General features: G+C 35.7%; 47 protein-coding genes and 1 tRNA gene. 15 read left to right on the top strand and 33 right to left on the bottom strand.

The genetic code is table 11. From position 1 onward, the window contains the following. A partial coding sequence (locus tag ACCQ42_RS08140) for an AgaS family sugar isomerase (RefSeq protein ID WP_410035885.1) occupies positions 1 to 928 on the bottom strand: 928 nt, incomplete at its 3' end. Between the two features lie 164 nt (positions 929 to 1,092). On the opposite strand from ACCQ42_RS08140, the gene ACCQ42_RS08135 reads away from it, so the two are divergent. After that, positions 1,093 to 1,479 (top strand): PTS sugar transporter subunit IIA, encoded by a 387-nt coding sequence (locus ACCQ42_RS08135; RefSeq protein WP_410035884.1) that lies wholly within the window; start codon positions 1,093 to 1,095, stop codon positions 1,477 to 1,479. A gap of 46 nt (positions 1,480 to 1,525) precedes the next feature. Here the strand turns inward: ACCQ42_RS08135 and ACCQ42_RS08130 are convergent, their stop codons facing one another. The 7 genes from ACCQ42_RS08130 to ACCQ42_RS08100 all read right to left on the bottom strand — a co-directional run bounded on the left by ACCQ42_RS08130 (position 1,526) and on the right by ACCQ42_RS08100 (position 7,708). Then, positions 1,526 to 2,047 (bottom strand): peptidylprolyl isomerase, encoded by a 522-nt coding sequence (locus tag ACCQ42_RS08130; protein WP_410035883.1) that lies wholly within the window; start codon positions 2,045 to 2,047, stop codon positions 1,526 to 1,528. A gap of 10 nt (positions 2,048 to 2,057) precedes the next feature. Continuing rightward, positions 2,058 to 3,407 (bottom strand): PFL family protein, encoded by a 1,350-nt coding sequence (locus ACCQ42_RS08125; RefSeq protein WP_410035882.1) that lies wholly within the window; start codon positions 3,405 to 3,407, stop codon positions 2,058 to 2,060. Position 3,408: 1 nt separating this feature from the next. After that, complete coding sequence (locus ACCQ42_RS08120) at positions 3,409 to 3,678, bottom strand: ACT domain-containing protein (protein ID WP_106461800.1); 270 nt, start codon at positions 3,676 to 3,678, stop codon at positions 3,409 to 3,411. Positions 3,679 to 3,754: 76 nt separating this feature from the next. Next, positions 3,755 to 5,056, bottom strand: coding sequence for a TRAP transporter large permease (locus tag ACCQ42_RS08115; protein WP_265212540.1), 1,302 nt, complete (start codon positions 5,054 to 5,056; stop codon positions 3,755 to 3,757). Continuing rightward, complete coding sequence (locus ACCQ42_RS08110) at positions 5,056 to 5,610, bottom strand: TRAP transporter small permease (protein ID WP_106461798.1); 555 nt, start codon at positions 5,608 to 5,610, stop codon at positions 5,056 to 5,058. Before ACCQ42_RS08110 ends, ACCQ42_RS08115 begins: the two co-directional genes overlap by 1 nt. Then, positions 5,607 to 6,626 (bottom strand): TRAP transporter substrate-binding protein, encoded by a 1,020-nt coding sequence (locus ACCQ42_RS08105; RefSeq protein ID WP_410035881.1) that lies wholly within the window; start codon positions 6,624 to 6,626, stop codon positions 5,607 to 5,609. The genes ACCQ42_RS08110 and ACCQ42_RS08105 overlap by 4 nt, the downstream gene beginning before the upstream one ends. Positions 6,627 to 6,880: 254 nt before the next feature. Further along, positions 6,881 to 7,708, bottom strand: a complete 828-nt coding sequence (locus ACCQ42_RS08100) for an aggregation-promoting factor C-terminal-like domain-containing protein (RefSeq protein ID WP_410035880.1) — start codon at positions 7,706 to 7,708, stop codon at positions 6,881 to 6,883. 428 nt (positions 7,709 to 8,136) lie between these two features. Between ACCQ42_RS08100 and ACCQ42_RS08095 the strand changes: the two genes are divergently transcribed. From ACCQ42_RS08095 to ACCQ42_RS08080, 4 genes are read left to right on the top strand one after another with little or no spacing between them, the layout of a single operon-like run. After that, positions 8,137 to 9,174 (top strand): D-alanine--D-alanine ligase family protein, encoded by a 1,038-nt coding sequence (locus tag ACCQ42_RS08095; protein WP_265212532.1) that lies wholly within the window; start codon positions 8,137 to 8,139, stop codon positions 9,172 to 9,174. Continuing rightward, positions 9,171 to 10,550 (top strand): UDP-N-acetylmuramoyl-tripeptide--D-alanyl-D-alanine ligase, encoded by a 1,380-nt coding sequence (locus ACCQ42_RS08090; protein WP_410035879.1) that lies wholly within the window; start codon positions 9,171 to 9,173, stop codon positions 10,548 to 10,550. Before ACCQ42_RS08095 ends, ACCQ42_RS08090 begins: the two co-directional genes overlap by 4 nt. An 11-nt stretch (positions 10,551 to 10,561) precedes the next feature. Further along, positions 10,562 to 11,494: a 1-phosphofructokinase family hexose kinase gene (locus ACCQ42_RS08085; protein ID WP_106461827.1), complete on the top strand. Its 933-nt coding sequence runs from the start codon at positions 10,562 to 10,564 to the stop codon at positions 11,492 to 11,494. Beyond that, positions 11,495 to 11,875, top strand: coding sequence for a hypothetical protein (locus ACCQ42_RS08080; RefSeq protein ID WP_410035878.1), 381 nt, complete (start codon positions 11,495 to 11,497; stop codon positions 11,873 to 11,875). It begins immediately after the preceding gene. 28 nt (positions 11,876 to 11,903) lie between these two features. On the opposite strand, the gene ACCQ42_RS08075 is transcribed toward ACCQ42_RS08080, so the two are convergent. From ACCQ42_RS08075 to cls, 11 genes are all read right to left on the bottom strand, one after another. Further along, positions 11,904 to 12,554: an ABC-2 transporter permease gene (locus ACCQ42_RS08075; protein WP_410035877.1), complete on the bottom strand. Its 651-nt coding sequence runs from the start codon at positions 12,552 to 12,554 to the stop codon at positions 11,904 to 11,906. Further along, a complete protein-coding gene (locus tag ACCQ42_RS08070) occupies positions 12,554 to 13,390 on the bottom strand; it encodes an ABC transporter ATP-binding protein (protein ID WP_410035876.1) in 837 nt (278 codons plus the stop codon). The genes ACCQ42_RS08075 and ACCQ42_RS08070 overlap by 1 nt, the downstream gene beginning before the upstream one ends. Beyond that, positions 13,383 to 13,766, bottom strand: coding sequence for a GntR family transcriptional regulator (locus tag ACCQ42_RS08065; RefSeq protein ID WP_410035875.1), 384 nt, complete (start codon positions 13,764 to 13,766; stop codon positions 13,383 to 13,385). Before ACCQ42_RS08065 ends, ACCQ42_RS08070 begins: the two co-directional genes overlap by 8 nt. A gap of 136 nt (positions 13,767 to 13,902) precedes the next feature. Further along, positions 13,903 to 17,466: a type I pullulanase gene (gene pulA, locus ACCQ42_RS08060; protein WP_410035874.1), complete on the bottom strand. Its 3,564-nt coding sequence runs from the start codon at positions 17,464 to 17,466 to the stop codon at positions 13,903 to 13,905. Between the two features lie 180 nt (positions 17,467 to 17,646). Next, entirely contained in the window at positions 17,647 to 18,414 is a 768-nt protein-coding gene (udp, locus tag ACCQ42_RS08055; RefSeq protein WP_410035873.1) for a uridine phosphorylase, read from the bottom strand. Continuing rightward, a complete protein-coding gene (locus ACCQ42_RS08050; RefSeq protein WP_410035872.1) occupies positions 18,411 to 19,088 on the bottom strand; it encodes an HAD family hydrolase in 678 nt (225 codons plus the stop codon). The genes udp and ACCQ42_RS08050 overlap by 4 nt, the downstream gene beginning before the upstream one ends. Further along, complete coding sequence (locus ACCQ42_RS08045; RefSeq protein ID WP_410035871.1) at positions 19,066 to 19,518, bottom strand: deoxycytidylate deaminase; 453 nt, start codon at positions 19,516 to 19,518, stop codon at positions 19,066 to 19,068. The genes ACCQ42_RS08050 and ACCQ42_RS08045 overlap by 23 nt, the downstream gene beginning before the upstream one ends. A 9-nt stretch (positions 19,519 to 19,527) precedes the next feature. Further along, a complete protein-coding gene (locus ACCQ42_RS08040) occupies positions 19,528 to 20,760 on the bottom strand; it encodes a hypothetical protein (protein WP_410035870.1) in 1,233 nt (410 codons plus the stop codon). Further along, entirely contained in the window at positions 20,757 to 21,620 is an 864-nt protein-coding gene (locus ACCQ42_RS08035) for an ATP-binding cassette domain-containing protein (RefSeq protein WP_410035869.1), read from the bottom strand. Before ACCQ42_RS08035 ends, ACCQ42_RS08040 begins: the two co-directional genes overlap by 4 nt. Next, positions 21,610 to 21,984, bottom strand: a complete 375-nt coding sequence (locus ACCQ42_RS08030; RefSeq protein WP_410035868.1) for a GntR family transcriptional regulator — start codon at positions 21,982 to 21,984, stop codon at positions 21,610 to 21,612. Before ACCQ42_RS08030 ends, ACCQ42_RS08035 begins: the two co-directional genes overlap by 11 nt. 102 nt (positions 21,985 to 22,086) lie before the next feature. Beyond that, the gene (gene cls, locus ACCQ42_RS08025; RefSeq protein ID WP_410035867.1) at positions 22,087 to 23,748 is read right to left on the bottom strand and encodes a cardiolipin synthase; all 1,662 of its coding nucleotides are present in this window, start codon (positions 23,746 to 23,748) and stop codon (positions 22,087 to 22,089) included. 31 nt (positions 23,749 to 23,779) lie between these two features. On the opposite strand from cls, the gene ACCQ42_RS08020 reads away from it, so the two are divergent. From ACCQ42_RS08020 to ACCQ42_RS07980, 9 genes are all read left to right on the top strand, one after another. After that, positions 23,780 to 24,538, top strand: coding sequence for a bifunctional hydroxymethylpyrimidine kinase/phosphomethylpyrimidine kinase (locus tag ACCQ42_RS08020; protein ID WP_410035866.1), 759 nt, complete (start codon positions 23,780 to 23,782; stop codon positions 24,536 to 24,538). A 10-nt stretch (positions 24,539 to 24,548) separates the two neighbouring features. Then, positions 24,549 to 25,889, top strand: coding sequence for an MATE family efflux transporter (locus ACCQ42_RS08015; protein WP_410035887.1), 1,341 nt, complete (start codon positions 24,549 to 24,551; stop codon positions 25,887 to 25,889). A 10-nt stretch (positions 25,890 to 25,899) separates the two neighbouring features. Then, on the top strand, positions 25,900 to 26,166 hold the full coding sequence (locus ACCQ42_RS08010; RefSeq protein ID WP_106461777.1) for a hypothetical protein: 267 nt from the start codon (positions 25,900 to 25,902) through the stop codon (positions 26,164 to 26,166). A gap of 78 nt (positions 26,167 to 26,244) precedes the next feature. Continuing rightward, a tRNA-Ala gene (locus ACCQ42_RS08005) sits at positions 26,245 to 26,320 on the top strand. Between the two features lie 419 nt (positions 26,321 to 26,739). Beyond that, positions 26,740 to 27,543 carry a class I SAM-dependent methyltransferase gene (locus ACCQ42_RS08000; RefSeq protein ID WP_410035865.1) on the top strand — a complete coding sequence of 268 codons (804 nt, stop codon included), beginning with the start codon at positions 26,740 to 26,742 and terminating at the stop codon, positions 27,541 to 27,543. After that, a complete protein-coding gene (locus tag ACCQ42_RS07995; RefSeq protein ID WP_234025885.1) occupies positions 27,540 to 27,698 on the top strand; it encodes a hypothetical protein in 159 nt (52 codons plus the stop codon). Before ACCQ42_RS08000 ends, ACCQ42_RS07995 begins: the two co-directional genes overlap by 4 nt. 35 nt (positions 27,699 to 27,733) lie before the next feature. Then, positions 27,734 to 28,006, top strand: coding sequence for a type II toxin-antitoxin system Phd/YefM family antitoxin (locus ACCQ42_RS07990; RefSeq protein WP_106461775.1), 273 nt, complete (start codon positions 27,734 to 27,736; stop codon positions 28,004 to 28,006). Next, entirely contained in the window at positions 27,987 to 28,301 is a 315-nt protein-coding gene (locus tag ACCQ42_RS07985) for a type II toxin-antitoxin system RelE/ParE family toxin (protein WP_106461773.1), read from the top strand. Before ACCQ42_RS07990 ends, ACCQ42_RS07985 begins: the two co-directional genes overlap by 20 nt. A gap of 46 nt (positions 28,302 to 28,347) precedes the next feature. Further along, entirely contained in the window at positions 28,348 to 28,857 is a 510-nt protein-coding gene (locus ACCQ42_RS07980) for a GNAT family N-acetyltransferase (protein ID WP_106461771.1), read from the top strand. Positions 28,858 to 28,937: 80 nt separating this feature from the next. Here ACCQ42_RS07980 and ACCQ42_RS07975 read toward each other — a convergent pair whose 3' ends face one another. From ACCQ42_RS07975 to ACCQ42_RS07950, 6 genes are all read right to left on the bottom strand, one after another. Then, positions 28,938 to 30,083, bottom strand: a complete 1,146-nt coding sequence (locus tag ACCQ42_RS07975) for a mannitol-1-phosphate 5-dehydrogenase (protein ID WP_106461769.1) — start codon at positions 30,081 to 30,083, stop codon at positions 28,938 to 28,940. A gap of 1 nt (position 30,084) precedes the next feature. Beyond that, entirely contained in the window at positions 30,085 to 30,507 is a 423-nt protein-coding gene (locus ACCQ42_RS07970; RefSeq protein WP_106461767.1) for a PTS sugar transporter subunit IIA, read from the bottom strand. A gap of 1 nt (position 30,508) precedes the next feature. Continuing rightward, positions 30,509 to 32,641, bottom strand: a complete 2,133-nt coding sequence (locus ACCQ42_RS07965; RefSeq protein ID WP_106461765.1) for a BglG family transcription antiterminator — start codon at positions 32,639 to 32,641, stop codon at positions 30,509 to 30,511. 22 nt (positions 32,642 to 32,663) lie between these two features. Then, complete coding sequence (locus ACCQ42_RS07960) at positions 32,664 to 34,076, bottom strand: PTS mannitol transporter subunit IICB (protein ID WP_106461763.1); 1,413 nt, start codon at positions 34,074 to 34,076, stop codon at positions 32,664 to 32,666. Between the two features lie 150 nt (positions 34,077 to 34,226). Beyond that, positions 34,227 to 34,553, bottom strand: a complete 327-nt coding sequence (locus tag ACCQ42_RS07955; RefSeq protein ID WP_158698411.1) for a hypothetical protein — start codon at positions 34,551 to 34,553, stop codon at positions 34,227 to 34,229. Positions 34,554 to 34,558: 5 nt separating this feature from the next. Next, positions 34,559 to 34,843 carry a DUF2089 family protein gene (locus tag ACCQ42_RS07950; RefSeq protein WP_234025884.1) on the bottom strand — a complete coding sequence of 95 codons (285 nt, stop codon included), beginning with the start codon at positions 34,841 to 34,843 and terminating at the stop codon, positions 34,559 to 34,561. A gap of 147 nt (positions 34,844 to 34,990) precedes the next feature. On the opposite strand from ACCQ42_RS07950, the gene gloA reads away from it, so the two are divergent. After that, positions 34,991 to 35,371: a lactoylglutathione lyase gene (gene gloA / locus ACCQ42_RS07945; protein ID WP_106461757.1), complete on the top strand. Its 381-nt coding sequence runs from the start codon at positions 34,991 to 34,993 to the stop codon at positions 35,369 to 35,371. 44 nt (positions 35,372 to 35,415) lie between these two features. On the opposite strand, the gene ACCQ42_RS07940 is transcribed toward gloA, so the two are convergent. From ACCQ42_RS07940 to ACCQ42_RS07905, 8 genes are all read right to left on the bottom strand, one after another. After that, positions 35,416 to 36,789: an alanine/glycine:cation symporter family protein gene (locus ACCQ42_RS07940; protein ID WP_106461755.1), complete on the bottom strand. Its 1,374-nt coding sequence runs from the start codon at positions 36,787 to 36,789 to the stop codon at positions 35,416 to 35,418. Between the two features lie 10 nt (positions 36,790 to 36,799). Further along, positions 36,800 to 37,327 (bottom strand): 2-hydroxyacid dehydrogenase, encoded by a 528-nt coding sequence (locus tag ACCQ42_RS07935; RefSeq protein ID WP_410035886.1) that lies wholly within the window; start codon positions 37,325 to 37,327, stop codon positions 36,800 to 36,802. Next, positions 37,327 to 37,761, bottom strand: a complete 435-nt coding sequence (locus ACCQ42_RS07930; RefSeq protein ID WP_410035864.1) for a Rossmann-fold NAD(P)-binding domain-containing protein — start codon at positions 37,759 to 37,761, stop codon at positions 37,327 to 37,329. The genes ACCQ42_RS07935 and ACCQ42_RS07930 overlap by 1 nt, the downstream gene beginning before the upstream one ends. Beyond that, positions 37,739 to 38,578: a PHP domain-containing protein gene (locus tag ACCQ42_RS07925; protein WP_410035863.1), complete on the bottom strand. Its 840-nt coding sequence runs from the start codon at positions 38,576 to 38,578 to the stop codon at positions 37,739 to 37,741. The genes ACCQ42_RS07930 and ACCQ42_RS07925 overlap by 23 nt, the downstream gene beginning before the upstream one ends. 64 nt (positions 38,579 to 38,642) lie before the next feature. Beyond that, complete coding sequence (locus tag ACCQ42_RS07920; RefSeq protein ID WP_106461749.1) at positions 38,643 to 38,882, bottom strand: Veg family protein; 240 nt, start codon at positions 38,880 to 38,882, stop codon at positions 38,643 to 38,645. Between the two features lie 147 nt (positions 38,883 to 39,029). Continuing rightward, positions 39,030 to 40,412 carry an aminopeptidase gene (locus tag ACCQ42_RS07915; protein ID WP_106461747.1) on the bottom strand — a complete coding sequence of 461 codons (1,383 nt, stop codon included), beginning with the start codon at positions 40,410 to 40,412 and terminating at the stop codon, positions 39,030 to 39,032. Positions 40,413 to 40,555: 143 nt separating this feature from the next. Beyond that, the gene (locus ACCQ42_RS07910; protein WP_106461745.1) at positions 40,556 to 41,098 is read right to left on the bottom strand and encodes a hypothetical protein; all 543 of its coding nucleotides are present in this window, start codon (positions 41,096 to 41,098) and stop codon (positions 40,556 to 40,558) included. A 69-nt stretch (positions 41,099 to 41,167) separates the two neighbouring features. Then, on the bottom strand, positions 41,168 to 41,542 hold the full coding sequence (locus ACCQ42_RS07905) for a hypothetical protein (protein WP_410035862.1): 375 nt from the start codon (positions 41,540 to 41,542) through the stop codon (positions 41,168 to 41,170). Positions 41,543 to 41,736 lie beyond the last annotated feature (194 nt).

Below are 41,736 nucleotides of genomic sequence, written 5' to 3'. Positions count from 1 at the left end.
CATTTGTTATGCCTATTATTTTAGGAGCGATTCCATCTGCTTTTATTTCGTCTAGGATGTCTATGTCGTAGGCTTTGGTGTATTCATTTTCTGATAGAAATGATATGACTAGGGTTTTTTCGTTTATGAAGGATTTTGGACCATGTCTAAAGCCCATTGAGCTATCCCAGATTGTTGCTACTTTGCCTGCTGTGAGTTCTAGTATTTTTAGTCTTGCTTCTTTTGTTAGTTTTCCTAGTGGACCTGATCCTAGATAGACTACTCTGTCGAAGTCAAAGTTTACTAGGTCTTCTATTTCTTGACTTCTTTGATAAATTTCTTTGGTTATTGTTGATAGTTTTTCTACTATTTCTGCCTTATTCTGTGTTTTTGTATCAAAGATTAATAGACTTGCTAGGAGCATTGATGAGAAGGAGTTTGTCATAGCAAATCCTTTGTCGTTGGTGTATTCTGGGTTTAAGAATACATATGATTTTGGATCTTCTTTTAGCCCTGCTGCTAGTTTTCCATTTTCTGCACAGGTTATTGGTAGGTTGTAGAAGTCATCTACTAGCTGTCTACCTAGCTTAACTGCCGCTAAGGATTCTGGGGAGTTTCCGCTTCTTGCAAATGATACTAAGAGGGTCTTCCTGTCCTTTTTAAAGTGAAGGTATGGAGCTGATACTAGATCTGTTGTGGCTATTGATTCAAATTCAAAGTCTCCATGACTTTTTAGGTAGTCTGTTGCGATATTTCCAACATATTCGCTGGTGCCTGCTCCTGTAAAGATTACCTTAGCTCCCTTAAGCTCTGCTAGAAAATTTTCTATGTCAGCTTTTCTTTCTTCATATAGCCTATATATTTCTAGCCAAGTATCTGCTTGGGCAAATATTTCTGTATAGGTGTTTTTAAAATCTCTTTCTTCTAACATTGTTTTATCAAGTAACATCACTAATCTCCTTTGCACCCTAAAATTTTCTGGGTATGGTAATTACCATTTTATATTACTGTATATGAAATTGGTATTTATGTCAAGAGCCAATGATGATTGACAAGTAATTTATTTTATCTTACAATTATTATAGTAATTTAAGTAAATACTAAGGAGTTTTTATGACAAATGGAGTCATTGCTGTAAGCCACGCTTCTCTTGCAAGCGGAGTCTATTCAGCTATAAAGATGGTCGCTGGCGAATTTAATAATATTAAAATTGAAGAATTTAAGAAAAATCAATCTTATGAAGATTTTGATCAAAGAATTGAAGCAGCTTACCATAGCCTGGCTGATTCTTGTAAAAATATTATAGTTTTTGCCGATATGGCAGGTGGAACTCCCTTTAATAGGGCAGTTTTGACATTAGGCAAATTTCCTAACGTCAAGGTTCTTGCCGGTCTTAACTTTGCAGGATTATATAAGTCACTCGAGCTTGAAACTGAAAATATTGATGATCTTGTAGAAGAAATTATCGAATATTCAAAACAATCTTTAATGGTATTTTAAAAAAATCTAGCCTGTTGGATAAGAATCCTAGGCTAGATTTTTTCTTTTATTCTATTATTTCAGGCTCATCGTAGTCAACTCCAAGGGTATCTACGCTAGCCTTTGCAATTTTCACTTCATCTTTTGGTCTGTCATTTCTGTCAGTTTTTGCTTCTGCTATCTTATCTACAACATCCATTCCTTCGATGACCTTACCAAAGGCTGCATAGGCCCCATCTAGGTGTGGGCTGTCCTTATGCATAATGAAAAATTGGCTACCAGCTGAATTTGGCATAAAGCTTCTTGCCATGGAGATTACTCCCCTATCGTGTTTTAGGTCATTTCTAAAACCATTTTGAGAAAATTCTCCTTTTATAGAATATCCTGGGCCTCCTATGCCTGTTCCTTCAGGATCTCCTCCTTGGATCATGAAATTTTTGATGACCCTGTGAAAGATTAGACCGTCATAAAAATCGTGATTTATAAGTGAAATAAAGTTTTTAACTGTATTTGGAGCGATTTCTGGGTAAAGCTCTAGCTTTATCTCATCTCCGCTTTCCATTTCAAATGTTACTATTGGATTTGTCATATTTTTCTCCTTAATTTTTAAATGAGTGGACAGGAGCTGGTATGTGGCCGCCTCTTTTAATCATTATATCTGAATTAGACTCGCCTACATCCATTATTGGTGCATAGCCTAAGAGGCCACCAAATTCTACCCTGTCACCTACATCTTTACCCGGAACTGGGATTATTCTAACAGCTGTTGTCTTATTATTTATTACCCCAAGTGCTGCCTCATCGGCAATCATCGCCCCGATGGATGTGGCAGAAGTTTTGCCTGGGATTGCTATCATATCAAGGCCTACAGAGCAGACACAAGTCATGGCTTCAAGCTTATCAAAGGAAATATAACCCTTGCCAGCAGCTTCTATCATTCCCTCATCTTCACTTACAGGTATGAAGGCTCCTGATAGACCACCTACTCTAGAGCTTGCCATGATTCCACCTTTTTTGACTGCATCGTTTAGCATAGCAAGGGCTGCTATTGTTCCATGGCCTCCTACATGATCTATTCCGATTTCTTCAAGGATTCTTCCTACAGAATCCCCAATTGCAGGCGTTGGGGCAAGAGAAAGGTCTACAATTCCAAAGTTCTTGCCTAGTTTTTCGCAAACATCCTTACAAATCAATTCTCCCATCCTTGTAATCTTGAAGGCGGTTTTCTTGATTATTTCATAAATTTCATTGATTGGTAAATCTTTTTTATCTTCTATGGCTGCCTTTACTACGCCGGGACCAGAAATTCCAACACTTATAACAGTTTCAGCTTCACCTACTCCATGGAAGGCTCCTGCCATAAAGGGATTATCATCCACTGCATTAGCAAAAACAACTAGTTTTGCACAACCGAAGGCATCGTCAGTATCTGCTGCCAAGTCCTTTATAGTTTGGCCACAAAGTGCTACTGCATCCATATTTATTCCAGCCTTGGTAGAACCAACATTAATTGACCCGCAAACCAAATCTGTTTGGGCCAAGGCCTTTGGAATAGATTTAATTAATATCTCATCAGCTTTTGTCATCCCCTTTTCTACAAGAGCAGAAAAACCACCGATAAAGTCTACCCCAATGTCCTTGGCAGCCTTATCCAAAACTTTTGCAAAAGGTGTGTAGTCATCAAGATCTGTAGCTGCTCCTATCATAGAAATAGGTGTTACTGATATCCTGTTATTTATGATTGGAACTCCATAGATTTTTGACACTTCCTTTGATATCTTTATGAAGTCCTTGGTCTCTCTGATTAGCTTGTCATAAATCTTGGCACAGGCCTTTTCATAATCTGGATCTATACAGTCAAAAAGGCTTACACCCATGGTTAGGGTCCTAATGTCAAGATTTTCCTCATCAAGCATCTTTATGGTTTCTAAAATATTGGTCTTATCCATATCAAACCCTTGTCATAGCTTCAAAGAGTTTTTCATTTTGAATTCTTATATCAAGGCCTGTTGCCTCTGATAAGTCCTCAAAACTCTTTGAAATTTCTTCAAAATCTGCCTTTGCCCCATTCATATCTATATTTAACATAGCTACAAATTTATCTTCCATTATAGTTTGGCTCATATCCAGGATATTTATATTATATTTGAAGAGAATTTTTGTCACTTCATAAATAATTCCTGGTCTATCCTTACCAATTATTGTCAATATTGCTTTCATACGCTCCTCCATTAGTCTTATTGTACCTATATTTTTGAAAATTAAAAAGCTTTCGAATAAATCGAAAGCTCTTTTTCTATATTAGTCCTGCTAATTGTGGTAAAAACATAGTTACAGCTGGAACATAAGTTACAAGTAATAAACCTAATAAAATTAGTGCATAGTACCTTATCATATATGGCATAACCTTGGCAAGGCTTGTATCCCCAATCTTTATTGCAACAAATAAGGTATTGCCAACTGGTGGAGTAATATTGCCTATACATAGGTTATAAACTATTATAAGTCCAAAGTGAACAGGATGGATACCAAACTCTTGGACAATAGGTAAAAATAAAGGTGTAAAAATTAATATAGCAGGGGTTACATCCATAAAGGTTCCTGATATTAATAAAATCACATTCATTATCAATAAGATAATTATAGGATTATCTGTAATTGATAAGAGGCTTTCACCAATCATTTGTGGGATACCGGTAAAGGCCATTACCCATGATAGGATGTTAGAAACACCTATCAAAAAGACAACTATAGCACTCATCTTAGCTGATTCTACTAGGATATTTATTATCTTTTTAAAGTTAAGATTCTTATAAACTAGGCCAAGTATTAGGGAATAGACTACTGAAATAGCTGAACCTTCTGTAGCTGTAAATACTCCGGCTACTATACCGCCTATTACTACTATAATTAAGCCTAGAGATGGTATGGCTGCTATTGTAGCCCTTCCTAGGTTAGACCAGGAGAATTTTCCTTCAGTGCCCTTATAACCTTTCTTCTTAGCTACAAAGATTGCAATTATTATACAAGCCAAGGTCCATATAAGACCTGGTATATAGCCTGCCAAAAATAGGGCAGCTACTGATGTACCACCTGATACTAAAGAATAGGTGATTAAGGCATTTGATGGCGGAATCAAAAGTCCTGCTGGTGCACTTGCTCCATTTGAAGCTGCAGATAAGGCCTTATCATAACCTAATTTGTCCTCGCCTTCCTTAACCATTGATCCAACAGCTGCTGCAGCTGCTGATGCAGATCCAGAGATTGCTCCAAAAAGAGCATTGGCCCCTATATTTGTAACAAGAAGGGCACCTGGTAATTTACCAAGGATTGCCATTACAAAATCTACTAATCTCTTGGCTATACCTCCCTCATTCATAAAGTTACCTGCTAGGATAAAAAATGGGATGGCTGTAAGGGTAAATGATCCCATGCCCACAAAGGTCCTTTGGGCTGCTGTTAGTACCGCAACATTTAGCGGAATTGTGGCAAGAATTGTAACGATTGATGCTATACCAATTGAAAAGGCAATTGGCACTCCTAATATAAGTAAAGAGGCTAAAACTATTAATATAACTGCTAAAGCTTGTCCACCCATTACTTACCTCCTTCGCTTTCATATTTGCTAACTTCGCTTGCTTCATTGGCAATTCTTTCAGAAATCTCTGAAGCACTTGCTGCCTTAAAGAATTTAACCTTACCAGATAGGATATCCTTAATATTTAAAATACAAAAGATCATATTTATTAGACCTGCTATTGGAAGAGGTATATAAAACAAACCTATTGGCAAACCTAGTGATGAAGTCATTTGGTTTAGGGCAAGCTTTGTAATCCTGATTCCTCCGTAGCTAAGAACTACTAGGGAAAAAATAAAAATAATTACTTCAGAAAATATAGCTGCATATTTTTGTGTTTTGACCGATTTTGTATCGATTAGAACAGGTATATTCATATGGCCTCTTTCACTTACCACAAGGCCTGCTCCAAAAAGAGTTGACCAGGCAAATAAATATCCTACTAGCTCTTCAGACCATGTTGATGGCTTGCCTAGGATATATCTGGTAAATACTTGCCAAACTACAAATAAAAGCATAGCAAGAAGGGTGCCTGCTGATAAGATTTTCATTAAATTATCTAGTGCTTTTCTCATTTAGCTTCCTCCTTAGCTGGGTATTTCTTGTTATATTCTTGAATTTTTTCATAGAATGGTTTTAATTTTTCATTCCTATTTAGAACCTCTTCTGTAAGTGGCGCAACAGCCTCAACAAATGGCTTTTGGTCTGGATAGATAAAGTTTACTCCAAGCTTCTTGGCTCCTTCTTTTGCATTATCCACAGCACTTACCCATTTTTCTCTTTGGACCTTATTTAAAACTTTAAAGCCCTCGTCAAATACCTTCCTGTCTTCCCCAAGAGACTCTAACCATTCATAATTAGCAAGGACAATATCAGGAATCATTTGGTGCATATCATATGAATAATACTTGCACACCTCGCCGTGGCCATTGTCTGTAAGACTCATTTCATTATTTTCAGCCCCATCAATAATTCCTGATTGAAGAGCTGTGTAAACCTCACCAAAGCCCATAGGAGAAGCAGATCCTCCAAGTAGGTTCATCATCCTAACATTAGTAGGTGATTGTTGAACCCTTATCTTTAGACCCTTAAGGTCATCAGGTTTTTCTATAGGTTTATCTTTGGTATAAAATGACCTTGAACCAGCATCAAGCCAGGTAACGGCCTCAAATCCCCCCCCATCTCTTGTAGAGGTGAAGATTGGATCTGTTATAGACTTATCATCCATAACTGCATGGTAGGCCTCGCTTGAAGCAAACAAATATGGTAGGTTAAATATTTCATAAACATCATCAAAAGTTTCAAGTATTGAGTTACTTGCAACAACCATATTTATAGCTCCAGTCTGAGTAAGCTGGACCATGTCAGTTTGGCTACCTAGTAGTTCTGATGGGAAAACTTGGATATCATACTTATCTCCAAGCTCATTTTCCACATATTTTTCAAAGGCTAAGAGTCCAAGGTGAGTCGGATGGTTTTGCGATTGGTTGTGGCCAATTCTTATTATCTTCTTTTCTGGTTTAGAAGAACAAGCAACCATAGTCACTAGGACTAATAGACAGAGTATAAGATTTTTAAATCTTTTAAACATAATTCCTCCTTATAAAATTTTTCTGAAAGCAAAACATAAATAACTTAGCAAAAAATATTAAAACAGCCAACAAGATAGGGCTGTTTCAAATTTTCAAGCTTTTATATTTTAATAAAAATCTGTAATCGATTTCACTTTCACTTAATAAAAGTATATTAAAAATTTTTGTTTTTGTCAACAAATAAAAAATGTAGCAAAGACCTATCCATCGTGGATAAATAATGCTACATTTCATTCTTTACTTAATTTTTAGCTTAATACCAGCCATTTCTTTGCCAGAAAGCTTGGGCATTTTCCCATGAACCATATCTTTGGGCTACATAGTTATCTGCTGCAGCTTCTTGCTCTGCTGGGCTTGCTCCATAACGAACTAGGGATGGGTTTAGTTGGTATCTACCATAGTATCCACCTCTTGGATTGTAAGCTGTGTATGAACCACCTGATTCTCTTTGAGCTATCCATTCCTTAGCCCAGTTTGATGAACTTTGATAAGATTCGTTTGAGTTTTGAGCTGGTGCTTGAGCTTGAGTATTTTGTGTAGGTGCTTGCTTTGTGCTTGCTTGAGCGTTATTATTAGCATTTGATGCTTGATTTGCGCTTGCATATGCTTGGTACCTATCTCTAAAGCTCTTTAGAAGGTTGTGATAAATATAGCCTTCCTTGCCATCTACCTTTACTTTTACAAAGCCATTTTCAGCTATGTCAATAGATTCAACCTTTGTACCTGCTTGGATAACTTCGATTACTTCAGAATCTAGGCTAGCTTGGCTTCTAAAATTTGTAGCACTTACAACTTCTGTTTCCTCTAGTAGGTGGAATAGGTCGCTTGATACGAAAGCTTTTTTGCCATCAAATTCAATTTCAAACCAACCATTTTCTTCATTTTTAATTTCATAAACTTTTTGATCATCAATAAGACCGATGATATTATCACCTAGTTTTGCTTCGCTTCTAACATTTACACCATTTGCTGCATTCTTATTAAGTACAGCACTTGCTGCTTCTGCATTTCTTCCTGTTAGTCCAAATACAGACGGTATAACTAGGGCTGCCGCTAGGGCGTATTTAGTAAAAATTTTCATTTTATTCTCCTCTTTAGTCTTTCTATATAAAAGTAAATTATTTTCTTTTTTAACCTTGCTAGCATTTTGTAACAATAGTTACAATTTGATAACAAATCTTTTTTACAAGACCTAGTATAACTTTTAATTGTGTGAAAATTATGTAGATTTGTCTAAATATTACAAAATCATTACAAAAATTTCCCATCTTTGATTTTCCATCGTTTTCCTTTGAATTTGCTGAATTATAAATCATCAATTTCATAAATTACCATTATTTTTTGCCTAAATCCTCCTATATTTTCTACACAATTGCTTAATAATTAGTTTTTATTTTGTAACAATTTATAGGCAAGATTCACTTAGTCATTTACTAATTCCTATTTGATTTGCCCATATTCTTAATAAGAGTAAAATTTACATAGATATATAAATGAAAGAGAGAAAGTATGAAAACTGTCTACATCCTATGCGGCGGCCCTTCTAGTGAGCATGATATTGCCCTTAGAAGTGCTCTTAATATTGCCAAAAATTTAAATAAAGAAAAATACAATATAAATCTTATATATATAGATAAGGAAGGAAAATTCTCACCAACTTTTTTTGATTACGACGAGTCTGATGAATTTTCTTTAGTTAAGACAATTGATAAGTCAAGACAAGAATCTATCGCAGAATTCCTTATAGAAGTAAGCAAAAATGACCTAGCATCAACAATTATCCTTCCTGTAGTCCATGGAACCTATGGCGAAGATGGTACAATCCAAGGATTTTTGGATGCCACTGGTCTAAATTACATCGGTAACGGTCTTTTATCTTCTGCTATTTGCATGGATAAGGTTACAAGCAATGATATATTTGAAAAAAACGGCCTTAAACAAGCCAAATATAAATATGCCTATAAAGAGGATTTCACAGATAAATTTATAGATGAATGTATAGAAGAAATCGGACTTCCTCTAATAGTAAAGCCATCTGCCAATGGTTCTTCTGTTGGAGTTTCTAGAGTAGATAGCAAGGAAGATTTCAAGAAGGCAGGCCTTGAGGCATTAAAATATGACCGCAAGGTCCTTGTTGAAGAATTAATAGTTGGCCAAGAAATTGAATTTGCTGTCCTAGGTGATGGTTCAAAAATTGATGTGTCACTCCCAGCTGCCTACATCACTGACCACGTATTTTTAGACTACGATGCTAAATACTTTTCAAAATCAACCAGAGAAGAACTCCCTTACCAAATGGAAGAAGCTGAATATGACAGAGGTCGTGCCTTTGCCAAAGCCTGCTATAAGGCAGTAGGCTGCGAGGGCTTTGCCAGGGTTGATATCTTCTATACTAAAAATAAGGAATTTTTCATCAACGAAATCAACACCTTCCCAGGCTTCACCCCTTCTTCATTTTTCGGAAGAATGGCTGAAAACCTCTACCAAATATCTTTCAGCGAACTTTTAGATAAGCTTATCGAAGATGGTTTTAGGAGGGCTTTATGATTAAAAGAAGTCTTGGCCACATTGCAAAAATGATTGGTGGCGCTATTTCTGATGAGGATTTTTTAGATATTGAAATCTGTGGAGTTTCAACAGATTCTAGAACCATAGATCCAGGTGAGCTTTACATCCCCCTAGTTGGCGAAGTCTTTGATGGGAGAATCTTCATCAAAGAGTGCGAAGAAAAGGGAGCAGCCGCCTTTATTGTGGATAAGGATTATAAGGTAAATAAAAATGTCACTATCCCTTATATAAGGGTAGAAGATACAAAAAAAGCCCTCCAAGATTTGGCCAAGGCCTACAGGGATGAGCTTAAGTGTAAGGTTGTTGCCATAACAGGCTCAAATGGTAAGACCACAACAAAAGACCTTCTTACAACTATACTTAGCGAGAAATTTAAGACCCAAAAGACCAAGGGCAATCTCAACAACGAAATAGGTGTCCCAAAGACAGTCCTTTCCCTAGATGATGATTGTGAAATCGCTGTGATAGAGCTAGGTACAGATAATTTTGGAGATATTTCTCTAACAAGTACTATAGTAAGACCAGACATTTCAATGATAACAAACATAGGTGATAGCCACCTTCATAACCTAAAGACTAAGTCTGGTATTCTAAAGGCCAAGCTTGAAATTCTCGAGGGAATGAATGATCAAGGGACCTTCATCTATAATATAGATGACCCAACCATGAAAGAAGAAATCCCTACTTATGATATTAAAGAAAAAGTCCTATCCTTTGGAACAGATCCTAAGGCAGATTTTAATATCAAATTTGAAGAGTCACCTTCATCAAAATTAAGATTTTCAAATGGGAAAGACCATTACGAAATCCCGCTTATAGGCAAGCACAATGTCTACAATGCAGCAGCAGTAGTCATGATAGCTCAATTCTTTGGCCTAGATAAGGAAACAATTAATAAGGGCCTAATGAAAGCAAAATCAAGCCAAAATAGGTCTGAACTCTTGGAACTGGATGGATTTGATGTCCTAGATGATTCCTATAAATCAAACCCACAAGCCCTCCTTGCAGGCCTTGAAACTGTATATGAATTATTTGGCTACAAGCAGAAAATTATCTGCCTATCAGATATGCTAGAGCTAGGCGAAGATGAAGCAAAACTCCACTATCAAGTAGGAGAAAAAATTGATCCGAAAAAAATTGACTTTTGCCTATTCTACGGCCCTCTCTCCTACCACATGTATGAGGGTGCCATTCAAAATTTCAAGCCTAATAAATGCTTCTATTTTGAACACAAGGATGGCTTAGTAGAGAAGTTAAAATCCCTAATAAGCCCATGTACTCTTGTTTTTGTAAAGGGCAGCCACGGCATGCACATGGAAGAAGTAATAGACCAGGTAAGAAACTTAAATATATGAAAGAGGAAAAAATGATTTATACAGTAACCCTAAACCCATCTATAGACCTCTATGTAGAGGTAGATAAGCTACACCCAGGCTACAACAACAACATAAAAACAGAAAGAACCCTACCAGGTGGTAAGGCAATAAACGTATCAAGAATCCTATCACAAATTAGAATACCAACCACAGCCACAGGCTTCACTGGCGGCTACCAAGGCCTATTTATCAAAGACTGGCTAAGCAAGGAAGACATCCTAGCAGACTTTGTAGATATAAAAGAAAATAACAGAATCAATATCAAAATTTTTGAAGACTTAGAAGAAACAGTAATAAACTTCCAAGGTCCAACCATCTCATCAGAAGAAGTCGAAGAGCTTCTTTATTACCTATCCAGAGTAAGAGAAGGCGATACCATAATCTTTGGTGGATCAGTTCCACCAATGGAAAATGGCGAAGATAGCGACATCTACGATAGGATGGTAGAAATAGCTAAGGCCAACGGTGCCTACTTTGTAGCAGACGTACCAAGCCAATACCTTCTAAACATGGTAAAAAGGGGACCTCTCCTTGTAAAACCAAACGGAGAAGACATAGAGGCGATCTTTAATGTCAAAATCGAAGATAAGATGGACTACATCCCTTATGGTAAGGAACTAATCAAAATGGGAGCAAAATATGTAATAATCTCATATGGTTCAGAAGGATCAATGTTCTTTACAAACGACGGAGTATACGCAGCAGCACCAGTAGAAGATGATAGCGAAATCATAAACACAGTAGCCTGTAGAGATGCCATGATAGGCGGCTTTATAGGAACCATAGTAAGGGATAATGACCCAATAGAATCCTACATGGTAGCAGTAGCAGCAGCATCTGCTACAGCCAGAGTCCTAGACCTCCCAACAAGAGATCAAATAATAGACATCCTCCCACTAGTGGATATTGAAATAATAGAATAAGTGCTAACAATCGTACTTTGCAATAGTCTAGGCCAAATAAAAAAATCTAAGAGTCTAAAAAATTATGAAATCTTGGCAGAAGAAAAAAATATGCAGGATTTTTTCTACGACTATAGGGACAATTTTTCATCATTAGAGACCTACTGGCTTTTTGATCCCTACAAGGATATAGAATTAAAAAAAGAATACCTAGAGGATATAGATATCTTTGCCCAAAGCCTATATAATTTTGCAAAAAACCTAGACCTAAAAGAAGAAAATATAATCATCGAAAAATATAACCTATCGCAAAGAAAAATAAAAACCTATGGCAAAAAGCTAAAAGCCCTAGCAAGGCTTGCTATAGAAAAAAATATGACCCTAGCAGGTCTTGGAGATTAATCCAAGGCTTGCTAGGGTCTTTTGTGATTTAAAAATCTCTTTTTTTATAAAATTTAATAGAAAGTTTGATTGAAACTATAAGAAAAACTATAACTAGGATAAAAAGTCCAATTATAATCATCCTTTGGTTTTCTAATACAAAGTTAAGGATTGGGTTAAAATCTTTTATAAAATATCCTAAAATCATTCCTATTATAGCAATTATAAGTATGGGTAAAAACCAAAAAGTCTTTGCTTTAGTATAGCCAGATTTAAAAAACATCGGATATTGGAAAGAAATAATTATCCCAAATAAAACAAAGTTCATTCCTAAATACATCAGCATATCAAGGTCTAATGGTATATTTTTTATTAGGGAAACTATAGTATAGATTGAAAAGCCAAGTAGACTAGCCACTATAAAAATCAGACCAGCTAAGATATACCTACCTATAACTACCTTTTTGCTCTCTATAGAAAAAATCTTATATAAGGCATCAATACCTGAATTTTCTCCTAGCATAAATGGATTAGCTGAAAACATTACAGCAAAAGTCAATGTCATTGATAACATTACTACAGGAGTTTTATTAATAAAGGAATAAAAAAGAACTACACCTAATAGTATGATTAAATTTTTCAAAGTATAATAGGGCTTCATTGAGATTATATCCAGTTTAATTTGCTTCTTTATATTCATTAAATCCTCCCATAATAAATCATTATTTGATCAATTGTTGGCACTTCTACCACTAGGTCAGCATCTTCCTTATAGTCTTCTCTTAAGACTAGGGCCTCAAAATTATATTGGCTCTTCTTTTGCCCAAAAATTTTAAGACTCTTTATCTTTTCATAATCATCAAGACCACCTTTAATGAGCAAAAATTGTTCATAAAGCTCATCCTTTGTGCCTTCAAAGACGATTTTCCCTTGGTCTATAAAGACAATATAATCAGCAATCCTATCTAGGTCTTGAGTTATGTGGGTTGAGAATAAAACTGTATGTTCAGGATCTTCCATAAAGTCTAAAATCATATCCACTAGTTCATCTCTCATAGCAGGGTCAAGCCCGCTTGTTGGCTCATCTAGGATTAGGATTTTAGCATTATGTGAAAGGGCGATGGCAAGCATGAGTTTTATCTTCATTCCCCTTGATAATTCACAAACTTTTTTCTCCATTTCTAGACCAAACTTATCAAGATAGGCATAATAGGTCTTGGAATCCCACCTATCATAACCAATATCCATGGCTTGGTCAACTAGGTCTAAGGTCCAGTACTTACCCAAAAATGAATCGTCCATGACAAGACCCACGTCTTGAAGATAAGATAAATCATTAATTTTTTTACCATCTAGGAAAATTTCCCCATCGTAATTTATAAGAGACAAAAGGGCTTTGATGGTAGTTGTCTTTCCCATACCGTTTTTGCCGATAAAGCCTGTTACAAAGCCTTTTTTGATAGCAAAATCATTTGGACCGAGTTTAAATTTTTCATAAGTTTTGGCAAGATTTTTTGCCAGTATTTTTTCAATCATTAAAATCTCCTTCATATAAATATGCTAAAAGTTCAAATAAATCATTCTTGTCCATCTCAATATCTTTTGAAATCCTAATAGCAGAAAGTAAAGACTCCTCGAGTTTTTTCTGCTTTTCCTCAAGCCTTAAATTTGGGTCTTCCTTGCCAACAAAGGTCCCAAGTCCTTGGCGACTTTCTATAAAGCCTTCATCTTCAAGCTCATCGTAGGCCTTTTTGACAGTCAAAATAGAAATAGAAAGCTCACGGGCAAGGGCCCTTACAGAAGGAAGTTTTTCTCCTGCTTTCACATTCTCCTTTAAAATCTCATCCCTAATGGCATTTTTAATCTGTTCATAAATAGGAACTGGCGATCCATTTTTAATAATTATTTTCAATTTCTTCCCCTCTCCTCTATAACAGTATATAACAGTTTATAACACTTGTCAATTCTATTTGATATATTAAAAAATTCTAAAAGAAAAAACCGCTATTTCTAGCGGTCTTTCTTTTACGTCTTAAAAATCAATATTCCTATTCGTAGCAATTTTCAAGCTCTGTTAAATATTTAAGGGCCTGATCTCTTAAATTTTCTGCAAGTGCTAGTTGTTTTTCTAGCTTGCTTTTTACTGGTCTTACTGTTTTTGGAGCATTTTCCAATAAATATTTTGCAGATTTTGATATTACTAGATTCCTGTGGTAGGCTTTCTTTAGCTCGTAATATTGTTTTCTAACTTTTGCATTCATCTTGCAAGGCTTATCTTTTTTATTTAGTTTATTGTTTAGATAAGCAAAATTGAAGAAATAATCATCATTTTTACCTGGTTTCTTATTATCTTCTGGTTTTTTGGTTTCCTCTGGATCTTTTGTCTCCTCTAATTTCTCTAGCATTAAGGTTGACATTGGATCTACTGCTATTTTGCCATCTTTTACTTCTATAGTTTCAAGTCCCTTATGGTTTGCCTTATCAGCTTTGATTAGGATCTTGTATTTGCCATTTGGAAGGTTGAATTCTTTTGCAGAATCTTCCCTATTATGTCCGATATATAGATCCTTGCCTCCTTGGCTTAGGCTGTAAGCTATTAGTCCGTCACTTGCTATTATCTTCTTAACTCTAGCATCGACTTGGTCAAAGCTTGTTGAGTGGAAAAGTGGCTCATTTTTCCTTATTGCTATTACTTCTTTGATGTATTCGATGTTATCTTTGTATTCTTCCGCTCTTTTCCAATCTAGTTCGTTGACTTCTGCAGGAGCATTGTAGGAGTTTTCATTTCCTCCCTTTGTTCTTGCAAATTCTTGACCAGCGTGGATAAATGGTCTGCCTTGTGAGAGTAGAGGAATTACTGTTGCTAGTCTTTGTCTCTTTAGGGTTGTCGCATCATCTTCGTTTGGATGAAGTTCTTTTATCTTATCAAAGACTGTCTTATTGTCGTGAGCTTCTGTGTATTGGATGAGTTGTTGAGGATTGTCGTAATTTTTGCCATTAATTTGTCTAACTGTCTTTATTGATGAGAATAGCTTTTCTTCTACTCCTTTTTCACCATTTACAAATCCAGTAGCATTTCCATTAAAGGCTGAGCCCTTGACTCCATCTCTTAGGTCGTCATTGAAGGTTCCTACATGTGGCATCTTGTCTGAGTTTACTTGGGTTGCCCTTAAGCCTTCTGGGAGATTTCCCATATTCCATCCTTCTCCTAGGATTACTATGTCAGGGTTAATTTCCTTTAGCTCTTTTATAAGGGTATTCATTGTGTGATAGTCAAGTATTCCCATTAGGTCAAATCTAAAGCCATCTAGTTTATAGGTCTTGGCCCAATATTTTACAGAGTCGACTATGAATTTACTCATCATCTTTCTTTCAGATGCTGTTTCGTTTCCTACACCTGTACCATTGTGTGGATTTCCATTTTCATCAAATCTAAAATAGTAACCTGGCACTATCTTATTAAAGCTGTGTTCTCCTAGAGAAAATACGTGGTTGTATACTACATCCATAATGACGCCCATGTTCTTTTGGTGGACGGCATCTACTGCCTTTTGGAGTTCTTCTATCCTTGCATATGGATTGTTTGGATCTGTTGAATAAGCTCCTTCAGGTGTGTCGTAGTTTACTGGATCGTAGCCCCAGTTGTATTTATCCATTGGATTTTTCTCATTTACAGAATTCTTGCTATAGTCATAGATTGGTAGAAGTTGGATATGGCTTACTCCTAAATCTGCTATATAGTCTAGTCCTGTCTTAAATCCATTTGGTGTTTTTGTTCCTGTTTCGGTTAGACCTAAGAATTGACCCCTATGTTTTATTCCTGAATCTTCTTGGTTTGATAGGTCTCTTACGTGAAGTTCGTAGATTATTGGGTTTTTGACATATTTATTTGCTGGTCTTTCAACCATTGACACTTGTGGGTTTACTACTACACCTTTTTCACCATTAATGGTTGTTGATTTTGCATATGGGTCTACTACCCTATTTACAGAACCATCTTTGAAGTGGATATCATACATATAGACTGTCTTATCTTGGTCACCAGCAAGTGTGTATGAATATACTCCCCTATCTTCTTTTTCCATCTTGATTTTCGCTTCTCCGTCAGCTCCAAAGATTACTAGGTCTACGCCACTTGCTGTTGGAGCCCAAAGCTTAAATGTTGTTTGATTTTTAGAATATATAGCACCAAGGTCACCATCATAAGCGTAAGCTTCGTCAAATTTCTTATCAGCTACTATATTGGCTAGAACTGCCTTCGCATTTAACTTAGTATTTTTTGCAGTGTCTAGGTAGAAAATAAATTCGTAGTCCTTGTCTAGTTCTAGGTCTTTTTTGAATTTAATATTTATCTTTTTGCTTATATTATTTGAATCTTTTGAGCTTATTGCTTCTATATCATCCTTGCTTAGGTCAGAATTTGTTACAAAATCATAACCATGATCAAGCATTTCCTTGATGTTTACGGCTTTATTTAGACTTACATTTATTTCTCTATAACTATCTACACTTGCTTTTTCTACCCTAACATCCTCATCTACTAGGGTCTTGTCATAAAATACTCTTTGAGCATCTTGCATTACAAAAACTTCTGCCTTGCCAGCATCATCGAATCTCTTGATTTCTCTGACATCTCCATCCTGGTATACGACTTTGCCTTCATTATCAAGTTTAACTAGGGTAAATAGGAGTTTATTTATCTCTGATCCTTGGCTAGTAATATTTCCTGTGTAATATTTACCATCTTTAGCTAGCTTTTGGATTTTTGGATTTGCTTCATCTTTGTTATTCCAATATTTGATTGCCCAAACATCATCAGTTGACATATCATATCTTCTGTAAGATAGCTTTGCTTCTAGCTTATCATAAGACTTTGCATCGCCGTAAGGATTGTCATAATATATTGTTGGGTCCTTAGATTTTAGCCAAATTTCTGTTCCTTGACTTATATCTATATACCTATCGTCACCGATATCCTTATTCCAGTCCTTATCCTTTACTAAAAATCCTAGGGAGTTCTTGTCGGTTTTTATGTCAATTTCTGCATATTTGCCATTCTCATCTTCGCCTGTAAATGGATAATCCTTGCCTTCGCCATCTTTTGGCCATAGCCATAGGCTCCAGCCACCATCCTTCTTATCGAAATGGACTGTTACGCTAATTGTTCTTTCTGCTTGTTTTTTATCGTCTTTTTCTTCTTTTGGCTTTTCTTCTTTCTTATCTTCTACTTGGTGTTTGACGAAAGCTTCACCATAAGAATCTGTGATAGGAAGAACCCTCTTTCCATCTTTATCGTCTGATGGTTCCCTTTTTGACCAATCGGATTTTCTTACGATATAATTTACTTCTTTTAGGGCCTTGTCGATGGTGATTTCAGCATAAGAGCCCTTATCATCCTTCTTATCAAAGGCATGGGCTGCTCCATCTACTCCATCAGCCCAGAGCCATACGTCCCAACCACTAGGATCTTCTCTATCATAATAGATTTTGACCGTAGTGGAAGTCTGACTTTCGCTTGCTTGGGTATAAGTGTTTGAATAAGGTCCCAAGCCTAGTAATAATACCAAACTAATTATAAAAGTTTTCATAAACTTCCTAAGTTTATTTGTCATAATACCTCCTTTTTGAAAACGTTTATACAGTTATTATAAGTCATAATTTTTGATTGTCAAAAAACAATTTAATATAATTTGATAAAGTCTATTGAAACTTGTATATCAAGACTTTCTTTAATTTTAAAGTTAGAAAATATTTTTGACCATAGAAAAAACCGCTATTTCTAGCGGTTATCCTTACTTATCTTCTTTTATTAATTTTCTTAGAGCCTCTATACCAAGCCTTATGGCTAGGTCTGTGTCGTGGACTACTGGATTGTCCAGACCCTTTTTTTCTCTTTCCTGGTTGGCTACTACCAAGAAGCATGACCCTACTCTAACTTTTAAGAAGCTTCCTACTGTAAAGAGGGCTGCTGATTCCATTTCGCTGGCTAGGGTTCCTAGTCTTTTCCAGGCTTCCCATTTGTTGGTGAGCTCATAGGAGACTGGCATGAGATCTGCTTCGTGCTGACCGTAGAAAGAATCCTTGCACTGGACTACTCCCACATGGCTTGTTAGGCCCATTTTATTGGCGCTTTCCTTAAGAGCTGATGTTATTTCAAAATCTGCCACTGCTGGAAATTCTATTGGGGCATATTCCTTGCTAGTGCCTTCTGCCCTTATTGCTGCCTGTCCTATGACTAGGTCTCCACTTTTGACATCTAGGTCTATTCCACCGCATGTGCCTACTCTAATAAAAGTATGAGCTCCGATTTTGCTTAGCTCTTCTAGGGCTATGGCTGCTGACGGACCGCCTATACCTGTGGATGTGACCGAGACCTTGACCCCATCTAGGTAGCCTGTGTAGGTGATATATTCACGATTGTCGCCTACTTTGACTGGATTATCGAAGTATTGGGCGATTTTTTCGCTTCTTTTAGGATCTCCTGGCAGGATTACATAGCTTCCTACATCGCCTTCCTTTAGTCCTATGTGATATTGTCTGCCATCTTCTGTATATTTCATATGACCTCCTTGATTAAATCTGCAATCGATTCCACCCTATGCTTACAAACTTTATTTACATAAGGGTTTGTTACATAAGATATGGTGTATGACCTTTTGGTCGCTTTTAAAAATACTATGTCATTGTGATCATCGCCTATGGCGTAGACTTCATCTTGGTATCTATAATAGTCCTTTATTATATCTATACCCTTCTGCTTATCAATTCCTCTATTTACTACATCCACTACCCCGATTGAATAATGAAAATCAAAGATTTTTTCCAAATGATTTTCTACTTGGTCTTTTGTATAAATAGCTAGGGCCATGATATCCTTATCTACATCTTCTAAATCATAAAGCTTCCTATCTTCGGTAAAGATTGTTACCTCATAATTTTTTGCATATAGGTCGATAAATTTTTGGGCAGCTGGCTTTTTTATTACAGATTTAAAAATCTCTTTGTAGGTGTCATTGAGCCTTACTAGGATATGGCCGCCGTTGTTGGCTATTATATAATCAGGAGCTATTTTTCCTTCAATAAGAGGGAAAAGATTGTGGTAGGACCTGCCTGTTACAAGGCCAAAAAGATTTCCAGCATTTTGGAAATCTCTTATGGCTTTTATATCGTTTTTACTTATGGACTCGTCTATTAAGATCGTCCCATCAAAGTCAGATGCTATTAGCTTCATCATCTTCTATCTTTATATATTCTATATTATTTTTCTCTAAAAGCTCTACCGCATAGTCATCCACACGATAGGCATTTCTGTAATAAATTTTCTTTATGCCTACCTGGATGAGGGACTTGGTGCAATTTAGGCAAGGAAAATGGGTCACATAGCAAATACAATTATTTACAGCTATGCCTTCCTTAGCACAATACAAAAGGGCGTTCATCTCAGCGTGGATTGTGGCTATGCAGTGGCCATCTCTCATGGTGTGGCCTATTTCATCGCAGTGGCTATTTCCCTTAATTGACCCATTATAGCCTGTGGAAACTATCCTATTTTCACCATTTACTATAACACAACCCACATAGGCCCTATCACAAGTTCCTCGCATGGCTACAGTTTCTGCCAACCTCATAAAATATTCATTCCATGTTAATCTATCTTTTGCCATTATTCACTCCTAAAATTTAAGTCTTATCTTAAATAGGATATCAAATAACTTGTAAGATATCAAGAGGGAAAGGCCGTAGGCTATGATATTTATGAAGATATTTGTGCCATCAGAGCTTAATATGCCTGCAGTTATCATAAAAAGTAATGAGGTTAGGCTTAGGATGCCAGACCACTTGCAAATATTTGAAATCACCTTACTTTTAACCATGAATCCTGATCTTTCTGCAGATGACTTTCCTATTAGAAAATAGGAGGCTACCCCTATTATTAAGGCTACAACTAAACCTGCCCACACGGATGATGTCTTTTCAAAGTTAACATTAATTAAGGATAGAAAGACTTGACCGGCTGGACTTAGAGCCCTTTTAAAGGCATAAAAGCTATCATTTGCTCTATTTACAAGGTCTTGACCAAATATTGCCAAGAAACAGAATACTAGAAGCTTAAACCACTCTATAAAGCCTATGGCAATTACTGAAAGACCCATATGTCCTAAGAAGTTGCCTGCTAATAGGCCTAGGGAAACGCCAACTAAACTCGTAGATATAAGAGATAGGATTGATTTTAAAATGAAAGTTCCCAATCCTTCAAAGCTAGCAAGATCAGAAAAAACTGAGCTTTTTACAATCCCATAAATTATAGCAGAATTTATGGCAAATAAGCCAAGGCCAAAGACTAAGCAGATGCCAATCTTCATGATAAATTCCTTTTTCTTTGACCAAGGCATCATCCTTGTAAAATCGTAGTAATTGAGGGATTCTTCAATTGATGTAAGTGCCATGGCAAGGATGAAAATGAAGGCTATCGTGATGCTCATAGCGCTAGTAAAATTATCTACCGCCTGATATTTATTATCCTCGTAAAATTCCATGATATTTAAAAAATCATTGTAGACATAATACTTATCAAGTATGCCATTTTTATCCATCTTTTCATATTCTTCTTCACTTAACTTCCTATCCATGTCTCTAGAAAGCTTGTATTTTTCAGCAAATTCTTCAGCAAGTTTTTTGCTATCTTCTAGATATTTTTCATCGATTTTCTGATCATCAAGGTGGACACTTTCCTTATTCATGTACCTTTCAATTTGTGTAAGAGAAGAGTGAAGTCTTCTTTTATTCCAATCTATATTTTGTTTTACTCCAAGGACATTTGAAAGAGTTAGGAAAAATCCTAAAAGGATAAGCCAAATAGCATATCTTTTCCAGGATATTTTTAATAGTTTCTTAAAATCTCTCATATTTTCCCTCCTGCTTCCATGTAGAAGTAATCTTCTATATTTAGACCTAGAATATCATATTGGACAATCTGATCATCTGATAGGTACTCGCTTAAGAGCTTATCATCGGCCTTGATCAAAATTACCTTGACTCTGCCAAGGGATGAGATTATCACGGCATTGTCTGCCAAGGTCTGTGGGAGTTTGTCCTTGACTACTACTTGGACTTTTCTGATATTTTTAGTGTCTTGGCTTGTGTTTTTGAGCTTACCATCCTTTGATAGGTAGAGGATTTCTTCACATATTCCAGCCAGATAATCTAGCTCGTGGCTTGAGGCAAGAACTGTCCTGCCAGCTTCCTTGGCATCTAAGAGGTAGGAGAGGATTAGCTTTTTATTTAGGACATCCATCCCATCAAGTACCTCATCGACAAGGATTATATCAGCCCCACTTGCCAAAATTGTAATTAGGCCTAGGAGATTTTTCTGACCCTTGGAGAAATTTCTAATATTTTTATTAGGATCAATTTCATTTTTATTAAGCTGGCAAAAGAAATAATCGCTATCGAAATTTTCATAAATTATCTTATAAAAATCTGGCACATCCTTTGCCTTATAAAAAGAAAAGTAATCGAACCTATCTGGAAGAAATCCTATGTGAGAAATTAATTTTGGGTCATCTGTAAGTTCCTTCCCATCTAGGCTAAAACATCCAGAATCTGCCCTATAAATCCCGCAGAGGATTTTAAGGAGGGTTGTCTTGCCTGACCCATTTCTACCTACTATGCCTGTGATAGTGCCTGGCTTTAGGTCAAAACTTACATCTTCTAGGACCTTGTTTTTGCCAAAGGTCTTTGTGATATTAGAAACCTTAAAAATCATCTATCTCACCTCTTACTTTCTCATAAAGGGATATAATCTCTTCCTTAGTCACCTGCAAAAAAATCGCCTGGGACATATCTTCTTCTAGTTTTCTAAAAAAGTCTTCCTTTTCTAGATTAATCTTCTTATCATCTAACTTGATAATTGTGCCTATGCCCGGCTTACTTTCAATAATCCCCTGACTAGCTAGCTCCTTAAATGCCTTGGAAACTGTGGTCTGATTGATCAAAAGCTCTTTTGATAAGTCTCTTACTGACGGGAACTTATCGCCATTTCTAAAGATGCCACTTGCAATGGCTATCTTTGTTTGATCAACTATTTGCATATAAAGAGGACTGTCAGAGCTTGTATCTAGCTTAAACATCTTAACTCCTTATTGTTTGGTTATCCACCATACATCATATAATAATTATATAAGCTTTCTTAATTTTTGTCAAGAAGAAAAGCCCTAAGACTAGCTTAGGACTTACATCAAAGGAGCAAATGGCTTTAGGAGTGCACCTGCTAACCTTGTTCTTAATTTTATATTTTCAATATCTTCTTCTGTGACAAGTTGACTAACTTCAAAAAATTCATCAAAATCTTCTTTTATTGTCTCAAGGGACTTAGATTTATAAATCAGGACTCCGCACTCAAAGTTTTGGAAAAGAGCCCTGTAGTCAAGGTTGATTGTCCCAACCATGCCAATTTTTCCATCGGCAAGCCAAGTTTTAGAGTGGACAAAGCCTGGGGTGTATTCATAAATTTTTACCCCGCACTTTATAAGTTCCGCATAATGAGTCTTAGCTAGGCTAAAGGCAATCTTTTTATCAGGTATGTGAGGTATGCAAATTCTCACATCTACACCCTTTTTTGCTGCTGCTTGAAGGCCTGATACTACTTCATTATCTACGATAAAATAAGGTGTCATGGCATAAATATAATCTCTGGCATTATTAACCATATCTAGGAAAATATTTTGGCTAAGCCTCTCATCATCGGTAGGATTGTCAGAAAAGGCCACATAATATCCATCGTGGCTTTCGATTGGCTTAGCCACTAGGTATTGATTATAATCTTCAACTACTCTTTCAGGATTTGCTGCATTCCACATGGTCAAAAACAAATTGGTAAGGGCATCTACTCCCTGGCCTTCAAGTCTAAGACCGCAGTCCTTCCAATGGCCGAACCTTTCATACTTGTTTATATATTCATCAGCAAGGTTGATTCCTCCAGTATAGGCCCACTTTCCATCAACAACCATAACTTTCCTGTGGTCCCTGTTATTTAGGTAGGTTGAGACAATTGGATACATCTTGGAAAAGACCCTGAATTTGATACCAAAGTCTTCCATCTCGCTTTCAAAATCACTGTGCAGCCTGGTAATAAGATTTGACCCATCTATAAGAAGTCTTACCTCAACCCCTTGATTGACCTTTTTGACCAGTTCTTCAAGGATAGTTCCCCACATATAGCCATAATCTAGGATGAAAAACTCCATAAAGATAAATTTCTCGGCCTTCCTTATATCCTTGATCATATCCTTAAACATGTCATCGCCAAGCTTATAATAAAAAGACCTGGTTTGATTGTAAACTGGAAAACCTCCTGTATTTTTAAGATAGGATGTAAGGTTAATAAACCTCTTATCTTCAGTATTTTCGATGGCTTCCTTGGTCATGGCCTTGTGGTGATTTTTGCTTGCATCTGCCTCAATTTCTAAGACCCTCCTATGTATTTTTCTATAGCCAATCCTAAAGTGAGCCATCAAAAAAGCAACCAAGGCAAAAGTAGGGGCCACAAAGATAAAAAGCGACCAGGATAGCTTCATGTAAGGATTCATATCATCTAGATTTAGGATAAGGATCATCATCACAAAGCTAATTACAGAAGAACCTCCCAATAACCAGTATTCATCAATAGCAAAGTGCCTATAAAGTCCATAAATTATAAAAATCTGACTGATAATCAAGAAGGCAAAAAGACCAGTTCTTGAGAATATAAGGCTGCCTATCCCCTTTTTAGTCTTCCTGACATATTTATTCTCTTTTACTTTTTTAAGCAATAATTTTTTCTTCTCGTTCATATGGTCATTATACCCTAATCCAATTATTTTTCTCTTATATTTGACAATATTGTTAAAGTTCATAAGATATATATAAAGATAATAAGGAGTTTAAATGAAGAATGTTTTAATTTTAAATGACTTCGTATCCAAAGGTAAGATTGCTGCAAGACTAATGGCATCAGTCCTAGCCTATATGGATGTGGAAGTTTTTTTGTTACCAACAGCAATGATTGCAAATAACTTTTCTCTAAGCGGAAATGCATTTTTAAATACGAATAGCTACATCAAAGATTGCCTAGATAATTGGACAAGGCTTGGCTTTAAGTTTGATACAATTTTTATAGGCTACATAGATGATAAGGACCAAAGAGACCTAATAAGAGATTTTCTAGAAAATCTAGACTATGAAACAACAATCATCCTAGACCCAATAATGGGAGATGATGGTAGTCTCTATCCAGGTCTTGATGATGGTAAGATTGAAAATTACAAGTCCCTTCTAGACCTGGCTGACATTGTAATTCCAAATGAAACAGAAGCAAAGTTTTTAGACCTTGATATAGATTCTTTTAAAGAAAATAAGAAAGAATTGATCATAACTTCTAGTAAGGATGAAGATAAGGATTGTGTCAAAGTCTATGGCAAAAATGAAGCTAAAATCTACTTTGATAAGCAAGACCTCAAGGTCGGTGGGTCTGGAGATTTGTTCGATGGCCTCTTCATAGGCTACAAATTGAAAAATTATGACACAGAAGCTGCAATCGATAAAACTTGCCAGGATATAATCAAAATCTTAAGGGCCAATGATAAGGATAATCCTGGTGCAAGCGAGGTAAATATAGAAAAATACCTTACACTTATAAAGGGATAAGAAAATGAAAATAGCAGATAAAGCCTATTTCAAAAAATCTCTTGAAATAGCCTGGCCAGCTGTTCTTGAGTTTTTATTTATTTCCATAGCAGGTATGATAGATACCTTCATGGTATCAAGTATGGGCCCATCAGCCATATCAGCGATAGGACTTGTTACCCAGCCAAAATTTATAGCCCTATCAGTTTTCTTCTCCATAAATGCATCTGTATCAGCACTTGTAGCCCGTAGGCAAGGAGAAGGCAAGAGATTTAAGGCAAATGAAACCCTTACAACAGCGCTCTATATAATGATATTTTTTGTAATAGTAGTAGACCTAATCATGATTCCTCTGGCAGATCCAATCCTTAAATTTGCTGGATCAAATACAGATACCCACGACCTAGCCTACCAGTATTACATAATAACCATGGTAGGAATGTTCTTTAACTGCCTATCAATGCTAATAAATGCTGCCCATAGGGGATGTGGCAATACAAGGATAGCCTTCTTTTCAAACCTTGTATCATCTTTTGTAAATATTGGATTTAACTTCCTACTCATAAATGGTAAATTTGGATTTCCAAAAATGGGAGTAGCCGGCGCAGCCCTTGCCACAGTTTTGGGAACAGTCGTAGCATCCATAATGTGTATAATAAGTCTATTTTCAAAGACTTCTTATATGAACTTTAGCCAAATAATAAAAAGTAAATTTAAATTTTCATTAGAAATTGCAAAAGAAATCAAAAACCTAGCAGTCAATATCTTCATAGAAAATGTATCAGCTAGGGTAGGATTCTTAGTAACAGCAATAACAGCTGCAAAACTTGGAACAGATGCCTTTGCAGCCCATAATGTCGGAATGAATTTCCTATCCATATCATTTTCCCTAGGAGATGGTATGCAAGTAGCAGCCATAGCCCTAACAGGAAATGCTCTCGGTGCTGGTCTAAAAGAAGAAGCTAAAAAATACGGCAAAACCTGCCAGCAAATAGGATTTTTAGCATCACTTATAATATCTGCAATATTGATATTTTTCGGAAGAAACATATTTTCTATATTTTTTAATAAAGAACATTTACTTGACATGGGCGTTGAAATTTCAAGGTTCTTGATATTTATCAACCTCATACAAATATCACAAATCATCTATGGGGGTTGCTTAAGAGCCGCAGGTGATGTAAAATATACCTTAGGAGTTGCACTAGTATCTGTTACATTGATCAGATCAATAGTAACTCTTATCTGTGTTAACATACTAAACTTAGGACTAGCTGGTATCTGGATTGGTATCCTATCTGACCAAGCATCAAGGTTTGTAAGTTTAAGATACAGATTCAACAAAGGAGAATGGGTACACAAAAAAATTTAGGAGGGTACAAATGAAAAAATTACTATCACTACTAGCTCTATCTTTAGTACTAACAGCATGTGGAAACTCAGCAGACAAGAAAGCTGAAGAACCAACAGAAACAACTACTAAAACAGAAGCTCCAGCAGAAGAAAAAGCTGAAGACAAAGTAGAAGAAGCAAAAGATGCTCAAGAAGATGCTGACAAAGCTGAAGATGAAGCAAAAGATGCAGCTAAAGATGCAGCTGAACAAAAAGTAGAAAAAGAAACAGAATCAAAAGACAAAGGAAATAACTAATAGTAATTTCACTAAGTCAAAAAGCCATCCATTTGGGTGGCTTTTAAATTTCTTCTGTGGTATAATAAATCTATATTTGGGGAATTAGCTCAGCTGGGAGAGCGCTTGGCTGGCAGCCAAGAGGTCAGGGGTTCAAGTCCCCTATTTTCCACCAAGTATCAAACATCCGAGGCATTGGTCTCGGATGTTTTTTATTGTAAGATATTTTTATGATATAATATAATTATCCCCGATAGAAAGGGGGTGATTGCCCATGGGGAGCAAAATATTAGAGCTACTTCTTATAGTATGCTCAAACTTTGTTTTACCCTTATTATCTAATATTCTTTTTGAAATTTGGAAAGAAAAAAGAAATAAGGAATGAAAAAAGAGGAGTTGCCGCTCCTCTTTTTTCGATGCCCTCATGGGAACAAAATATTTAACTTTGTTTCACAAAGTTTGAAAGCTTTGCGGCTTTTTTGATGGATAAGAGGTAGCTTCTCTTAAAATTATTATATAATAATTCCGCCATTTTTTCAAGTTCAACCACTTCATATTCAATTTCGGAGTATAGTCATATAAATGGAGGATTTCATGGATATGGAAAAAATTTTAAAAATCGATAATGATTTAGAAAGAAACGAAGAGCTTTATAAACTTTTTGACGAAGAAGCTCGACTTAAGTCGAGAACTGGCCTGGTTGAGAAAATTATTACCCAAAGGGAGATTAATAAATTAATTAATATAGATTCCAAAGTCCTTGATATCGGGGCTGGTACAGGTGTTTATACAATCCCCCTTGCCCATAAGGTTAAAGAAGTCATTGCCTTTGAGCCAGCTAGCTCAAATTTTAAGGCCTTAGAGGCGAAGGCTAAGGATTTCTCAAATATAAGGGCCTATAATAAGTCATCTTTTGACCTTAAAGACTTGGAAGATAATTATTTTGACCTAGTCCTAATCTTTGGTCCTATGTACCATCTCTCTAATGAAAAAGACAGGAAGGATGTCCTAAAAGAAGCCAAAAGAATCTGCAAGGATACTGGTCATATCTTAATTTCCTTTATAAACCACGATATGGTTTTAATTAGTGAAACTATAAACTTCAATACAGATATTTTTTCAGGACCTAGCTATGATAGTGAAAAACAAAGGTTAATTGATAGGCCCTTTGTATTTTTTAAGGTCAATGAAGCTAAAAAAATGATTGAAGAAGCGGATATAAAAATAAAAGAAATAATAGCAAGCGATGGTTATGCAGAAGTTTTGAGTAATAAGCTTGAGGAAATGACTGAAGAATCCTTTAAAAATTACCTAGATTGGCACCTAAGCCACTGCAAGGACCCAGAAAGTCTCGGTGCTACTAACCACCTACTTTTTGTATGCGAAAATAAAAAATGAAAAATATCAACTTATACATCCCAAAAGAAAGGGAATTAGACTTTGCCAAAAATCTCCTAAAAGATCCTGCCACCATAGCCTACAAGATTGGTGTAGCTCACTTCATTTATTTTTCAATAAAATTTTCATTGAATAGAGATATAATAATGATATAATAATGATATAATAATGATATAAAGGAGGCTTTTTTATGATAAACATTCGACCAGTAACAGATTTGAGGAATAAATTTCCTGAGATAGAAGAGACTGTTATAAATTCAAATTCACCAGTTTTTTTAACAAAAAATGGTTATGGAACAATGGTTCTAATGAGTATAGACCAATATTCTGCTCTTACAAATGAGATTGAAGTTAAACTTGACGAGGCTGACAAGCAAGCCGCTATTTCTAGCAAGCGCCTAAATAAAGATGAAGTTTTTTCTAAAGTCCGAGAAAGTATAAATGCAGAAGAAAACTTATAAACTAAGCTTCTTGCCACTTTTCCAAGAAGATCTATTAGCAATCACTAGCTATATTTCTTCAAACTTACAAAATCCAGCTTCTACTTATAGACTGGTTGATGAAATTGAAAATGCTATCGATAAAAGGCTAGAAACCCCATTGATTTTCGCTCCCTTCAATTCCAAAAAACATAGAGTTTATCCTTATTACAGGATTTATGTTAAGAATTATACTATTTTCTATGTAGTTATAGGAGACATTATGGAAGTCAGGAGGATTCTTTACTCGAAACGTGATTTTGAGAGTATACTATAATTCATTTTATAATATATAATCTTAATAAGCTGGTAAATTATAAATAATGAAAAATATTAAATTATATCAACCAAAAGAAAAGGAATTAGACTTTGCGAAAAATCTCCTAAAAGATTCTAAAACCATGGCCTACAACAAGGGCTATAATTTGGATTTTCCTGGCTATGATAAGGAAACTGGCACTATTACTCATGACCAGGCTTATTGGGAAAAATGGTATGACCTTTATTTTACTAATCCTGGCGAATATTTTTACGCCTATATTTATGACCAAGATTTAAAGGTCTTTGTAGGTGATGTGAATTTTCATCCTTCAAAACTTAACCCTTATACAAGGGATATAGGAATTGTGATTGAGGACGAATTTAGGGGCCAGGGCTACGGAAAAATTGGTCTTAGGCTTCTAATCAAAAAAGCTTTTTCCTTTGATTCTATAAGGGCTCTTGCCAATAATTTTGAAAAAGAACGTGCTATTGCCTTGAAAATCCACCAGGATTTGGGGTTTAAAATTATAGACGATAAGGAAAATGTACTTAAGCTTATTTTAGAAAAATAAAATTTCCAAAGAAAAACCAGCTTGATAAGCTTCAAAAAGCTCTTCAAGCTGGTTTTCTTTGTTATTAGATTTTGAAAAAACTATTTATTTAGTTTCTCATAGATTTCTTTAATTTTTTCTATTATTTTCTCATCTTTTATTTCAGTTATTTTTTCTACTGTTTTTTCTAGGCCAAGATTCTCTATGTCTTTTTCAAGCTCTACTGCTTGGCCATCTTCATTATTTCTAAAGTTTAGGGCTGCAGCTAGGCCTACTAAAAGATTATCTACTGGAAGCTTGTATTCTAGAGCAGTATTGATTGGTTTTACAAATCTTTCATTAACTGATAGCTTTCTTATTGGCTCCCTGCCTACTCTTTTTACATCGTCCTTTAGGTAAGGATTTTTAAATCTCTTGATGATTTTTTCTATATAGGCAAAATGGTCTTCCTTATTGAAGCCAAATTTTGCTATTAGGGCCTCGCCTGATTCTTGCATGATTTTTCTTACTTGGTCTTCTATTTCAGGATCATTTATAGATTCGTCGATTGTTCCATAAGCTTTTAGGCTTCCTAAATAAGCTGTAGAGGCATGGCCTGTGTTTAGGGTGAAGAGTTTTCTTTCGATATAGGCTTCAAGATTTCCTACGAGGTTCATTCCTTCAATTTGAGGAATTTCTCCCTTAAAGCCAGCTTCTTCTACATTCCATTCATAGTAATTTTCAACTGTTACATCTAGTGGATTTTCATTTTTAGATGGTGGTACTATCCTGTCTACTGAACAGTTTGGAAAGCCTACATACTTGTCAGCGTAGGCTTTGGCCTCATCATCAAGCTTTTCATAAACATAGCCCTTTAGGGATTCACTTGCCTTTATGGCATTTTCACAAGCTATGATATTTAAATACTTATCAGAATCTGCTTCAAATCTTTTTTCTATTCCACTTGCGATTTTTCCTGCAATTTTAACTAGGTTTAGAGGTCCAACTGCAGTTGTAATTATAGCTGCATCGGCTATTTCATCTACAATTTCATCTCTTGTTGAGTTTACAGCTGATATACCTTCTACTTTTATATCTTCATTTTCTACATCTTTTACATGGATTGTGTAGGCCTTTTCTTTGTTTATTAGGTCTATTACATTATCAAATACGTCTGCGAAAACTAGGTCGTAACCTGCATTTTTTAGGAGGTAGCCGATAAAGCCCCTACCTATATTTCCTGCTCCAAATTGTATTGCTTTTGTCATTTTACTCTCCAAATTCATCTAAAAAGTCTTGTTTATTTGTTGTATTTTTAAGTTTTTCTGTTAGCTCTTCGCTGATTTTAATTGCTACACTTGATAATACTTCTAGGTGCTCATCACCTTTTCCAGCTATACCTATTACAAGATAAGCTTTTTCTCCATCAAAATCTACTCCATTAGGATATTGAAGGAAAACTAGGCCAGACTTGTGGATGGTTTTTTTAGCTTCGTTTATACCGTGAGGAATGGCTATACCAAGGCCCATGTAGGTTGTTGCTAGCTTTTCTCTTTCAAGCATATAGTCTATATATTCCTTATCTACACAACCAAGTTGTACTAGTTCTTCACCTGCTCTTATGATGGCTTCTTCCTTGCTAACGCTGTCTAAATTTAAAAATATATTTTTTTCTTCTAATTTGATATTCATCTTATTCTCCTTCTTTTTCTATATTTTCCCTAATTATATTATATATTATTTCTCTTAGGTTACGGTCAATTTTATTTTGATTTAGAGTCCTAAGAGCCCTTAAAAAAGCATCATCACTTACAATTTTTTCACTGATTTCTGAGAAAAATTTTATTATCTCATCTTTTTCGTCAAGGCTTGATATCATTACAATTACAATATCATGACTATCTTCAATCTTTCCAAAACCTAGCTTTGGTCTATTTATCTCACATTTTGCATGGATCAAATAAAGATTAAATTCCTCATAATAGGTCGGATTTAACTTATTTCTTTCAACTATGGCTTCAAAAATCGTCTCTCCTTCTAGCCTATCATCCGAAACTAATTTTGAAGCTTTTTTATAAGGGTCATCTTTCTTTTCAAGATAAAAATACTTGGTATTTTCGTAAAGATTGTTGAGATTAGTTGAAATTTCGAAAATTTTTTGCCCCAAATCTATTTTGGATTCTCCTATCTCTTTCGAAGAAATTTCACTAAATGACTTTTTCACACTTCCACCATTATAGTATTTTTTTCTTGAAATCTCCCTTAACTTGGTGGTAAGTTTCAAATAATCATCTTCATCTGCTAAGGCAGGCATTTCTATATAGGCAAAATCGCTAATATCACCTTCTTCCATAAGGCTATTAATTTTAACGGTTGATACTATTAAATCTACATCATTTTCCTCTAAAAATTCTCTATTCAGATTCATTATAGAAGCATTATTTACTATATTGGCATTCGAGAATCGGTTTTTAATTTTAGTCGCAAGTAACCTTGATGTACCATAACCAGTAGGGCAAACTGTAAGGATATTAACCCCTACATTTTGGCTTATCTTTGATTCTATAGCTGTTATAAAGTGAATAGCTATATAACCAATTTCATCATCAGGTATTTGCGTATGGCTAGGTAATTTTCCCTCATCTCTGATGATGTCCGGACCAATTTCCTTAAGACTTTCATAGATTTGTCCATACTTATCTCTTATTTCATCCAGAATAGGATTTTTAATAGCAAGCCTGTATTTTAGCCTAGTTAAGGCTGGCATTATATGTGCCCTAAGATCACTTTCAAGCCTCAGGTCATCTTTAAGGTTGAGCCTGTAAAGCTTATCCATCTTTTCAATGAGTTTTTTTGTAATATTAAGGGACTGGCTAGCTTCATTTATATCAAAATTTTCGTTTTTGTCATCGGTTATTTTTGTGCCCTTAATATGCATGGCCACAAAATATATTTCGATATCAGGAATTTCTATATTAAATTCTTCTTCCAAGTCCCCTATGATTTCTTTGGCAAGTTCATAATCCTGGCTTGACTTAAGATTTTCAACCAAATCTTCGTTGAAATCTATTTTTTTATCCTGCCTAAGTCTCTCAATAGATAAAGAGATATGAACTAAAAGGCTAAAATAAGAGTTGTCCGAAATGCTAATTTTTAGCCTAGCAAAGGTCTTATCCAGTGATTTTTTGGTCCTATTTATGATATCTAGATCTATCATTGATAAGATATCATTTTCCCTTATGAGAGTTACCTTGACATCATCATAAATATCCCTCAATATTTCTATTTTCTTATCATCATCTAGCATATCATTGATAAGCTTGGCCTGGGCCTTCCTGATGGCCTTTTCCCTGCCTTCAATACTTACTCCCACTCCTCGCTTTCTGATAAGCTTTATGTCGTAAACTGACAACCATTTTTCAATTATGTCTAAGTCCTCTACCAAGGTTTTTTCAGATATTTTTAAATATAGGGTAAAAACAAAATACTTTATTGCTTGCTTGCTAGTTAAGAGTCTTGAGAGAATAAAATTTACCCTTTCAACCCTCTCATACTGCTTGGATGAATCCACCATTTCTAAAAGCTCATAAAGATAAGCAATTGATTCCCTAGATTCATTTAATATAAGACCTTGACCTGGTTTTTTGGTTAGAGAGAAGTCATTTTCATATAAAAAATCTTCAATAAGAGGCAAATCCCTTTGGACAGTCCTTGTAGATACACCAATTTTCTTAGCTATATCATTTACTGTTATATAGTCATCCTTATTATCTCCAATTATATGGATGATATTTTTTTGTCTTTGAGATAAATTATATGCCTTCAATGACCTCCCTCCCTTCTATTTATTATTTTGTAAATCTTTCGATTAATTGATTGATACCTGGATCTGCTAAGAAGTTTTTGATTGGAATTATTTCATATCCCTTAGTCTTGTCTACTCTTTCAACTAAGTTTTCATTTGTAACTATTATATCAGCCCCTTCTGGTATTTCTGAAACTGGTGCGTGAGTTACTTCAACATCATATGGTGAATCTTTGATTGCATTTCTAAATCTTGATGCACCCATAGCTGATGAGCCCATTCCCGCATCACAGGCAAAAACTACCTTATGAACATCTTTGGCTGCCTTTACTGTATTTGTAGTTGATGCTTCTTTCTTAACTTCGCCCTTTGATTCTGCCTTAGAACTTGCAAGATCTGATTTTGCCTTTTCAAAATCAACTGTGCCTCCCTTAGCAAAGGCTCTCTTTACAAAAATAGAGGCTATTAAAAATGATACTACTGCCGCTATTATAACAGAAATCATAATCTTAATATGGTCTCCAGGCGCTGCCAAAGACATTATTGCTATGATTGATCCAGGGGAGGCTGCTGATCTTAGACCAGTATTTAAAAGAAGATTTGTTAAAACTCCTGAAAAACCACCCGCTATTACAGCTAGTAATAGGTATGGATTCATTAGTACATATGGGAAATATATTTCGTGGATACCACCTAGGAAGTGGATTATCATAGCACTTGCTGATGAATTCTTTGAGTCACCCTTACCAAAGAAGAAATAGGCTAAAAGTATACCTAGACCTGGTCCTGGGTTAGCTTCTATTAGGTACATTATAGATTTACCCATTTCTGATACTTGGTTAGCACCAATTGGAGTAAATATTCCGTGATTGATGGCATTGTTTAAGAATAAAATCTTAGCCGGTTCAACAAAGATTGATACTAATGGAAGAAGTTTTTTGCTAATTAAAAAATCAACTCCACCTTCTAAAACAGCTGTTAAGCCTGCTAAAAGTGGTCCAATTCCGTAGTAACCAAGGATTGCTAGAAGCATTCCGATGATACCTATAGAAAAGTTATTGACCAGCATTTCAAATCCTGCTGGGATTTTTCCTTCAACACCCTTATCAAACTTCTTGATAACCCATCCTGCAAAAGGTCCCATGACCATAGCACCCATTAGCATTGGTATTTCAGCTCCTGCTATAACACCGGCTGTAGCGATAGCTCCTATTACTGCCCCTCTTTCACCGCCAACTAATTTACCACCTGAATAAGCTATTAGGGTTGGTAAGAGATATTTTAATAAAACATCTACCATTGCGGCAAGCTTTTCATTTGGTAAGTAACCTTTAGGTATGAAAAGAGCTGTGATAAATCCCCATGCAATAAACATACCAATATTTGGCATTACCATTGCGCTTAGGAACCTTCCAAAACGCTGCACACTATTTTTAATGTTAGTATTTCTGTCCATAATTTCCTCCTTTTTCATTTAGACAAATAAACTTCTTAATCTTATTATAGCTCTTTTCTATAGGCCTGTGCAAGCGTTACTAAGCGTAGTTTTGTCACCATCGTTGGTGACAAAATGTAAAATTAAAAAACCAGGGATTATCCCTGGCTGTCACATATCCATTATCTCCATCTTGTCTAGTTCATCTTTTTGTTTTTTCTTATTTTTGTAGTAAATATAAACCAAATACTGAATCATCGTTGGTATATTTGCTATAATAAGACCTATAATGAAGCCTGGTATGGTGACCTGATTTTCCCCATAGGCATCAAAAGTTACTTGTCCTATATACCAGGCAAGTGTACTTAGAAAAGATAAGATTGGTATTATTAACCCCCATCTTCCCTTGGTATTTTTACAAATTATGATTTGAATTATAAGTGGAATTAAAAAAGTATATATCCCTAAGCCTAAAAATAATCCTAATAATTTTTTCATTTCTCTCATCCTTCCCTTTTGTATTCTTCAATCAAAATCTTGGCAGCATCTAGGGTGATTTTTCCGTCTATGGCCATTGATTTAATTAGGCTTACATAGGACTTATCTTCCTTGTCTAATAGTTTTATTTTTTCAATCAGCCTATCAAGCCTAAGCCTGACTGTCGGATAGGATACGCCGTAGATTTTTGCCATTTCCTTTAAGGATCCCGATTCTAGGATAAATCTCTTGATAAAGTCGATTTCGCTATCATCGAGATTTTCTATCCATTCTCTCTTATCATTTCCCATGGCATCCTCCTTTGTTACTACCATTATAAACCTAAATAATATTAAAGTCAAATTTAATTTTATTAAATATAATCGAAAAACTTACTTTAATATTATTTTAATGTGTAAGATTCCCCTTTTAGGTTATATATAAAATAAGGAGGATTTATGAAATTTTTACACACAATGATTAGAGTCAAGGACCTTGATAAGTCCTTTAAGTTTTATACTGAAGAATTAGGATTTAGAGAATCAAGAAGAAAGGAATTTCCTGAAAAGAAATTTGATTTAGTTTATCTAATTCTCCCTGATTCACCAGAATTTGAATTAGAATTAACCTACAATTACGACCAGGAAGAGCCTTACGACCTAGGTACTGGCTATGGTCACATAGCTATTTCCCACCCAGACATTATCTCTCTAAGGGAAGATTTTGTGGCTAAAGGCTATGAAGTGACAGAAATTAAAGGCCTTAGGCCAGATTCTAATAAATATTTCTTCGTAGAAGACCCAGATGGTTACAGGATAGAGATTATCCAAGAAAGATAAAAAATCCGGATTTGATCTTTTGATCTCATCCGGATTTTTAAATTCTATAATTTATATTCTTCTTCTCTTTTCCAAAGAGGGTCTTCTATGCCTTGGCTTTTTTGTCTTTCATAATCATCCATTACTTCTTTTACCTTCTTAAAGAGCAGGAATAAGCTGATTACATTGATAAATACGATTATCCCAACAAAGACATCTATTATTCCCCAGACCACATGAAGGTCTAGTTTGGTTGAAATTATAAACATGGCAAAGGCTGTTAACCTATAAATCCAAAGTGGGATTTTTGCTTTTTCTTTAAATATTAGAAGGACATTGGTTTCACCATAGAATAAGTCTGCTATTAGGGTTGTAAAACCAAACATTAGCATAGCAAAGAATATCATCCAACGACCAAGGTTGCCAAGTTGTGATTGGAAAGCATCTTGGACTAGGACTATACCATCGTTACCATTTCCTAATACTCCTGTAAGCATGATGGCAAAGGCTGTAAGGGTACATATTATGATTGTTGTAACAAAGGTCCCAAACATGCCCAAAAATCCTTGCTCTGCCGGATGTTTAACATCTGCTGAAGCATGCATGATACCTGCTATACCATTACCAGCATCGTTTGAAAATAAGCCTCTTGCAACCCCATACCTAAAGGTGGTCATTACTGTATAACCACCAAGGCCAGCGAAGGCTTGTTTAAGGCCAAAGGCCCCTTTAAAGATATCTGAAAACATGGCTGGGACCTTAGTAATATTTGTAAGCAGGATAAATAAAACTGCAAGTATGTATAAACCCGCCATAACTGGAACTATCTTGCTTGAAATATCTGTAAGCCTTTTAACCCCACCGATTGTAACTATGGCAGCAATTATCGTAATCACTACCCCTATGTAAATTGGATTAATATTAGATACGCCTGTAAGGGCTTGAGCTATGGAGTTTGTCTGCATGAAGGCTATGCAAAGGCCTACACCAATTATGTAAAAAATAGCAGTTATGACTGACATTATTCTAGATTTTAGACCAAATCTCACATAGTAGGCAGGACCGCCCCTGTAGGTTCCATCTTCTAATTTTACCCTATAAATTTGTCCTAGTACTGTTTCAGCAAAGGTTATAATCATACCAAGTAGAGCTGTAATCCACATCCAAAATATAGCCCCAGGACCTCCAGCTACAAGGGCTGTTGCAACTCCTACAAGGGATCCTGTCCCAACCTGACCACCTACAGCTGTTGCAAGGGCTGCAAAACCAGATACATTTGAATCTGATTTCAGATTTTTCTTAATGACATGGAAGATATCCTTTGCATAGCGAAATTGGGGAAAGCCAAGCCTTATTGAATAATAAAGGCCCACCCCCAAAAGGACATAGCCAATTACATTGGCCCACATAAAGTTTGCAATATCAATAAATATATTCATAATTCTCCTCTCAATTTACTACATTTTTCGCTTTACCTGCTTGAAAGGCCCTGATATTATCTATGGCAATTTCTAGAAGCCTCTGACGAGTTTCAACCGGTCCCCAGGCCATGTTTGGGGTTATGATTATATTATCATAAGCAAGCATTGGGTTATCGTCATTAATTGGCTCAGTTTTATTGACATCAAGGGCTGCCCCATAAATCTTGCCTGAATCTAAGCCTGCCATTAGGGCATCCTCATCAATTAGGCCGCCCCTTGCTGTATTTATGATAATAACACCATCTTTCATCTTAGAAATTGAATCTTCGTTGATAATATCTTTTGTCTGATCATTTAAAGGTAGGTGAAGGTCTATTATATCGGATTTCTCAAATATTTCATCCTTAGTCACATATTTTACGAAAGCCTTTGCCTCTTCATTCTCGCTCCTATTGTAGGCAATAACTTCCATTCCCATGGCCTTATATATTTTGGCAGCTGCAAGTCCAATCTTACCAAGTCCCATAATACCAATGGTTTTGCCAACTAGTTCTATTAATGGAAAATCTCCAAAATACCAGAAGCCTTCCTTTTTCCAGCGACCCTTTCTAACTTCCCATCATGGTGACCTACCCTTGTTGTTAGCTCAAGAAGGAGAGCAAGGCCAAACTGGGCCACAGCATCAGTTCCATAAGCTGGCACATTTGTAACGACAATCCCATTTTCCCTAGCGGCGTCTAGGTCAATGCTATCAAAACCTGTCGATAAGACCCCTATATATTTTAATTTTGGGAGCTTTTCCATAGCTTCTCTAGTTATTTTTGTATAGCAAATAAGGAGAATTTCAGCATTCTTGGCCCTTTTAATTATTTCTTCTATGTTGTTTGGGCATTCCTTATAAACTGTCACATTTCCAAGCTTCTTTAGGCTATCAAAGCTCATATCGCCTGGATTTAGGGGTTTAGAATCAAGAATTACAATATTTGTCATTAAAATCCTCTCTTAACTTATCAAATTCATAATGACTTAGACCATAATCTCCTAGTTCAAATCTTCCCAATCTATGAAAATCAGACCCTCCTGACATGATGAAATCAAATTTTTCAGCAATTTCCCTTGCTCTTTCAAAATCATCGCCCTTCATCCTGGAGTGATTGATTTCAATTCCTCTTAGGCCAAAGCCTGCGTACTTTTCAATCTCATCCCAATTGTCATATTCTTGTGGATGGGCAAGAATTGATAGGCCAGAATCTTCATTTATGGCAGAAATGGCATCCTTTACTGGTATGTAGCCCATTTTCCTTGCTAAATCATTTGTAGTTTTTTCCTTAAAGATATCCTTAAAGCCAAGACCCTCCATCTTTTCTGGATACTTGGCCTTTAGGGCCCAAAATATATCTGACTTATAGATTATGGAATTTGGGGCAAATTTTTTGACAAAATCATAGTCAAGGTCAAATCCCTTTTTAGCAAGATCTGGCAAAAGCTCGATGTGACAGGCTTCTCTAAGCTTATTTGTATGATCATTAAGTTTTTTAATATTAGGCGTGGAATCTGGCAAGAAAAGACCTACTATGTGAACTTTTTTACCCACTTCATAGTCATAGGCTGATATTTCTATCCCCTTTATAGTTTCAAGACCGTAAGCCTTGCCAAGAGTCTTGATTTTGTCATAGTGGTCGCACCTGTCGTGGTCTGTTATGGCAATTTTTTTAAGGCCTGCCTCAGCCATCATTTTTATTACTTCTTCTATATCATAATCCCCATCTGAATAAGATGTGTGCATATGTAAGTCTGCGTATTTCATAGTTCCCTTTCTTTTTGGAAGAATTTTTTAATAAAAAAAGGAGCCGTTTTGCCAGCCCCTATTTTTATTTATTTGGAGTCAATTTTACTGTAGATGTGAGAATGTCAGAATAAGTGTATGACACTGTTCTTTCCACATCAAAGTCGTTGTTGACCTTTACTGTAAATACACTTGGAAATGCATCTACTATGACACCTGTCTTAGTTTTAACTCTCTTCCTGCCCATATCGGCCTTGAGAATTACTTCCTTACCTACCGAACTTTCAACTTCTTTTCTAATATCGTGAACTGATCTTTGTGCCATTTAATCATCCTTCCGTTTGATACTTATATAATTATACCCTAGAGGGACGTATTTGTCAAAAAATATATATTATACATCTGCTAAAAGTATTGTCAAATATTTTTCGCAAAGTTTTTATAGCTGATCAAATGGGTAGATATCAGTATTTTAGATATGTTTATAGAAGGCAAGATATGCTTTAAAAGTCTGATATAAATCTGCCTTTGAGATAACTTCTAAAGGAGCATGCATAGATACCACTGGTGTACCGCAATCGACTACACTCATGCCGTATTCTGCAAGGATATAGGCGATTGTTCCACCACCACCTTGGTCGATTTTACCAAGCTCACCTGTTTGCCAAATAGCAGCATCTTTTCCAAAGGCAGTCCTTACTTCAGCTAGATATTCGCTGTCAGCATCATTTGAGCCACCCTTGCCACGGCTGCCTGTATATTTAGTTAGGCAAACCCCATGGCCAAGCTTGGCTGTATTCATCTCTTCTGTAGCCTCTAAGAAATTTGCATCTTCTGCTAGGGTCACATCTGCTGAAAGCACCTTAGAATTTCTAAGTGCACGCTTTAAGCTAACAACATTTCCCTTGCCAAAGGCATTTAGGATTTCAAGGGTCATGTCTTCGAAAAATTGGCTGGTCATGCCTGTTGCACCAACAGATCCTATTTCTTCCTTATCTACAAATAGTCCAACTAGGGTCTTTTCTGGATTTTCTACTTCTAGAATTGCCTTAAGGGCTGCATAAGAGCATACCTTATCATCGTGGCCATAGGCCATAATCATTGACCTATCAAGGCCTACTTCACGAGCCTTTGTAGCAGGTATTACATTTAGCTCAGCTGTAAGGAAATCTTCCTCTTCTATTCCATATTTTTCATTTAAAATCTTAAGGACATTCTTCTTAATAGGATTTTCCTTCTCATCCTTAAGTGGAATTGAGCCAACCATGATATTAAGTTGCTCACCTGTTATAACTTCGCTGGCCTTTTTTTGGTTAAGGTCAGCTGAAAGGTGGATTAAAAGCTCAGAGATGAAAAATACTGGCTCATCGTCCCTTTCTCCTATTGAAATATCAACTTTTTTTCCATCCTTAGTAAAGGCTACACCCACAAGGCTAAGGGGAATATTTGTCCAGTGATATTTCTTAATACCCCCATAATAGTGGGTCTTAAGGTAAGCTGCATGGCTTTTTTCAAAAAGTGGAACTGGCTTAAGGTCAAGCCTTGGGCTATCTAGGTGGGCACCGACAATAGTCATACCCTTTTCTAAATCCTCCCTACCAATCACAAACATAGCCACAGCCTTATTTCTATTGATAACATAAGCCTTGGACCCAGCCTTAAGGTCACCACTTGCGATTAAATCATCAAGATTTCTAAAACCAGCTGCCTCAGCTCTTTTAACAATCTCCTTAACAGCCATTCTCTCAGTCTTAGACTTATCCATAAATTCTAGATAATCTTTAGACATAGCTTCTAACTTATCAAGGTCATCATCATCCATGGCAAGCCAAGCATTAGTTCTTTTATATTCCATATTTCCTCCCAATAAAAAGGAGACCTTGGTCTCCCGACTTTCTTTTTATATTATTATACTAGTTCATGAGAAAATTTACCTATTTTTTCAAATTCTTACAAACTAATAGGGGCTAAAATCCAGCCCCTTTGTAACAAAATTTTCTAATAAGTTACTAAAATTTTTAAGATATAATCCTCTTTCTTATCCTTAAATAACTTATCCATATCATCTACATTTGCCCACTTTAGTAAAATTTCTGAAGTTTCTCCTCTTACAACATTAAGCACAAATTTTTGTACAGCTGCAGATGGTCCTTCGACCATATTTTCGTTTTTAATTGGAAAATCAATCCTACTATATGAAGTCAAATTCATGTATTCTTTTTCATCAAGACTCCAATAGTTAATAAGAGGTCCTTGGGGAAGAGTAATCTCAACAAAGTCCCTATCCCCATCCATTTTAACTTCAATTTCAGATTCCATTTGTGATTGACCTACAAAATCTATAGGATAAGATTTGCCATTGATCATTACCAGATTGTTTTGCGGGTATCCCTTATCATCGACAGGAAATTCTATATCCTCTTTCTTTTCTGATACAGATTCTTTACCACAGCTTACTAGTAAAAACATGCCAGCAAGCAAAAATGCCCAAAGGAAAATTCCTAAAAGCTTCTTAAAACTCCAAGACTTAGAATAATTCATAAAATCCACCTTCCTTAATTTTTTAAGCAACAGTCTTAACAAGCAATTATCAACTATATTTAGAAGATCTTATCTAATATTAATTTTGGGAAAATCTGATGTTAAGACATCTACAACATTATCTACACCAATTATTACAAAGTGTATTATTTTATTATCCTTAATATGATCTACTTCTTTCTTTAACTTGCTAATATATTCTGAATCTTCAGCATAATAGAATGGGTAGTAATCTCCTTCTTTACCTATCCACCAGCTTGGCTTGTATAATTCCAAAGTGTTTGAATAGAGGTAGACTATGTCAGCAAATATCAAGTTGATTTTGATATGATTCTTTTCAGCTTCTAAGTTATTTTTTAGACCCTCACCGTCCCATTTTATTTGATCTATATGTATGAAATCTTCCCTATAATTTTCCACTTGAAATCGCTTAAAATTATCCATATAAATTCCTTCTAACTTGTTAAATATCCTTTATTTTTTTATACCCAAATAAAAAACATCAAATACCTCATAAAGATAATTTTATGCAAGGAAAAAGGAAAGTACAGATTGACCTGAACCCCAAAATCCGGAATACGGATGGAGGGGTTTTTGTATGCCAAAATATACAAAAGAATTTAAAATCAAACTAGTAA

Origin of the sequence: Anaerococcus kampingae, from assembly GCF_046365475.1 — a bacterium.
In the GTDB taxonomy this organism is placed as follows: domain Bacteria; phylum Bacillota; class Clostridia; order Tissierellales; family Peptoniphilaceae; genus Anaerococcus; species Anaerococcus kampingae.
This window is presented reverse-complemented; position numbering and strand designations above follow the sequence as displayed.

Excerpts from the sequence above, each read along its gene's own strand:
- ACCQ42_RS08135 (WP_410035884.1), top strand. The coding sequence starts at position 1,093 with ATGACAAATGGAGTCATTGCTGTAAGCCACGCTTCTCTTGCAAGCGGA.
- ACCQ42_RS08130 (WP_410035883.1), bottom strand. The coding sequence starts at position 2,047 with ATGACAAATCCAATAGTAACATTTGAAATGGAAAGCGGAGATGAGATA.
- ACCQ42_RS08125 (WP_410035882.1), bottom strand. The coding sequence starts at position 3,407 with ATGGATAAGACCAATATTTTAGAAACCATAAAGATGCTTGATGAGGAA.
- ACCQ42_RS08120 (WP_106461800.1), bottom strand. The coding sequence starts at position 3,678 with ATGAAAGCAATATTGACAATAATTGGTAAGGATAGACCAGGAATTATT.
- ACCQ42_RS08115 (WP_265212540.1), bottom strand. The coding sequence starts at position 5,056 with ATGGGTGGACAAGCTTTAGCAGTTATATTAATAGTTTTAGCCTCTTTA.
- ACCQ42_RS08110 (WP_106461798.1), bottom strand. The coding sequence starts at position 5,610 with ATGAGAAAAGCACTAGATAATTTAATGAAAATCTTATCAGCAGGCACC.
- ACCQ42_RS08105 (WP_410035881.1), bottom strand. The coding sequence starts at position 6,626 with ATGTTTAAAAGATTTAAAAATCTTATACTCTGTCTATTAGTCCTAGTG.
- ACCQ42_RS08100 (WP_410035880.1), bottom strand. The coding sequence starts at position 7,708 with ATGAAAATTTTTACTAAATACGCCCTAGCGGCAGCCCTAGTTATACCG.
- ACCQ42_RS08095 (WP_265212532.1), top strand. The coding sequence starts at position 8,137 with ATGAAAACTGTCTACATCCTATGCGGCGGCCCTTCTAGTGAGCATGAT.
- ACCQ42_RS08090 (WP_410035879.1), top strand. The coding sequence starts at position 9,171 with ATGATTAAAAGAAGTCTTGGCCACATTGCAAAAATGATTGGTGGCGCT.
- ACCQ42_RS08085 (WP_106461827.1), top strand. The coding sequence starts at position 10,562 with ATGATTTATACAGTAACCCTAAACCCATCTATAGACCTCTATGTAGAG.
- ACCQ42_RS08075 (WP_410035877.1), bottom strand. The coding sequence starts at position 12,554 with ATGAATATAAAGAAGCAAATTAAACTGGATATAATCTCAATGAAGCCC.
- ACCQ42_RS08070 (WP_410035876.1), bottom strand. The coding sequence starts at position 13,390 with ATGATTGAAAAAATACTGGCAAAAAATCTTGCCAAAACTTATGAAAAA.
- pulA (WP_410035874.1), bottom strand. The coding sequence starts at position 17,466 with ATGACAAATAAACTTAGGAAGTTTATGAAAACTTTTATAATTAGTTTG.
- udp (WP_410035873.1), bottom strand. The coding sequence starts at position 18,414 with ATGAAATATACAGAAGATGGCAGACAATATCACATAGGACTAAAGGAA.
- ACCQ42_RS08050 (WP_410035872.1), bottom strand. The coding sequence starts at position 19,088 with ATGATGAAGCTAATAGCATCTGACTTTGATGGGACGATCTTAATAGAC.
- ACCQ42_RS08045 (WP_410035871.1), bottom strand. The coding sequence starts at position 19,518 with ATGGCAAAAGATAGATTAACATGGAATGAATATTTTATGAGGTTGGCA.
- ACCQ42_RS08040 (WP_410035870.1), bottom strand. The coding sequence starts at position 20,760 with ATGAGAGATTTTAAGAAACTATTAAAAATATCCTGGAAAAGATATGCT.
- ACCQ42_RS08035 (WP_410035869.1), bottom strand. The coding sequence starts at position 21,620 with ATGATTTTTAAGGTTTCTAATATCACAAAGACCTTTGGCAAAAACAAG.
- ACCQ42_RS08030 (WP_410035868.1), bottom strand. The coding sequence starts at position 21,984 with ATGTTTAAGCTAGATACAAGCTCTGACAGTCCTCTTTATATGCAAATA.
- cls (WP_410035867.1), bottom strand. The coding sequence starts at position 23,748 with ATGAACTTTAACAATATTGTCAAATATAAGAGAAAAATAATTGGATTA.
- ACCQ42_RS08020 (WP_410035866.1), top strand. The coding sequence starts at position 23,780 with ATGAAGAATGTTTTAATTTTAAATGACTTCGTATCCAAAGGTAAGATT.
- ACCQ42_RS08010 (WP_106461777.1), top strand. The coding sequence starts at position 25,900 with ATGAAAAAATTACTATCACTACTAGCTCTATCTTTAGTACTAACAGCA.
- ACCQ42_RS08000 (WP_410035865.1), top strand. The coding sequence starts at position 26,740 with ATGGATATGGAAAAAATTTTAAAAATCGATAATGATTTAGAAAGAAAC.
- ACCQ42_RS07995 (WP_234025885.1), top strand. The coding sequence starts at position 27,540 with ATGAAAAATATCAACTTATACATCCCAAAAGAAAGGGAATTAGACTTT.
- ACCQ42_RS07990 (WP_106461775.1), top strand. The coding sequence starts at position 27,734 with ATGATAAACATTCGACCAGTAACAGATTTGAGGAATAAATTTCCTGAG.
- ACCQ42_RS07985 (WP_106461773.1), top strand. The coding sequence starts at position 27,987 with ATGCAGAAGAAAACTTATAAACTAAGCTTCTTGCCACTTTTCCAAGAA.
- ACCQ42_RS07980 (WP_106461771.1), top strand. The coding sequence starts at position 28,348 with ATGAAAAATATTAAATTATATCAACCAAAAGAAAAGGAATTAGACTTT.
- ACCQ42_RS07975 (WP_106461769.1), bottom strand. The coding sequence starts at position 30,083 with ATGACAAAAGCAATACAATTTGGAGCAGGAAATATAGGTAGGGGCTTT.
- ACCQ42_RS07970 (WP_106461767.1), bottom strand. The coding sequence starts at position 30,507 with ATGAATATCAAATTAGAAGAAAAAAATATATTTTTAAATTTAGACAGC.
- ACCQ42_RS07960 (WP_106461763.1), bottom strand. The coding sequence starts at position 34,076 with ATGGACAGAAATACTAACATTAAAAATAGTGTGCAGCGTTTTGGAAGG.
- ACCQ42_RS07955 (WP_158698411.1), bottom strand. The coding sequence starts at position 34,553 with ATGAAAAAATTATTAGGATTATTTTTAGGCTTAGGGATATATACTTTT.
- ACCQ42_RS07950 (WP_234025884.1), bottom strand. The coding sequence starts at position 34,843 with ATGGGAAATGATAAGAGAGAATGGATAGAAAATCTCGATGATAGCGAA.
- gloA (WP_106461757.1), top strand. The coding sequence starts at position 34,991 with ATGAAATTTTTACACACAATGATTAGAGTCAAGGACCTTGATAAGTCC.
- ACCQ42_RS07940 (WP_106461755.1), bottom strand. The coding sequence starts at position 36,789 with ATGAATATATTTATTGATATTGCAAACTTTATGTGGGCCAATGTAATT.
- ACCQ42_RS07930 (WP_410035864.1), bottom strand. The coding sequence starts at position 37,761 with ATGACAAATATTGTAATTCTTGATTCTAAACCCCTAAATCCAGGCGAT.
- ACCQ42_RS07925 (WP_410035863.1), bottom strand. The coding sequence starts at position 38,578 with ATGAAATACGCAGACTTACATATGCACACATCTTATTCAGATGGGGAT.
- ACCQ42_RS07920 (WP_106461749.1), bottom strand. The coding sequence starts at position 38,882 with ATGGCACAAAGATCAGTTCACGATATTAGAAAAGAAGTTGAAAGTTCG.
- ACCQ42_RS07915 (WP_106461747.1), bottom strand. The coding sequence starts at position 40,412 with ATGGAATATAAAAGAACTAATGCTTGGCTTGCCATGGATGATGATGAC.
- ACCQ42_RS07910 (WP_106461745.1), bottom strand. The coding sequence starts at position 41,098 with ATGAATTATTCTAAGTCTTGGAGTTTTAAGAAGCTTTTAGGAATTTTC.
- ACCQ42_RS07905 (WP_410035862.1), bottom strand. The coding sequence starts at position 41,542 with ATGGATAATTTTAAGCGATTTCAAGTGGAAAATTATAGGGAAGATTTC.